The following is a 46,333-nucleotide window of genomic DNA, read 5'->3' as shown; positions in this document are numbered from 1 at the left end:
TAAACATGTGAAAAGGCCCGACGCATCAGCGTCGGGCCTTTTCTCTTGCATCGAACCAGGCCCTATCGCGACGCGATAGGGCCTTTCGCATGGATCGATAATGCATCGGCGGTATAGGATTCGGCTGTGCTTCACGAGTCTGTCCGCCGCATCGGGGTGTTCGGCGGGACCTTCGACCCCCCGCACCTGGGGCACCTCGTGGCCGCCAGCGAGGCGACGTTCCGCTGCGGCCTCGACGAAGTGGTCTTCGTCCCCACCGGCGACCCTTGGCAGAAGCACCACCTCGATGTCACCCGGGCGTCCGGCCGCCTCGCGATGACACGGCTCGCGGTCGGCTCGGATCCGCTGTTCCGCATCAGCACCTGCGACATCGACCGCGACGGCCCGACCTACGCGATCGACACGGTCGCCGACGTGCGGGCCGAGTACGACCACGAGGTCGACCTGTACTTCATCCTCGGCGCCGACTCCCTGGAGAACCTCCACACCTGGCACCGCGTCGAGGAGCTGTGCAAAGCGGTGAAGTTCATCGCCCTGAACCGGCCCGGGTACTCGCGCAAGGACGTCGACACCTCGTTCGGCGTCGACGTCCAGTTCATCGACATGCCCGCGGTCGACGTCTCCTCGACCGAGTGCCGCCAGCGCGTCCGCGACGGCGAACCGGTGCGGTACCTCCTGCCCCGCCCGGTCGGCGAGTACATCGCCGAGCACGCGCTCTACCGCGATTGAGGGTTGGGACGCGTCGCACAGGGACGGGCGCGAAACAGGGAAGCTGTCGTCGTACCCAGCGTGTAAGACTAGACCTGGACCGGTGGAGCGCCGGTGTGAATCCCGTTGTCAGGAGCGTTCGTGACCGCAAGTGAAACCGCAAAGACCCTGGCCTTCGCAGCAGCCCAGGCGGCCGCCGACAAGAAGGCCTTCGCCATCAACCTCCGTGACGTCACTTCGAAGATCGCTCTCACCGACGTCTTCGTGATCGTCTCGGCCTCGAACGAGCGGCAGGTCCACGCGGTCGTCGACGCGGTCGAGGAGCGCCTCATCAAGGAGCACGACACGCGGCCGCTGCGCCGCGAGGGCAAGGGCGGCGAGCAGTGGGTGCTGCTCGACTACAACGAGATCGTGGTCCACGTCTTCCACCAGGAGGCGCGCGACTACTTCGGGCTCGACGGCCTGTGGAAGGACTGCCCCGAGATCGAGTTCGTGGACGAGGCCGACAACGACCGCGCGCGCCGCCGCGCCGAGGCCGGCATCGAGGACATCGAGGAAGAGCGGTGAACCGCCTGCTCGTCGTCCGCCACGGGCAGACCGAGTGGAACATCGCGGGCCGCATCCAGGGCTCCACCGACATCGACCTGGACGAGACCGGCAGGGCCCAGGCGGCCGAGGCCGCGCCCGAACTGGCCGTGTACGAGCCGACCAGGATCATCTCCTCGGACCTGCGGCGCGCGGTCGACACGGCCCGCCCGGTCGCCGACATCACCGGCGTCGAGATCGAGCTCGACAAGCGGCTCCGCGAGCGCGCCTACGGCCCCTGGGAGGGCCTGACGCAGCAGGAGATCGCCGAGCGGTTCCCCGAGGACCACCGGCGGTGGCGGGCGCAGGAGCCGTTGCAGCACCCCGAGATCGAGACGTGGGCCGACCTGCACCGCCGCACGGCCGACGCGGTGCGCGACATCGTCGAGTCGGACGTCGACGGGACCGCGATCGTGGTCTGCCACGGCGGTTCGGCGCGGCAGATCGTCGGCGGCATCCTCGACTGGGACCAGACGCCGACCAGCAGCCTCTCGGGCATGGACAACGCGCACTGGGCCGACCTGCGGCGGATGCGCTCGGGCAAGTGGCGCCTGTACGGCTACAACCTCGGCGTCCCCGCGCCGAGCACCATCGGGCAGCACCTCCTCGCGAAGGGCCAGCAGGCCGGCCGCTAGCGGCGGCGCTCTCCGCCGAGTGCTGGACCCGGCCGCGCCGCCGGCCTTAGGCTTCGATCGTGGTGCAACCGCGCCGTGATCGGAGGCGTCAAACCGGCATGGACACGCATGTATCCCGCGTCAGACGGTTCACGGGCCCGACCGGTCCGCTGATCGCCGCGCTCATGATCGCCGTGCTCGCCGCCTGCGGCGCCGGCCAAGGCGGTTCCGACGACGAGTCGGAGGCGCCCGCGACGGCGACCGCGCCCACCGAGGCGAGCTCGCCACCCGAAGCCAGCGAATCCGAGGAGAGCCCTGTGCCCGACGAGACCACCCCGTACCTCGACCCGTCGCTCGGCGACTCCTCCAAGCCCGGCTCGGGCTCGCAGACGACCATCTCCGGGACCGTCGAGTCGGGCGTCGAGTCCGGCTGCCTGGTGCTGGAGCACGAGGGCACGCTGTACGGGATCTACGGCAGCTTCGACTCGTCGATCGTGTACGCGGGCGCCGAGGTCACGCTCCACGGCAAGGTCGACCGCGGCATGATGACGATCTGCCAGCAGGGGACCCCGTTCGTGGTCGAGGACGCCGAAACCGCGGATTAGGTAATGTGGCGGCGTGACCGTCGTCGTCGTTACCGATTCCACTTCGGCCCTCCCCGAGGCGCTCCGCGCCTCCCAGGGCCGCCTGACGGTGCTCGGCATCCCGGTGCTGATCGGCGGCGCCGAGCACCGCGAAGGCGAGGACGTCGACAGCGAGGCCATCCTGCACGCGATGCGGGAGGGCCAGGCGGTGACGACCTCGGGCCTGCCGCCGGAGGAGCTGCGGGCCACGTACCGGCGGCTGCTGGACGAGGGCGCGAGCGGGATCGTCTCGGTGCACCTGTCGGGCCGCCTCTCCGGGACCGTGGCGGCCGCGGAGGCCGCCGCTTCGGGCTTCGAGGGTCGCGTCGCCGTGGTCGACTCGCTCGGCGCCGGCATGGGGGTCGGGTACCCGGCGCTCGCGGCCGCTGCCGCGGCCGAGAAGGGCGCCGACGTGCTGGCCGCAGCGGCCGCCGCACTGGAGGCGATCGGCCGCACCACCACTTACTTCTACCTGGACACGCTGGAGTTCCTGCGCCGCGGCGGCCGGATCAGCACCGCGAGGGCGATCGTGGGGACGGCGTTGTCGGTGCGGCCGATCCTGGGCGTCGAGGACGGCAGCATCGACGTGGTCGAGAAGGTCCGCACCCCCACCCGCGGGCTCCAGCGGCTGGCGTCGCTCGCGGTGGCGGACGCCGGTGGCGCCGAGGTCGCGATGACGGTGCACCACTTGGGGGCCGAGCGCCGCGCGGAGGCGCTCGCGGGCTGGCTCGAGGAGCACTTCGCGGACCGGCTCCAGCGCATCGACGTGACCGAGGTCGGCGCCGCCGTCGGCGCCCACTGCGGCCCCGGCCTGGTCGGGGTCATCACCCGGCGGCTCACGTAAGGGTCCGCTGCTCATCTGAAGCGCCGCTTCGCCCCCGTCCACAAACCCCCACCCACCACGAGAGGGGAAGAAACTGTCGCGCCGCTCGATCGTTCCGCGGGGGTACGACAGGAATCGCGCCGGAACCGGGCCCGTTCCGCTTCCGGCGCACGAATATCACCCGAAAGGGTTTCACCTGATCGCAGCGCCCGCGCGCCGCGATTATGCCGTCCCGCAGCGGCTCCGTCCACACTTCCCGCAGTCGTCCACAGGGCCGATCCGGTTATCCACAGGCCCGAAAATTCTTGGATCACGGCCGCGTCCTTCGCTCGTTGGACCCGACATGCAACGCGTATCCGAACCCCGGCCCACCGAACCGCCACCCGCACCCGACCGCAGCCTGCCACCCGAACCGGCGGCGCTCGCCGCGCGGCTCCGCCTCAAACTCAACGAACCCGACGACGCTCCCCGGATCTGCGAAGAGACCCTCGACCCCGTCGACGGCACCGAACCACCCCCGCCGCCCAGGCGGTTCGACCAACGCCTCGAGCACCTCCAGGCGCGCCTCGGCCTCTCGCACCTCAACCGCTGGGTCCTGCTCGCCGTGGCCGCGCTCGTCGCCGCCGCGGGCCTGTCGGTGACGATCCTGTCCTGGCCCGACGAGGAGCCCGCCGCCACCGCCCCCGCCGGCGCGCCCGAAGCGTCCGCGGCGGCACCGGAGACGATCGTCGTCTCGGTCGCCGGGGCCGTCAACGAACCGGGCATCGTGGAACTGGCGTCCGGCGCCAGGGTCGCCGACGCCATCGAAGCCGCCGGCGGCCTGACCGAAGGCGCCGACCCCGGGTTCCTGAACCTCGCCCGCGTGGTCGCCGACGGCGACCTCGTCGCCGTCCCCGACGCCGCGGCCTCAGGCGCGGTGATCCCCGGAGAGGCGGGCGGCGCGGCCCTGGGCGGACTCGTCAACGTCAACGTCGCCGGTGCCGCGGAACTGGACGCGCTCAACGGCATCGGGCCCGTCCTCGCCGAACGGATCATCGAGTACCGGGAGGCCAACGGCAGCTTCCAGTCGGTCGACGAGCTGTCCGAGGTCTCCGGGATCGGCTCGGCACTGCTGGAGCAGCTCCGCGAGCAGGTGACGCTGTGACGACGCCGACGCCGACGCATGGCCGGACCGCCCGTCGAGAGGCGCGCTCGGCCGCCGGAACGGACCCTTCCAGACGGGACGGCGCCGAACACCCCGCAGCGCCCCGTCCGCACCGGCACTCGGAGGCGCCGCGATGAGCGCCGAGTTCACGCTGCGCCCCGCGCCCTCCGAAGTGGTCCGCCGGGACTGGCGGCTGCCGCTCGTGGCCGCCGGCGTCTGGGCCGGGGCCCTGGCGGGCCTGTACGGCACGGTCGCCACCGGGACGCTCACCGCACTCGCCTGCCTCACTCTGGTGCTGGCGGGCCTCAAACGGCAGCGCGGACTCACCGCCGCCATCGCCACGGCCGCCTTCGGCGGCGTCCTCGGTGCGGGCGTCACCACCGTGCACGTGGCGGCCCGCGACCACCCGGGGCTCGCCGCCCTGACCGAGGCGGAGACCAGCGGCGAGGCCGAACTCGTCCTGCACACCGTCCCGAAGCCCTCGACGCGCAGACCCGACATGGTCACCGCGACCGCGCGCCTGCGCGCCTTCACCGCCGACGACGTCGCGGTCGAAGGGAATTGGCAGGTGCTCATCGTCGCCAGCGGCGAGGAATGGCGCCAGGCGACCGCCGGGCAGCGGCTCACCGCCCCGGCCGTGCTCCGCGAGGCCGACCCCGGGCGGCTCACCGCCGCGATCGTGAGCGCCCGCGGGCCTCCCGAGCTCGACGGGCGGCCCGCGTTCGCGCACCGGTTCGCCGCGCATGTGCGCGAACGGCTCGCGACCGCCGTCGCGGGCGTGCCGCAGCCCGAGGCGGGGCTGATCCCGGCCCTGGCGGTCGGGGACACCTCGATGATGGACGCGGAGCTGGCCGCGGACTTCCGGTCCACCGGCCTGGTCCACCTGGTGGTGGTCTCCGGGTACCACCTGAGCCTGGTGGTCGGGGCGGTCCTGGCCGTGGCCCTCGCGCTCAGAGCAGGGCCGCGGGCCCGGGTCCTGGCCGGGACGCTGGCCGCAGCGGCCATCGTGGTCGTCGCCGGGCCCCAGCCGAGCGTGCTGCGAGCGGCTGTGATGGCGGGGGTGACGTTGCTCGCGCTGGCCGTCGGCCGCCCCCGCGCGGCGATGCCGGCCTTGGCCACCGCCGTCCTGGTGGTCGTGCTGGCCGACCCGGACATGGCGGCGCAGGCGGGGTTCGCGCTGTCGGTGGCGGCGTGCGTCGGCCTGCTGCTCCTGGCGTTCCGGTGGGCGAAGCCGCTGGAGCACCGCGGTTGGCCGCCGTCGGTGGCGCTGGCGGTCACGATCCCGTTGGCGACCCAGGTGGCGGTGACGCCGCTCCTGGTGGGCCTCGGCAGCGGCGTGAGCCTGGTGTCGGTGCCGGTGAACCTGCTCGCGGCACTGGTGGCCGCTCCGGTGGTCATGCTCTCGGTGGGGGCGGCCGCCGCGGCCGCGGTGTGGCTCCCGGCCGGTGAAGTGGCCGCGCAGTTGGCGGCGCTGCCCGCTCGGTGGCTGATCTGGTTGGCGCGCAACGGGGCCGAAGTGCCCGGGGCGATGCTGCCGGTGCCCGGCGGGATCTGGTGGGGGCTGGCCTCGGCCGGAGCGCTCGCGGTGGTGATCGGGGCGGCCCGGGTGCGGGCGCTGCGGCGCCCGCTGCTGGCGGTCCTCGTCGCGGCGGGGCTCGGAGCGGTCCCGGCATGCCTGCTGACCGGCGGGCCTCCGTCGGGGTGGGTGGTGACCATGTGCGATGTGGGCCAAGGGGATGCGCTGGTACTGCCGGCAGGGGACGCGGTGGTGGTGGTCGACGTCGGGCCCGAGCCCGCCGCGGTCGACGCGTGCCTCGAGGCGCTGGAGGTGGACCGGATCGCGCTGCTGGTGCTGTCCCACTTCCATATCGACCACACGGCGGGCATCGGCGGGGTGCTGGAGGGCCGGGAGGTGGCCGCGATCCTGGCGCCGCCGCCCGGGGAGGCGAGGTACGGCTTCGAGCTGGTGGAGGAGCGGGCGGGGGCGGTGCCGGTGCTGGAGGCGGTGCCGGGGGAGGTGTTCGAGTTCGGGCAGACGCGATTGGAGGTGCTGGGTCCGCCTTCGGAGCTGCTGAGCGGCACCAGGTCGGATCCGAACAACAACTCGGTGGCGGTGCGCGCCGAGGTGGCGGGGACGAGCGTGCTGCTGACCGGCGATGTGGAGCTGGAGGGTCAGCAGGCGCTCCTGCGGAGCGGGGCGGCGCTGGACGTGGACGTGCTGAAGGTGCCGCACCACGGGTCGGCGTTCCAGGTGCGGGAGTTCCTGGAGGCGTCGGGCCCGGCGGTGGCGCTGGTCGGGGTCGGGAAGGGCAACGAGTACGGGCATCCGGACCCGGGGCCGCTGGGGCTGTTGGAGGAGGCGGGGGCGTTGGTGTTCCGGACTGATGAGGAGGGTCGGATCACGGTGGTGCGGAACGGGAACCGATTCGAGGTGACGACCGAGGGCTGAGCATCGCCGGGGCGGGGGGGGGGAGAGAGAGAGAAGCGGTCGGCGCGAAGGTTTCTCGATTGCCGCCCGTGGTGAGCCCTGGTCGCGGATGCGACGCCGATTGGGTGATTGGGACGGTGGACACGATGGGCGCCGAAGCCATGAACCGGCAGCGAACGGGGGTCTCGCGGAAGACGTCGGCCCAGTCGAAACCCCGCCCGTCCCGGGCGGCATGCGAGGATGGTCCGGTGGCTGCACTCGAACCCATCCGCCTGATCCTGGGCGACGACGAATTCCTCGCCGAGCGCGCCGCCGCCGATTACGTCAGGGCGGTGCGCGCCGGGACGCCCGAGAACGACCCCGAGCCCGCCGTCAACCGCGTCAGCGGCGCCGACCTCACCAAGGGGTCCCTCGCCGAGCTGACCAGTCCGACCCTGTTCGGCGGCGCCGTCGTCGGCATCATCGAGTCGGGTCAGGACGTCGACAAGGACCTCGCCGCGGCCGTCATCGCCTACGCGAAGCAGCCCGCACCCGGCATCCACCTCGCCGTGTGTCACAACGGCGGCAACAAGGGCAAGGGCCTCTCCGAGGGCCTGAAGAAGCTCGACGTCGAGGTCGTGCGGGTCTCCAAGATCAAGCGCCAGCCCGACCGGGTCGCGTTCGTGCGCGGCGAGCTGCGCGCCGCCGGGGCCTCACCGCGCTCCGCCTCGGCCGAGATCGCCGACACCATCATCCAGGCCGTCGGCTCCGACCTGCGCGAACTCGCCTCGGCGTGCGCCCAGCTCGTGTCCGACACCGACGGCAAGATCACCCAGGAGAGCGTGGCCCGGTACTACTCCGGCCGCGCCGAGGTCTCCGGTTTCTCCGTCGCCGACGCGACCATCGCGGGCGACGCCGGCGAGGCGCTCGGCGCGCTGCGCTGGGCGATGCAGGTCGGCGTCGACCCGGTGCCGATCGCCGACGCGCTGGCGATGGCCGTGCGCAACCTCTCCCGGGTCGCCGCCGAGCGCGGTGGCGCGGCCCAGCTCGCCGGGCAGCTCGGCATGGCGCCCTGGCAGATCGAGAAGTCCCGCAAGCAGGCCCGCAACTGGACCGCCGACGCGCTGGCCGAGGCGATGCGGGTGTGCGCCAGGCTCAACGGCGAGGTCAAGGGCGGCGCGGACGACCGCGGCTGGGCCCTCGAGCACGCGATCCTGGAGATCACCCGCCTGAGCGCCGCAGGGAAGGCCCGCCGTGTCTGAGTACCGCCACGGACGAGTGGCCAGGCCGCGCAGGCCCTGGTACGCGCGGATGCTGCGTCTCAAGCACCTGTACCTCTCGAACGTGTGGTGCGTGCTGCTCTTCGAGGGGGTGCTCGCGCTCGCGGTGCTCATGGCGCTGACCGAGCTGGTGTCGTGGTGGGTCGTTCTCATCCTGCCGCTCGCGGTCGCGGCGATGGTGAAGCTTAACGACTTCATCGCGGGGACGCTCGAGCGCCACGGTTGAGAAGGACGGCTGAGAGGGATGGCTGAGAAAGACGGCTGAGCGGGGCGCGGCCTTGGGACGGCGGGCAGCGGCCGGCGCCTCGGGAGCCGGTTCGGAGCGCCCCCGATCACAAGGGTGGCACGGGGGTCCGACAACAGCGGGGCGGGCCGCGGCCGGGAACGCCGAAGACCCAGGGGCTCGCCCCTGGGTCTTCTGAAGCTTTTCGCTCTTCGCGTGCTCGCTTAGGCGGACGCGGACAGCTTGTTGTAGGACGCGGCGAGCTTGGACTTGCGCTGCGCGGCCTGGTTCTTGTGGATGACACCCTTGGTGGCGGCCTTGTCCAGCTCGCGGCTGGCGGCGCGCAGGTGGGTCTCTGCAGCGGCGACGTCGCCAGTGGCCGACGCCTCACGGAACTTCCGGACGGCGGTCTTGAGCGACGACTTCACTGCCTTGTTGCGCATCCGGCGCTTCTCGTTCGTCAGAATGCGCTTTTCTTTGGACTTGATGTTCGCCACGCGTGAAGCCTCAGTTTCGTGATTGCTTGGTTCCTTAATTGATCGCGTCGGAGGCAGAGGGCACTCCGAGCGCCTGTCAACGTTACCAGGAGCCGAGCTTCGCACACGCCCTGGGAGCATGACCGCGGACCAGGTTACACCAGGTCGCGGGCGTCGCCTCCGACCAGGGGCCGCACTGTTACCCGCGATACCCGAATCCCTCCGCGGCGCTCCCCGCGCCGGCGGGCGCGGCCGTCAGACCGCGGCGCCGCGGGCCCGGAGCGCGGGCAGGACCACCTCGTCGACGATGCTCACGAGCGCTTCGGGGGAGGCGGCCCCGAAGAGGATGACCTCGCTGCGCACCAGGTCGATCGGGAGGCGCCGCAGGCGCTCGGTGAGGTGGGCTTCGGTGAGCTCGCCGCGGGCGATCGCGCGGGCGTACACGGCCTTGTTCAGAAGATCGGTGATCTCGTTCACCAGCTTCGCGAGCAGCGGGCCGTGCGCTTCGGGGGCGGCGCTGACTTCGGCGAGCATCCCGAGCATCGCGGTCCGGCCGATCACGATCATGCGGCCGTGGGCCAGCGTGATCAGGGCGATGACGTCGCCGCGCAGCGTTCCGGTGTCGGGCACCGTGTCGGCGTCGGGCAGTCGGCTCGCGATGCAGGCGAGCAGGATCTCCATCCGGTTGGGCCAGCGCCGGTAGAGGACCGGTTTGCTGGTCCCGGCCCGCTTGGCCACGCCTTCCATGGTGAATCCCGCGTAGCCGGTCTCGCGGAACTCCTCGAGCGCGGCGTCGAGGATCGCCTGCTCGAGCTCCTCGCCGCGACGTCTGGTCCCCGTCTTGCGCTCCACCTGACCCCCTAGATACCGACCGTTTCTTATGTTACCTTGAGATCATCAAGATACGGACCGTATCTTACGGATGAATGGAAACCATCATGGAAGCCAACACCCCCGAGCCCACCCCGGTGGGGCGGGTGATCGGCCTCAGCGCCGGTGTCGCGCTCATCGTCGGCCTCATCACCCTCGCCTTCGCCTGGCCCTCGGCCGACATGGGCCCCCACGAGGTCCCGATCGCCGTCATCGGGCCCGACACGGCCGCCGAGCAGGTCCAGACTCAGCTCGACGAGGCCCAGCCGGACGGCTTCGACGTCACCGCCGCGGCCGACGCCGACCAGGCCCGCGCCCTCGTCGAGGAGCGCGAGGTCTACGCCGCCCTCGCCGTCGCGCCCGAAGGCGTGACCGCCTACACCGCTTCGGCCGCCTCCCCAGCGGTGGCGCGGCTGGTCACCGGTATCGCCGAGCAGGTCGCGGCCCAGCTGGGCCAGGCCGCGGGGCAGCCCGGCAGCGTCCAGGTCACCGTCGAGGACCTCGTGGCGCTGCCCGCGGACGACCCGAACGGGGCCGGACTCGCCGCCTCGGCCCTGCCGCTCGCCATGGGCGGCATCCTGGTCGCCGCCCTCATCGGGTTGACGGTGCGCGGCACGGGACGCCAGGTCGCGGCGGCGGTGCTCGCCCCGCCGGCCGTGGGCGCGGGCGTCGCGGCGGTCCTGCTGTACGTGCTCGAATCGCTCGACGGCGACTTCCTCCCGGTGGCCGGGGCGCTGACGCTCGCGACGGCGGCGACCGCGTGGCCGATCCTCGGCCTGGTGAAGCTGCTGGGCCGCTCCGGACTGGGGGTCGGCGCGGCGATCGTGATGCTCGTCGGGAACCCGCTGTCGGGCATGACCAGCGCGCCGGAGCTGCTGCCCGCGCCGTGGGGCGGGTTCGGCCAGTACCTGACGCCGGGCGCGGGCGGGACGCTGCTGCGGTCGACCGCGTACTTCGACGGCCACGGCGCGTCGACGGCGGTGTGGGTGCTCGGCGCCTGGCTCGCGGCGGGCGCGGTGCTGTTCATCGCGGGCGCGCTCCGGGCCAAGGTGCGGGGCGTCGGCGTCGAGGAACGGGAGAAGGCCGAGGTCGCCGCGTAGCCGAGCCGAGGTTCGAGTCGGCCGAGGCCGCTTCCGCCGTACGGCGGAAGCGGCCTCTTCGCGAGTCGGGGAGCGGCCGGCGGGCGCGGTGGAACGGGGGTCGCTCGAACGGGGGAGTTCGGAGCCGCCCCCGGTTTCGATGGTGCCCGGCAGGTGTGACATCTCGAAGCGGCCGGAGCCGCTTCCTGCGCCCGCGGCGTGGTGGCGGTCCGGCGGCGTGACATTCCGGAGCCGCTCAGGGCGCCGGGGGCGGGTCGATCGCGCCCCGTTTTCGGGCCGCTCGGGCGGTTGCCGGGCCCCGGGGGTGAGCGGGGCGCCTTTTCCCGCTGGCTGTGCGGGGTTCCCCCGGCCGGTAAGGCAGAATTGGCGGACCCGCCCTATCCGATCAAGGAAGGTCAACGTGACCAACGCGCCAGGCTCGACCGCTCCGGAGACGATCCGGAACTTCTGCATCATCGCGCACATCGACCACGGTAAATCCACCCTGGCCGACCGCATGCTGCAGATCACGGAGGTCGTCGACGCCCGCCAGATGCGCGCGCAGTACCTCGACCGGATGGACATCGAGCGCGAACGCGGCATCACCGTCAAGTCCCAGGCCGTCCGCATGCCCTGGACCTCCCGCTCCGGCGAGCACGAGGGCAGCGGCTTCGTCCTGAACATGATCGACACCCCCGGCCACGTCGACTTCACCTACGAGGTCTCCCGCTCCCTCGCCGCCTGCGAGGGCGCGATCCTCCTGGTCGACGCCGCGCAGGGCATCGAGGCCCAGACCCTCGCCAACCTCTACCTGGCGATGTCCAACGACCTCACGATCATCCCGGTGCTCAACAAGATCGACCTGCCCTCGGCCGACCCCGACCGGTACGCTGAGGAGATCGCGAACCTCATCGGCTGCGAACCCGAGGACGTCTACCGCGTCTCCGGCAAGACCGGCGCCGGCGTCGCCGAGCTGCTGGACGCGGTCGTCGAGCAGGTCCCCGCCCCCACCGGCGACGCCGACGCCCCCGCCCGCGCGATGATCTTCGACTCCGTCTACGACGTCTACCGCGGCGTCGTCACCTACATCCGGGTCGTCGACGGCAAGCTCAACGCCCGCGACCGCATCCGCATGATGTCGACCAGGGCCGACCACGAGCTGCTGGAGATCGGCGTCATCAGCCCCGAGCCGGTGGTCGCCAAGGCCCTCAGCGTCGGCGAGGTCGGCTACCTGATCACCGGCGTGAAGGACGTGCGCCAGTCGAAGGTCGGCGACACCGTCACCCTCAACAAGAACCCCGCCCAGGCCGCGCTGCCCGGTTACACCGAGGCCAAGCCCATGGTCTACTCCGGGCTCTACCCGATCGACGGCTCCGACTACGGGAACCTCCGCGAGGCCCTCGACAAGCTCCAGCTCAACGACGCCGCGCTCCAGTACGAGCCCGAGACCTCGGCCGCGCTGGGCTTCGGCTTCCGCGTCGGCTTCCTGGGCCTGCTGCACCTGGAGATCATCCAGGAGCGCCTCGAGCGCGAGTTCAACCTCGACCTGATCTCGACCGCCCCGAACGTGGTCTACCAGGTCGTGAAGGAGGACGGCGAGGAAGTCGAGGTCACCAACCCCTCGGAGTTCCCCGAAGGGAAGATCTACTCGATCACCGAGCCGGTCGCCAAGGCCACCATCCTGACCCCGAAGGAGTACATCGGGCAGGTCATGGAGTTGTGCCAGACCAAGCGCGGCGTCCAGATCGGCATGGACTACCTCTCGACCGACCGCGTCGAGATCCGGTACACGCTGCCGCTCGCCGAGATCGTCTTCGACTTCTTCGACCAGCTCAAGTCCCGCACCAAGGGCTACGCGTCGCTCGACTACGACATCGAGGGCTCGCAGGAGTCCGACCTGGTGAAGGTCGACATCCTGCTCCAGGGCGAGAAGGTCGACGCGTTCGCCGCGATCGTCCACAAGGACCAGGCCTACTCCTACGGGGTGCGCCTGAGCGAGCGCCTGAAGAAACTCATCCCGCGCCAGCAGTTCGAGGTCCCGATCCAGGCGGCGATCGGGTCGCGGATCATCGCCCGCGAGACCATCCGCGCCCTGCGCAAGGACGTCCTCGCCAAGTGCTACGGCGGCGACATCTCCCGCAAGCGCAAGCTCCTCGAGAAGCAGAAGGAGGGCAAGAAGCGCATGAAGAACATCGGCCGCGTCGAAGTCCCCCAGGAGGCGTTCATCGCCGCGCTGCGCACCGACGAGAACTGAGCCGAACGCACGGAAGGGCCTGGCCGCATCGCGGCCGGGCCCTTCGTGTTCGAGGCGGCGGCGTCACTGCACCGGCGGCTGCCCGGGGGGCGGCGCCTGGCCGGGCGCGGGCTGCTGCGGGTACCCCGGGGCCGGGGGCTGCTGCGGGTGGCCGCCCGGGTGCTGCGGCGGCACCGGCGGCTTCGGCCGGTTGCCCGGCCGCGACGCCAGCCACTGCCCGACCTCGGGCTGGTACAGCAGGTAGAACGCGGCGCCGACGGCGGCCAGGCGGGCCAGGCCGACGAGGACGCTCAAGGCCATGAACCAGCCCCATCCGCCGAAGAGCCCGCCGAGGGAGAACAGCCCCAGCAGCCCCAGGCCGACGGCGAGCGGGATGCGCGGGTCCTGGGCGCCGAACACGCCGAGCTTCTCCTTGGTGACGAGCCAGGCGATCCCGATCGACGCGCTGTGGAAGATCAGGCCGACGATCCCGGAGGCGACGATGAAGCCGGTGGCGATCCACCAGGGCGCGGTCGCGACGCCGACGACCGCGAACAGGAGCATGAGCACCGACAGGCCGAAGTAGGCCCACATCAACTGCGTCAGCTGATTGACCTTCTTCGGGCGGTCGGGGTGTTCTTTGATGCCCCATTCGAGTGCGAAGTCGCCGGTGGGGCCGGACTGTGGTCCGGGGCCGGGCGCGGCGCCGTGCTGATTCGGTTCGGGCGATTGCGGGGGGTACGTCATAGTCGCTGCTCCGGGCAAGAGAAGGGTGTGCTTTCACTGTTCACTGTAGCCCTGACTCACCACTCCCGGGGGTACGGTTCCGCTGCGCTGTTCCCTGTCGGATACGGCATTCCATGGCAATTCCGCACCTCTCGGAAAGAGCCCGGAATACCGGAACGCGGCGGGCCGGACCGCGGTCCGGCCCGCCGCTGCGATCGCGGGGCCGCTCAGTTCAGGCGGTCGTCCGCGAGCTCGTCCGAGTCGGCGAACGGGCTGTCGTTCGTCGACATCGTCGAGACGTCCACCGGCCGGTCGTAGGTCTGGTGGAGCGTCCGCTCTCGGTCGGCGATCGTGTACGACCGGCGCGTGTACACCGGTGCGTCCGGGACGGTCACCTGCGGCACCACCTGGAAGTGCACGTCCATCTGGTCGGGCGTGATGACCGTCTCGACGTAGCCGCGCTGGGCGTTGCGGAACTTGATGTGCGGGTTGATCTTCAGCGCCGAGTTGTCCTCCGGCACCGAGTCCGCGCCGTTGCCGCCCGAGGTGATCGAGGTGGCCACCAGCTCCACGCCCACCGACGGGGCCTGGGCGTCCGGGAAGTCCGGCAGGATCTCCCCGGCCCAGTGCGTGTGCACGTCACCGGTGAGCACCACCGGGTTGCGCACCTCGGCCTCGACCCAGCCGTCGATGATCCGCTGCCGCGAGGCCGCGTACCCGTCCCAGCCGTCCATGCTGGTGCGCAGGGGCCCGCCCGCGTCGGCGTCGCGCTGGGTGAAGAACACCTGCTGGCCCAGGACGTCCCAGCGCGCCCGCGACGAGTGGAACCCGTCGATGAGCCATTCCTCCTGCGCCGCACCGGTGATGGTGCGCGACTCGTCCCACGCCTCGGCGCAGTCGGTCTTCGTGCCGTCCCCGCAGGCCTGGTCGTCGCGGTACTGGCGGGTGTCCATCATGTGGAAGTTCGCCAGGCGGCCCCACTGGACGCGCCGGTACAGCTGCATGTCGATCCCCTGCGGCACCGAGGACCTGCGCAGCGGCATGTTCTCCCAGTACGCCTGGAACGCCGCGGCCCGGCGCGCCAGGAAGTCCTCCCGGTCCGGCGTGTCCGACCCGTCCTCGGGGACCTCGTCGGCCCAGTTGTTCTCCGTCTCGTGGTCGTCCCACACCACCAGCCAGGGCGCGGCCAGGTGCGCCGCCTGGAGGTCCGGGTCGGCCTTGTACTGGGCGTGGCGCTGGCGGTAGGTAGCGAGCGACACGGTCTCGGGGCCCTCGTGGTCGCGGACGTTCCCGTCGGGGGAGTTGTACACCCCGGCCTTGTACTCGTACTGGTAGTCGCCGAGGTGCAGGATCAGGTCGGGGCGGGACTCGGCCATGTGCCGGTAGGCGGTGAAGTAGCCGTGCTCGTACTGCGAGCACGAGGCGAAGGCCATGCGCAGCTCGTCGGGCATGGACCGGCGCGAGGGGGCGGTCACGGTCCGGCCCACCGGGGAGGTCCACCGGCCGGTCCTGAAGCGGTAGTAGTACTCCCGGCCCGCGTCGAGGCCGTCGACCTCGACGTGGACGCTGTAGCCGATCTCGGCGGCCGTCTCCTTCCGGCCGGAGGCGACGCGGCGTCGGAACCGCTCGTCCCTCGCCACCTCCCATTTGACGTCGAAGGACCCGTTCGGCATGCCGCCCATGCCGTCCTCGGCGAGCGGGTCGACCGCCAGGCGGGTCCACAGGACCACGCCGTCGGGCTCGGGGTCGCCGGAGGCGACGCCGAGGGTGAAGGGGTCCGCGGTGAGGGTCGGGTGGCGGGTCTCGGCCCGGGCCGCGGCGGGGACCGCGACGGCGGCGGTGGCGGCGGAGGAGGCGAGCAGGATTCGGCGCGACAGGCGCATGTGGACCTCGCTTTGACGGGGGTTGTGCGGGTTTGACCCGTACAGACCACCAAGCAAGCATGGATGTCCTGGAACCTGCGGACGACACGGCGGTGAACCGCGGCCGAACTCTGGGGCCCCTGTGGCGCGGCGGCGCCTATTCCGGTGGCGCGAAGGTGACGACGATGGTCGACGGCTCGCTGCTCACCTCGGTCGCCTCGCCCTCGGCTTCGGGCGCGGTCCAGCCCTCTTCCCCAGGGGTCCAGACCCTCCCGGCGTACTCGACGCTCGCGATCGAGTGGTCGTAGGCCCGCGCCACCGCCCACGCGGCCCGGTTCCAGCCCGGCACCGACTCGTACGGGCCGATCACCACCGTCGAATCGTCCACACTGGTCGCCTCGATGCCCCACTGGTACTCGTAGGCCTCGGCCAGGGACGCCGGGTCGGACGCGACCTCGTCGGCGGTGCCGCTGACGCACATCAGCCCCGACTCCTGGCCGCCCGCGAGCGCCGCGGCGATCATCGTGGCCTCGTCCTCCCACTTCTCGTACAGCTCGGGGTAGGCGCTGACCTGGACGGCCTGGGCCGCCTCGGCGAGCGTCATGTCCTGCCAGCCGTCGATGCGCCGCAGCTTCTCGTAGAACTTGAACGAGGCGTACACCGGGTCCATGAGCTCTTCCTCGGTGCCCCAGCCCATGCTCGGGCGCTGCTGGAACAGCCCCAGCGAGTCGTCGTGCCCGTAGTCGACGTTGATCAGCTCCGACTCCTGGAAGGCAGTGGTGAACGCCACGGCCACGGCCCGCTCGTCCATGCCGTCCCGGTGGCCGACCGCCGCGATCGTGGCCGCGTTCGCGGCCTGCTCGGCCGACAGGTGCGTCCGGTCCTCGCCCGCACCGAAGTAGCACCCGGTCGGGGTGGGGCGCAGCAGGTCCCGCTGGTCGTCGGTGCAGCCGACGAGGGCCGCGGCCAGCAGCAGCGAGGTCAGGGCGGGGAGGACGCGCAACGGGAGACTCCGATCTGGTCGGTCGGGGCGGCTAAGCCTACCCAGGCCGGACGGCGTTTCTCAATGAACGAACGGACCCCTTCGCGCCCCTCGTCGGAGAAGAAGTACTCGGCCGTTCGGGCCGCCTCGGCCCGCAGGCGGTCGCGCAGGTCCGGTGCGGCCGTGAGGTCCTTGATGCCCGCCTGGGCGGAAGGCCCGCCCGCGAGCAGGCTCTCGACGACCGACTCCTGCCGCTGCCCGAACGCGTCCGGGGCGGTCGCGGCCGCGACCAGGCCCCAGTCCTGGGCGGTCGCCGCGTCGAAGGACTCGCCGGTGAGGAACAGGCGCCGCATCAGGCCCGGGCTCAGCTTGCGGGCCACCACCGGGGCGATCACGGCCGGGACCACGCCCAGCCTGACCTCGCTGAACGACATGGGCGCGTCGTGGACGGCGACGACGAGGTCGGCTGCCGCGATCAGCCCCATGCCGCCGCCCTTCGCGCCGCCCTTCACGGCCGCGACCACGGGTTTGGGGGCCTCGCAGATCTCCGCGAGGAGCTCGGCGAGGTGCGCCGCCGGGAGCTCCTCCAGGGCCGTCGCCGCGGCGGACTCCTTGAGGTCGGCCCCGGCGCAGAACACGGGCCCGGTGTGGCCGATCACGACGACCCGCACCTCGGGGTCGGCCACCGCCTTCGCGAGGGCCTCGCGCAGCTCGCCGATCATGCGAGTCGAGAGCGCATTGCGCCGCTGCGGGGCGTCGAGGGTGATCGATGCCACGTTCAGGGCCGGACGGTATCGGATGAGAGCGTCATTGCTGTCCACGTCAGTACCTTGACATCCTGCGGCGCCCGCGCGTGGAGCGGGTCCCTGCGCAGGCCGGCGCCCGCGCCCGCCGAGGAGGCGTCGCGTCCGCGCGCGGAGCGGGCCCCTGGTGAGGCCGGTCTCGACCAGCTGCGCCGCGGAGGTCGCTCCCGTGTGCGGAGCGGGTTCACCGCAAGATCGCCGAGAAGCGCACCTGGCCCCGAGGCCGCTCCCGCCCGCGGAGCGGGTCCCGGCCGGCCACCGGCGCGGTAGGGCCCGGCGAGGCCGACGCCGCCGGTCGCGAGGCCCCGGCTGCGGGGCTCGCGGCTCCCCTCCCGGGGCCCGCGGTGACGCGAGGAGCGTCCGCGGCCGCGTCCGGCGGCTACCGTTGACGCGTGCCCGCCTTCTCGCCCGCCGCCGTGACCTCGCCCACCGCCGCCGTCGCCGCGGCCGCCGACGACCCCTCGACCGGGGAGGCAGGGTTCGGGTTCTACGTCCACGTGCCGTTCTGCGTCTCCCGCTGCGGTTACTGCGACTTCAACACCTACACCGCCGCCGAGCTCGGGGCGGGCGTTTCGCGCGACACGTACGCCGCGATCGTCAAGGCCGAGATCCGCTCGGCCGCAGCGATGTTCGATGAGCGACCGAAGGTCGACACCGTGTTCTTCGGCGGCGGCACCCCCACCCTCCTGTCCGCCGCGGACCTCTCGTCGATCCTCGCCGAGATCGACCGCGAGTTCGGGCTCGCCGACGGCTACGAGGCCACCACCGAGGCCAACCCCGAGTCCGTCGACGCCGACTACCTCGCCGAACTCCACGACGGCGGCTTCACCCGCCTGTCGGTCGGCATGCAGTCCACCGCCTCCCATGTGCTCAAGATCCTCGACCGCGAGCACTCCCCGGCGAAGGCCCTCGCCGCCGTCGCCCACGCCCACCGGGCCGGGTTCGAGCACGTCAGCCTCGACCTGATCTACGGCACGCCCGGCGAGAGTGCCGCCGACTTCGCCGACAGCCTCGCCTCGGCCGTGGACGCCGGGGTCGACCACGTCTCGGCGTACGCCCTCATCGTCGAGGAGGGCACCGCCCTGGCCCGCCGCATCCGCTCGGGCCAGGTGCCCCAGCCCTCCGACGACGTGGCCGCCGACCGCTACCTCGCCGCCGAGGCCGCGCTCTCCGCGGCCGGGTTCTCCTGGTACGAGGTCTCGAACTGGGCCAAGACCCCCGAGGCCCGCTGCCGCCACAACCTCCTGTACTGGGAGGGCGGCCACTGGTGGGGCGCCGGGCCCGGCTCCCACTCGCACCTGCCCGGCGTGCGCTGGTGGAACCACAAGCACCCCTCGACGTACGCGGCCGCGCTGGCCGAGGGCCTGCCCGCCGCCGGCCACGAGGTCCTCAGCGACGAGGACCGCCACCTGGAGCGGGTGCTCCTGCTCACCCGCCTCGCGAGCGGACTGCCCGTCGGCGCCCTGCGCCCGGCCGGAGCGGCCGCGGTCGAACGCGTTGTGGCCGACGGCCTCGCCACCCTCGACGGCGACCGGCTCACCCTCACCCTGCGCGGCCGCCTCCTCGCCGACGCCGTGGTGAGAGACCTCACCGCCTGACGACGCCCGAGCGGGCGACCCGTAGATTTGACACCGTCGCCGAGGCACCCTCACATTTCGTGCGCCTCGCGGCCGCGACGGCCCCCCATCGTGCGCCGACACGCACCGGCCGCCGCCCAGCCCCGCCCCCGTCCCCCGACACCGGAGCCCGCCACCCATGCACACGCCATCCCCCGCCGCCGCGACCCTGCGCCGCCGCGGCCTCCTCGTCGCCTCCGCCGCGGGCCTCGCCGCGGCCGCCGCCTGCTCCGAGGAGGAGCCGCCCCCCGCCGACGACGGCGGCGCCGGCGCCGCCGAGGAGACCCCCTCCGAGTCGCCCTCGCCCGAACCGCCCCGCGAGATCACCATCACGCACGTCGGCGACACCATGCCCGGCTCCTACCCCAACCAGACGGCCTCCGACGAGGGCGCCAGCTTCTTCGACGGCGTGACCGACCTCCTCACCGGCGACGTCGTCATCGCCAACCTCGAAGGCGCCCTCTCGACCCTCGAGTTCGACAAGTGCGGCGGCGGCCAGTGCACCTACTTCCGGCTGCCCGCCGAGTACGCCCAGGTCTTCGCCGACGCCGGCTTCGACGTCCTCAACCAGGCCAACAACCACGGCTGGGACGCCGGACCCGACGGCGCCACCGAGACCCAGGAGGCCGTCCGCGAGGCCGGCATGGAGATCTGCGGCATCAAGGACGAGGTCTGCCTCGTCGAGACCGAGAACGGCCTCACCGTCGGCCTGGTCGGCTTCGCGCCGTACACGTTCTACACCGACAACCGCGACCTCGACGCCGTCGCCGCCCTCGTCGCCTCCGCCAAGGAGCAGGCCGACATCGTCATCGCCACCGCCCACCTCGGCGCCGAGGGCACCGACCACCGGCACGTCCCCGAAGGCGTCGAGACCTACCTCGGCGAGGACCGCGGCGACACCCGCGCCTTCGCCCGTACCTGCGTCGACAACGGCGCCGACCTCGTCTTCGGCCACGGCCCCCACGTCCTGCGCGGCATGGAGCTCTACAACGGCAAGCTCATCGCCTACTCGCTCGGGAACTTCGGCGGCGGCCAGAACCTCTTCGCCACCGACGGGCCGCTCGGCCGCTCGGCCGTCGTCTCCGTCACCATCAGCGAGGACGGCACCATCACCGCCGCCCAGGCGGTCGCCACCCGCATGGACGGCGACGGCTACCCCCAGGTCGACGAGGACAACGGCGCGTTCGACGACCTCAACGAGCTCGCCGACGACTTCGGCGACGCCGGAGTGACCGTCGACGACAACGGCGCGCTCGTCCTCCCGGCCGCCTGACCGCACACGTAGACTGGCACTCCCGGACCGGGAGTGCCAAACTTGAGTCCGGCCGACTGAGCCCGAGCTCAGTTCGCGGGACCTGACCGACTGGCTTCGAGACCGAGGGGACGTGGAGGCGATGGACGATCGCAAGCTCGAAGTCCTGCGCGCCATCGTCGAGGACTACGTCGCGACCCAGGAGCCCGTCGGCTCCAAGGCGGTCGCGCAGCGCCACGCCCTCGGCGTCTCCGCCGCGACGGTCCGCAACGACATGGCCTACCTCGAAGAGGCCGGCTACATCCAGCAGCCGCACACCTCCGCCGGGCGCATCCCGACCGCGAAGGGCTACCGCCTGTTCGTCGACCGGCTCGGCAAGATCAAGCCGCTCTCGTCGGCCGAGCGCCGCGCCGTGCACCGCTTCCTCTCCGAGGCCATCGACCTCGACGACGTCGTCACCCGCACCGTGCGCCTGCTCGCCCAGCTCACCCACCAGGTCGCCGTGGTCCAGTACCCGAGCCTCAACCGCTCCTCGGTGCGCCACCTCGAGATCGTCGCGGTCACCCCGACCCGGCTCATGATCGTCATGATCACCGACACCGGCCGGGTCGAGCAGCGCTACGTCGAAGTGCCCGCCGAGCTCAGCGAGGAGAACGTCCTCGAACTGCGCCGGCTCGCCAACGAGCAGCTCCAGGGCAGGGCCCTGGCCGACGCCCCCCGCATCATCGCCAACCTCGCCTCCCTGGCCCGCCCCGAACTGCGCGACAGCGCCGAGGCCCTCGCCCGCGTGCTCCGCGAGACCGTGGTCGCCCGCACCGAGGAGCGCCTCGCCGTCGCCGGCGCCGCCAACCTCACCCGGGCCGGGAACTTCTTCGCCGGGTCCATGCGGCCCATCCTCGAAGCGCTCGAAGAGGAGGTCGTGCTCATGCAGCTCCTGGGCCGGGCCGACTCCAACGCGCTCCTGACGGTCCGCATCGGCGACGAGAACGAGATCGACGACTTCCGCGAGACCACCGTGGTCGCCGCCGGATACGGGCCGGGATCGGTGGTCGGCCACATGGGCGTCCTCGGCCCCACCCGCATGGACTACCCGGGCACCATCGCGGCCGTTCGCGCCGTGGCCCGGTACGTGTCCGAGATTTTGGAACAGAACCGCTGACAGGACAGAGCGCACGTGGCTAAGGACTACTACGGCATTCTCGGCGTCGACCGGAACGCCACCGACGACGAGCTCAAGAAGGCGTACCGGAAGCTGGCGCGCAAGTACCACCCCGACGTCAGCGACGAGCCCGACGCTCAAGAGCGCCTCCAGGAGATCAACGCGGCCTTCGAGGTCCTCATGGACCCCCAGAAGCGCGCGGTCGTCGACGCGGGGGGCGACCCGTTCGCCCGCACCCCCGGCGGCGCCGCGGGCGCGCCGTTCATGGGCTTCGAGGACATCATGGACGCCTTCTTCGGCGGCTCCATGGGCGGCTTCGGCCGCCGCGGCCCGCGCTCGCGCACCCGGCCGGGCAACGACGCCCTCCTGCGTCTTGACCTCGACCTCGAGGAGGTCGCCTTCGGCACCGAGTCGACGCTGACCGTGGACACCGCGATCCTCTGCGACGCCTGCAACGGCTCCTGCACCGAGGGGAACACCGAACCGCAGGCGTGCACGACCTGCGGCGGCTCCGGCGAGGTCCAGGTCGTGCAGCGCACGATCCTCGGCCAGGTCCGCACCGCGCGCCCCTGCTCGGCCTGCTCGGGCTACGGCACGATCATCACCGACCCGTGCCGCAAGTGCGGCGGCGAGGGCCGCGTGCGCTCGCGCCGGCGCATCACCGTGAAGGTGCCCGCGGGCGTCGAGGACGGCATGCGCATCCGCCTCTCCGGCGAGGGCGAGGTCGGCCCCGGCGGCGGCCCCGCCGGCGACCTGTACGTCGAGGTCCACGAGAAGCCCCACGAGGTCTTCACCCGCGAGGGCTCGGACCTGCGCTGCCGCGTCCGCGTGCCGATGACGCAGGCCGCCCTGGGCACCAAGCTGAACATCCACACCCTGGACGACCAGGTCGAGGTCGAGCTCTCCCCCGGCACGCAGCCGGGGACGGTCAAGAAGGTCCGCGGCCACGGCGTCCCGAAGCTGCGCGGCGGCGGCGCCCGCGGCGACCTGTTCGTCGAACTCGACGTGCGCACCCCCACCAAGGTCGACGCCGAGCAGGAAGAGCTCCTGAAGAAGCTCGCGAGCCTGCGCGACGAGGAGATCAAAGAGGTCAAAGGCGGTTCCGGTTTTTTTAGCCGGATGAGGGACGCTTTCAACGGCCACGCCTAGGCGCGAATTCGTACGCAGTACGGTGTACTTTGCGCGGTGATGTGTTCGCGTTCATGCTGAGCGTGCGATGTATGACGTACTAAGTACAACGTACTTTGTGCGATGAGCAAGGTGAATCGTGCGGCGCACGGTTATCGGGCGATGTCGAACGCTACGACGTGCGTCGTACACCGTACTTTGTACGGCGAATATCGATAAGCCGTACAAAGTACGACCGCACACCGCGGGCGGTCGCCCGTACCCGCGCCCCCGCCGTGATTAGGCTGTCCCGGTGAGCGATCCGGTCTTCCTCGTCGACGCCCTCCCGGCCGCCGACGACTTCACCCTCGACGGGCCCGAAGGGCACCACGCCGCCGACGTGCAGCGCCTCCAGCCCGGCGAGACGCTGCTGCTCGCCGACGGCGCCGGCGGCCTCGCCGCCGCGCGCGTGACCGCCGCCGAACGCGGGTCCCTGCGCCTCGACATCCTCGACCGGCGCACCCTCCCGGCCCCCGACCCGAAGCTCACCGTCGTCCAGGCCCTGCCCAAGGGCGACCGCGGCGAACGCGCCGTCCAGATGCTCACCGAGATCGGCGTGGACGAAGTGGTCCCCTGGGCCGCCTCGCGCTCCATCGTCCAATGGAAGGGCCCCCGCGGCGACAAGGCCCGCGCCAAATGGACCGCCACCGCCCGCGAGGCCTCCAAGCAGGCCCGCCGCGCCCACCTCGCGCACGTCGCCGAGCTCCACACCACCAGGCGGCTCGTGCAGCGCCTGCGCGCCGCCGCCCGCGTGCTCGTCCTCCACGAGGAGGCGACCCTGCCGCTCTCCCGGGCCGACCTGCCCGAGACCGGCGAGATCGCCCTCGTCATCGGCCCCGAGGGCTCCATCAGCCCCGACGAGCTCGCCGCCCTCGAGGAGTTCGGCGAACCGGTCCGCCTCGGCGACACCGTCCTGCGCACCTCCACCGCCGGGCCCGCCGCCCTCGCGGTGCTCCAGGCCCGCCTCGGCCGCTGGTGACTAAGATCCATCGAATGACCGACACCGACTGCCTCTTCTGCAAGCTCGCCGCGGGGGAGATCCCCTCCACCAAGGTCGCCGAGACCGAACGGGTCCTCGCCTTCCGCGACCTCTACCCGAAGGCCCCCACGCACGTGCTGGTCATCCCCAAGGACCACTACGCGAACGTCGCCGAGCTCACCGCCGCCGACCCGGCCCTGGCGGGCGACGTCCTCGCCGTCGCCGCCGAGGTCGCCGCAGCCGAAGGCGTCGCCGACTCCGGCTGGCGCCTGATCGCCAACTCCGGCCCCGACAGCGGCCAGGACGTCTTCCACGTGCATTTCCACGTGGTCGGCGGAAAACCGCTCGGACCGATGGTCTCGGCCTGAAATCACACCGCCGCCTCGATTACTCGTTGTTCCCCGTCGCGGCCAGGAACTACCATTGAGGCTCATGCAGCGGACCAACGGCCGCTGAGGACCGCAAGTGAGGAAGCAGGTGGCGAACAGCCCTGGCGGGCGAAGCCTATGACCGACCGCTCTGACAACGTCAAGAACACCTCGACGATCACGTCCACGATCACCGTCGGCGACCAGGGCTCGCTCATGGCACTGCTGGGCCGCGCCGACGAGAACCTCCGCTACCTCGAGCGCCGCAACCCCGGCGTCGACCTCCACGTGCGCGGGGACACCATCACCCTCACCGGACTCAACGGCGACCTGCACGCCGCCGAACGACTCGTGAAGGAGCTGCTCGCCTTGATCGAGAACGGCGAGAACGTCGATCCCGACATCATCCGGCGCACCGAGAACATGCTCAAGGCCGCGCCCGGCGAACGCCCCGCCGACGTGCTCACGCACAACATCATCTCCAAGCGCGGCAAGGCCATCCGGCCCAAGACCTTCGGCCAGAAGCGCTACGTCGAGGCGATCGACGAGAACACCATCATCTTCGGGATCGGCCCCGCCGGCACCGGCAAGACCTACCTCGCGATGGCCAAGGCCGTGCAGGCGCTCCAGTCCAAGGAGATCAACCGGATCATCCTCACCCGGCCCGCCGTCGAGGCCGGCGAGAAGTTGGGCTTCCTGCCCGGCACGCTCTTCGAGAAGATCGACCCGTACCTGCGCCCGCTCTACGACGCGCTGCACGACATGATCGACCCGGCCTCCATCCCCAAGCTCATGGAGAACGGCACCATCGAAGTGGCGCCCCTGGCCTTCATGCGGGGCCGCGCCCATCCGGTGTTCACCAACGTCTTGACTCCGGACGGCTGGCGGCCGATCGGTGAGCTCGAAGTCGGCGACCTCGTCGTCGGCTCGAACGGCGAACCGACCCCGGTTCTCGGCGTCTTCCCGCAGGGGAAGAAGGAGATCTTCCGGGTCATGACGCAGGACGGGGCGTTCACGCTGGCTACGGCGGAACACCTCTGGGCGGTGAAGACCGCCGCTGACAAGCGCCGCGGTAAGCCCTACCGCATCCTCGAGACCCAGGAGATGATCGACGATCTCCGAGTCCATCACCAGCGGAAGTACGAGCTGCCGCTGATCAGCGCACCGGCTCGGTTCCCTGAACGCGCGGTCCCGATGGACCCTTACGCACTCGGGCTGCTGCTCGGGGACGGATGCCTCACCGGTTCCACCACACCGTCGTTCAGCACTGCCGACCCGGAACTCGCAGCGGAGCTCGAATCGGCGCTCCCAGGCGTCCGCGTGCGCCACAAGGCAGGTCCCGACTACGTGCTCAACCGCATCGCCGAAACCGGCGATGTGATCACGATCGCGAACCCGGTGACCGAGGTGCTCCGCGAACTCGAGCTCATCGGCACGCAGTCGCACAGCAAGTTCATTCCCGAGGTCTACAGGTTCAACACCGCCGAAGTCCGTCTTGCACTGCTTCAGGGCCTGCTGGACTCCGACGGCGGGCCGGTCGCCCAGAAGGACCGCACCTGCCGGATCCAGTACACGACGACCTCGATCGTGCTCCGCGACCACGTGGTCGAACTCGTGCAGTCGCTCGGGGGCGTGGCCTACACCCGCCGTCGGCCCGCCGAGGGCCGCAAGCCGGGCCGCGCCAAGGGCCGCGAGGTCCTGTACCGCCAGGACGCCCACGTCGTCGACATCCGCCTTCCCGAAGGCATCGAGCCGTTCAGGCTCGAGCGGAAGGCGGCGAAGTACAACGCCTCCCGTGGCGGCCGCCCGATGCGCTTCATCGACTCCATCGAGCACGCGGGCGAGGAGGAGGCGGTGTGCATCCAGGTCGCCGCCGCCGACTCGCTGTACGTCACCGAGGACTACCTGGTCACGCACAACACGTTGAACGACGCGTTCATCATTCTCGACGAGGCGCAGAACACCACGCCCGAACAGATGAAGATGTTCCTCACGCGCCTGGGCTTCGGCTCCAAGATCGTCGTCACCGGCGACATCACCCAGGTCGACCTGCCCGGCAACGCCACCTCCGGGCTGCGCGTCGTCCGCGACATCCTCGCGGACGTCGACGACGTGCACTTCGCCACCCTCTCGGCCGACGACGTCGTACGGCACCAGCTGGTCAGCGATATCGTGAACGCCTACGAGAAGTGGGACGCCAGGCAGGGCGGCCCGAAGAAGGGGCAGCGAGGAAACCGTGGGCATCGAGATCATCAATGAGTCGGGGCTGGCAGTCGACGAGTCCGGCATCCGCGCCGTCGCCGACTTCGCCCTCCACGAGATGGGGGTCAACCCGCTCGCGGAGCTCTCGGTCCTCATCGTCGACATCGAGCACATGACCGAGCTCAACCGCCGCTGGATGGGCGGCACCGGGCCCACCGACGTCCTCTCGTTCCCGATGGACGACGCCATGCCCGGCCGCCCCGACTCCTCCGAGCCGGGCACGCCCATCCTCGGCGACCTCGTCCTCTCGCCCGAGGTGGCCGAGGCCCAGGCCAAGGACGCCGGGCACTCCACCGCCGACGAGATGCACATGCTCACCGTCCACGGGGTGCTCCACATCCTCGGCTACGACCACGCCGAACCGGAGCAGGCCAAGGAGATGTTCGGCCTCCAGAACCGGCTGCTCGACGCCTGGCGCGCCAAACGCGCCGCCGACGGCGGCGAGTGAGGCCACGATGGCGCCCTACACGCTCCTGGCGACGGCGGTCGCGCTGATCCTCGTCGCCGGGGGCGCCGCCATGGTCGACGCGGCGATCACCAACGTCTCGCCCGCCCGCACCGCCGAGCTCGCCGAGCAGCGCCGGCGCGGCGCCGAGTCGCTCGCCAAGATCGGCGAGGACCTGCCGCGGCACCTCAACCTGCTGATCCTGCTGCGCCTGGCCTGCGAGGCGGCCGCGATCGCGATCGTCGCCGTCGTCGCCTTCGACACCTGGAACGACTCCTGGACGGCCGTGGGGATCTCCGCGGCCGTCATGACCGTCGTGTCCTTCATCGTCATCGGCGTCAACCCGCGCACCCTCGGCCGCCAGCACGCCTACCCGATCGCGCTCGCCGTGGCGGGCCCCGTGGCCCTGCTCGGGACCGCGCTCGGCCCGCTCGCCAAGCTCCTCATCCTCGTCGGCAACGCCGTCACTCCCGGCAAGGGCTTCCGCGAGGGCCCGTTCGCGACCTCCGAGATCGAGATCCGCGAACTGGTCGAGGCCGCCGAGGCCCAGGGGACCGTGGACCACGAGGAGCGCGACATGATCGCCTCCGTGTTCGCCTTGGGCGACACCGTGGTCCGCGAGGTCATGGTCCCGCGCACCGCCATGGTGTGGGTGAGCGCCGAGACGCCCGCCGCCGAGGCCGAGGCGGTCGCGCTCCGCTCGGGCTTCTCGCGCATCCCGGTCATCGGCGAGGACCTGGACGACGTGCGCGGCGTGGTCTACCTCAAGGACCTGGTGCGCCTCGACGACGGCGCCGGCCATCCCGTGGGGGAGGTCATGCGCGCCGTCTCGTTCGTGCCCGACTCCAAGCCCGTGGACGACCTGCTGCGCGAGATGCAGACCGCCCGCATCCACATCGCCGTCGTCGTCGACGAGTACGGCGGCACCGCCGGGCTGGTGACCATCGAGGACATCCTCGAGGAGATCGTCGGCGAGATCACCGACGAGTACGACCAGGAGCTGCCGCCCGTGGCGTGGCTCGACGACCGCACCGCCCGCGTGACGGCCCGGCTGTCCGTCGAGGACCTCGCCGAGGCCTTCGACGTGGACCTGCCCGAGGTGGACGTCGACACCGTCGCCGGGCTGCTCGCCGCCGAGCTCGGCAAGGTGCCGCTCGCGGGCGACCGGGCCCGGCTGGCCGGGCTCGAACTGACCGCCGAGGGCACCGTCGGCCGCCGCAACCGCATCGAGACGGTGCGGGTCGCGCGGCTGCCCGAAGCCGACGAGACCGTCCCCGAGGCGGCCACCGAGAACGATGAGAGGCACGAACTGAATGTCTGACCTGACCGACCTCGACGCCGAGGACGCGAAACTCGCCACGCTGGCCCGCGGGGCCGCCGGACGCGTCCAGCAGGCCACCGGCGCGGCCGTCCGCGACGGCATCGGCCGCACCTACGCCTCGGCGGCGGTCGACCTCCCGTCGCTGAAGCTCACCGCCCTCCAGGCGGCGGTCGCGCAGGCGTTCGCGGCCGGGGCCGACCGCCTCGAGGCGGCCGTGGTCTTCGGGGCGGAGTCCGACGAGGACGGCCTCAAGGCCGCCAAGGAGATCAGTGCCGACCTGACCGCGTACGCGGTCCTTCGCAAAGAGGTGACCCGTCTTGCCTAGCAACGAGTTCCACGCCGGTTTCGCCTGCTTCGTGGGGCGCCCCAACGCGGGCAAGTCCACGCTGACCAACGCGATCATGGGCCAGAAGATCGCGATCACCTCCAAGCGCCCGCAGACCACGCGGCACGTGGTGCGGGCGATCCTGCACCGCCCGGACTCGCAGCTCATCCTGGTCGACACGCCCGGCCTCCACCGGCCGCGCACGCTGCTGGGGGAGCGGCTGAACGACCTGGTCCGCCAGACGTGGTCCGAAGTGGACGTCATCGGGCTGTGCCTGCCGGCCAACGAGAAGCCCGGGCCGGGCGACAAGTTCATCGCCGGGGAGATCGCCAAGCTCCACGCCAAGGTGGTCGCCGTGGTCACCAAGATCGACCTGGTGTCCAAGGACGCGCTGGTGCGGCACCTGACGAACGTGGAGGCCCTGGCGGACTTCGCCGACATCGTGCCGGTCTCGGCCAAGACCGGCGAGAACCTCGAGACGCTCGTCGACGTGCTCTCGGGCCACCTGCCCGAGTCGCCGCAGCTGTACCCGGACGGGATGATCACCGAGGAGCCCGAGCGGGTCATGATGGCCGAGCTGATCCGCGAGGCCGCGCTCGAGGGCGTGCGGGACGAGCTGCCGCACTCGCTCGCGGTCGTCATCGAGGACGTCGAGGACGAGGAGTCCGAAGGCGGGCCGCGCAAGAAGATCTGGGCCGAGATCTACGTCGAGCGCGACAGCCAGAAGGGCATCGTCATCGGCAAGGGCGGCGAGCGCCTCAAGCGGGTGGGCACGAAGGCCCGCAAGGGCATCGCGCAGCTCATCGGCGGCCGCGTGTACCTCGACCTGCATGTGCGGGTCGCCAAGGACTGGCAGCGCGACCCCAAGCTCCTCGAGCGCCTCGGCTTCTGACGTGGAACCCTCGGACGCCGAGGTGGCGGCGCACCTGGCCGCGGCTCCGGCCGCGGCCTGGGAGCGCCTGTTCGCGCTCGCGGACGCGCTCACCGAGGCCGACTTCGACGTCCCGTGGGCCGGCGGCGAGCGGACTCCCAGTGGGGCGATCACCATGCCCTACCCGAGGTACAGTGCCGCGGTGAACGCCGTCTGCTCCCAGCTGGCCGAGGTCGCGCTCGTGGTGTTCGACTGGCCGAGCTGGTTGCACGCCCATCCCGAGGTGCAGCGCCCGGAGGCGATCGCCGCGGCCGGACCGGCCACGGCGGCGCGGGCGGCCACGGCACTGCTGCGCGGTGAGCGGTTCTACGACGGCAACCTCGCGGCGGCCCTCGAGAGCGGCGTCTTCATGGCGATCGTGGAACGGCTCCGGCGCTGGTACACCGAGGAACGGTCGTCCGAGGTGACGTCCTGAGGTTCGCTGCGTAAACGCGATATGTCGCGGTGACAGCGCTCACGCGACCCTCGTTGGCGGGCAGTGGCAGTGGCGTGTAAGCTTTGTACATACGACGCGGGATAGAGCAGCTCGGTAGCTCGCCAGGCTCATAACCTGGAGGTCGGTGGTTCAAATCCGCCTCCCGCTACCAATATCAGTAAGGCCGATTCGCCGGAGACGGTGAATCGGCCCTACTGGCTTTCGCGCTATTCCCTTCTTTCCGGCTGTGCATTCGGGGTGACCCTCGGTACGATTCACTCCATGTCATTGCAAGCGTTTGCTCGCCGACAGGAAATGCTCGACGGCGCCCGTCCGGCGCGTTCCGTGCTCCGCCTCCTCGCCCGCCGCCCGTGGCGCATGCTGCTGGCCTTCCTCGCCTTCGCGGTCAAGGAGGTCCCCCTGTGGTTCCTCCCGGTGATCACCGCCGCGATCATCGACCTCGTCTCCTCCGACGGCTCCGTGGCCGCGGTGCTCGGCTGGCTCGCCGTCGCCGTCCTGCTGCTGGTCCAGAACTACCCCAACCACATCGTCTACACCCGCAACTTCATGACCGTGGTGCGCGACACCGGCGCCGACCTGCGCAACGCGCTCGCCGCCAGGCTTCAGAGCCTCTCCATCGGCTACTACACGCGCGTCAGCGCCTCGATCGTCCAGAACAAGGTCGTGCGCGACGTCGAGAACGTCGAGATGATGCTCCAGCAGATGACGCACCCGCTGCTGTCGTCCGCGATGGTGCTCATCGGCGCGATCACGATGACGGCGATCGCCGTGCCCCAGTTCCTGCCCGTGTACGCCCTCACCGTGCCGATCGCGATCGGCCTGCGCGCGGCCCTGCGGCGCCGCTCGCGCGCCCGCAACGAGGTGTTCCGCCGCGAGATGGAGGGCTTCGCCGCCCGCGTCGGCGAGATGGCCTCGCTCATCCCCGTCACGCGGGCCCACGGCCTCGAGCAGACCGCGGTCTCGCGCGTGGCGAGCGGCGCCGACGGCGTGCGCCGCGCCGGCCTGCACCTGGACATGCTCAACGGGCACGTCGCCTCCATCTCGTGGGTCACCATGCAGATCCTCGGCGTCGGCTGCCTCGGCCTCGCGGCGGCCTTCTCGCTCACCGAGTTCCTGCCGATCTCGCCCGGCGAGGTCGTGCTCCTGTCGACCTACTTCACGCTCCTGACCCAGGGGCTCACGAACCTGCTCATGCTCATCCCGGTCGGCGCGCGCGGCATGGAGTCCGTGCGGTCCATCGCCGAGGTGCTCCAGGACCCCGACATCGAGCAGAACGAGGGCAAGCGCGCCGTGGACGCCGTCGAGGGCCGGCTGACCCTCGACCGCGTCTCCCACCGCTACGAGGACGCGGAGGCCGAGGCGGTGCGGGAGGTCTCGCTCGACATCGAGGCAGGGACCACGGTCGCCTTCGTCGGCTCCTCCGGCTCGGGGAAGTCGACGCTGCTCAACCTGGTGCTCGGCTTCGTGCGGCCCACCTCGGGCCGCATCCTCCTGGACGGCGTCGACATGCAGGAGCTCGACCTGCGCACCGCCCGCCGGTTCACCTCGGTCGTGCCCCAGGAGTCGGTCCTGTTCGAGGGCACCATCCGCGAGAACATCGCCTACGGCCTGGAGGCGGACGAGGACCGGATCGTGCGGGCCCTCAAGGACGCCAACGCCTGGGAGTTCGTGCGCGACCTGCCCGACCGCATGGACACGGTCGTCGGCGAGCGGGGCGCGCGCCTCTCGGGCGGCCAGCGCCAGCGGCTCGCCATCGCGCGGGCCCTGGTGCGCGACCCGCGCATCCTGCTGCTCGACGAGGCGACCTCGGCGCTCGACCCCGAGGCCGAGGAGCTGGTGAAGGAGGCGCTGGGCCGGCTCATGCGCGGGCGCACCACGCTGGTCGTGGCGCACCGGCTCTCGACCATCCGCCAGGCGGACCGCATCGTGGTGCTCGACCGCGGCCGGATCGCCGAGCAGGGGACGCACGAGGAGCTGGTGGAGGCCTCGGGCCGCTACGCCCACATGCACCTGACCCAGACCGGCGCCCGCTGACCGGACGCGGTGCGCCCCGACGCGGGGCGCACCGCGTCTCGGCGAAGAAGACGGGCCCTGGTCTTGAACGACCCGGCATGTTCGCGATAACATCGACAAGTCTCTATCCCTTACCTCTAGAGATTCAGGTATTCGCATGAACATGCGCCTCCTGCGCCGCCGACGGGCCGAGGGCCCGGCCGGACGGCGCCGACCAGCAGTCCTGGCCGGGTTCGCCGCCGCCGTCATGGCGGCCGCCGGCCTGGCCCTCCTCGCGCCGGCCGCCTCCCACGCGGCCGTCGAGACCGACACCGACTACGTCCTCACCAGCCGCCACTCCGGCCTGGCGCTCGACATCCTGGAGTTCTCCACGGAGGACGGCGCCGCCCTCATTCAGTGGAACCGCACCGACGCGACCAACCAGCAGTTCCGGTTCATCGACTCGGGAGGGGGCTACTACCGCGTTCAATCCCGGCACAGCGGCAAAGTCCTCGGCCTCCAGAACCAGAGCACCGCAGACGGCGCCCAGGTCGTCCAGGAGACCGACACCAACGCCACCGACCAGCAGTGGCTGGTCCAGGAGAGCGGCGGCTACGCCTCCTTCGTGAACCGCCTGTCGGGCAAGGCGCTCGACGTGTGGGAGTGGTCCACCGCCGCGGGCGACCGCATCTCCCAGTACACCGCCACCGGCGGCGCCAACCAGCAGTGGTCGCTCACCGAGGTCGGCGGCGGCTCCGAGCCCGTCCCGTCCGACTGCGACAGCGGCCCCAGCCAGCCCCCGAACCTGAGCGGCAGCCTCGGCGCCCACGACCCCGCGCTGTGGGCCGGGTGCACCGGCGAGCCGTGGTTCGTCTACGCCACCGGCGACGGCCGCTTCGGCGGCGGCACGCCGCCGATCTTCCGCTCGACCAACGGCGGCCAGACCTGGCAGAACGTCGGCACCATGTGGAACTCCAAGCCCGCGTGGACCACGCAGCAGATCCAGGGCGTCGACAACCTGTGGGCTCCGGAGATCTTCTACGACGAGGGCCAGGGCCTGTACTACCTGTACTACACGGCCTCGACCTTCGGCTCGCAGCGCTCGGCGATCGGCCTGGCGACCAGCCCGACGCTCGACCCGTCCGCGCCCGGCTACGGCTGGACCGACCGCGGCGCGGTGTTCCAGTCCTACGAGGGCGACGCCTACAACGCGATCGACCCGAACATCATCGTGGACGAGGCCGGGCGCCACTGGATGGCCTTCGGCTCCTGGTGGCAGGGCATCCACATCGTCGAACTCGACTGGCCCTCGGGCAAGCCCGCCTCCGGGGCCGCGCCGATCCGGCTCGCCACCAAGGGCGGCGGCATCGAGGCGCCCTCGATGATGAGGCACGGCGACTACTACTACCTGTTCACCTCGATCGGGACCTGCTGCGCGGGCGCGAACTCGACGTACCAGATCACCGTCGGCCGCTCGACCTCGCCGACGGGCCCGTTCGTGGACGCCGACGGCGTCGACATGCGCAACGGCGGCGGCACGGTCGTCCTCGGCGCGTACGGGAACAACGTCGCCGCGGGCGGCCAGTCCCTCCACCGGGGGTTCATGGCCTACCACGCCTACGGCCGAGGCGGCGGCTTCGCGCTCGACATCGAGCAGATCGAGTGGAACTCGGCCGGGTGGCCCCTCCTCAACGGCAGTTGAGGACCAAAGGTGCAGCCTCAACGGCAGTTGAGGACAAGGAGCCCAGCCTCAACGGCAGTTGAGGACGCGGGCCCGGCCCCGGTCGAGTCGAAGCGCCGCTTCGACGGCGGCTGAGGGCCACGAGCACCGAACGGCACCACTTCGGCGGCACCGACCTTCCTCCCCATCGGCGGGGGGCGCCCGCCGGCGGCCCCCCCCCCCCCCCCCCGCGCCCCCCCCCCGCCCCCCCGCCCCCCTCCCCCCGCCCCCCCCCCCCCCCCCCCCCCCCCCCCCCCCCCCCCCCCCCCCCCCCCCCCCCCCCCCCCCCCGCCGCTGAAACCCGTGCCGGACCCGACGGCACCGGGGCACGCCCGGGCCGCCCGGTTCATGCCGGCCTGACCGGAACCGCTCGAGGCGGACCGGCCGCACCGCGCGGGTCAGACCGGGCTCAGGCCCAGCTGCTTGCCCGCCAAGGACACCTTCCGCACCGCCAGCTGGTCCGCGATCGCGCGGATCGCCCGCGACGCCTCGCAGTCGGGGTCCGAGAGCACCAGCGGCATCCCGGCGTCCCCGCCCTCGCGCAGTTTCGGGTCGAGCGGCACCTGGCCCAGGAGCGGCACCTCGGCGCCCACGTCCCGCGTCAGCGCCTCCGCGACGACCTTCCCGCCGCCGGAGCCGAACGGCTCGATGTGCGACCCGTCGGGCAGCTCCATCCACGACATGTTCTCCACCACGCCCGCGAGCTTCTGGTGGGTCTGCGTGACGATCGCCCCCGCCCGCTCGGCCACCTCGGCGGCCGCCTGCTGCGGGGTCGTCACGACCACGAGCTCGGCGGTCGGCAGCAGCTGCGCCACCGAGATCGCGATGTCGCCGGTCCCGGGCGGCAGGTCGAGCAGGAGCACGTCCAGCTCGCCCCAGTACACGTCCGCCAGGAACTGCTGGAGCGCCCGGTGCAGCATCGGGCCCCGCCACACCACGGCGGTGTTGCCCGGGGTGAACATCCCGATCGAGATCACCTTCATGCCGTGCGCCTGCGGCGGCATGATCATGTCCTCGACCTGCGTCGGCGCGCCCTCCACGCCGAGCATCCGGGGGATCGAGTGGCCGTAGATGTCGGCGTCGGCGACGCCCACTGACAGGCCCTTCGCGGCCAGCGCCGCGGCGAGGTTCACCGTCATCGAGGACTTGCCGACCCCGCCCTTGCCCGAGGCGATCGCGAACACGCGCGTGCGCGACTCGGGCAGGTTGAACGGGATCACCGGCTCGGCCCCGGCCTTGCCGCGCAGCTTGACCTGGAGGTCGGCGCGCTGCTGCTCGGTCATCACCCCGAACTCGAGCGCGAGCTCCTCGACGCCGTCGACGGCGTCGACCGCGGCGGCGATGTCCCGTTGCAGCGTGTCGCGCATGGGACAGCCCGCGACCGTGAGGAGGATCGTCAGGGACAGGCGACCGCCTTCGACCGTGACGGTGTCGACCATGCCCAGTTCGGTGATCGGGCGGCGGATCTCGGGGTCGTTGACGTGCGAGAGCGCTTCGTGCACGGCCTCGACGACGGCAGCGTTGTCAGACATGACCCAATCGTAACCACGCAATTCGGATCGCCAATGTGAGCGTAGCCTTACCGCACCCGCTCCCAGGCTCGCGCGCTATAAGTGCCCCCATGCTTCCCTTCGAGATCTACGACGTGTTCTCCGACCGCGCCTACGCGGGCAACCAGCTCGCGGTCGTCTACGGCGGCCGGGACCTGGCCGCGGCCCAGATGCAGGCGATCGCCAAGGAGTTCGGGTTCTCCGAGACCTCGTTCGTGCTCCCCGCCACCGAGGCGGGCGCGGACTACCGGGCCCGGATCTTCACCCCTGCGGAGGAACTGCCGTTCGCCGGCCACCCCACGATCGGCACCGCGCTGGCGGTCGTCGCCTCCGGGCTGGTGGCCCCCGAGGGCGACACGGTCGTGCAGGAGTGCGGCGCGGGCCTCATGGACGTCGTGATCGGCGACGGCGAGGCGCTGCTGCTCTCGCGCGTGGTCGAACCGGGCGAGCCGATCGACCCGGCGGTGGCGGCGGCCGCGACCGGCCTCGCGGTCGACCGGATCATCGGCGTCCCGCAGGCGGCGAGCGCGGGGCTGTCCCACAACTTCGTGCGGGTCGACGACGCGGCCGTGGCCGAGGCGGTCGACGTGCCCGGCCACCTGCCCAAGGTCTACCCGTTCAGCTTCGACCCCGAGACGAACCGGGTGCACGCCCGGCTCTTCCACGTGGGCGTCGGCGAGGACCCCGCGACCGGTTCGGCGGCGGTCGCCCTGGGCGTCTACCTGGTCGAGCAGGGCCTGATCGCCGGGGACGGCCTCCACGAGTACGAGATCGCGCAGGGCGCCGAGATCGGCCGCCCCTCGCGGCTCGTCGGGCAGGTCGCCGTCGCCGGAGGCCGCATCGCGCACGTCGGCGTGACCGGCTCGGCGGTGAAGGTCGCCGAAGGCAGCCTCGTCACCCTCCCCTAGAGGATGCTCGAACACCCCTCAACCGGTGAACGACACCGTCTCGTAGCGCTCGGCCTCCAGGCCCTCGGGCCAGGCGGCCGAGCGCAGCCCGCCGCCCCCGGGGCCCTGCGGCCAGCCGCCCTTGCGCAGCAGGGCCGCGACGAACCGCTCGGGTTCGGGCAGGCCCGCCCACACCGACGGCAGGAACGTCGCGCGGCGGCGCCCGCCGTCCTTGAGGGTGAGCCCGTCCACGCCGGGGCGGAGCCGCTCCAGCAGCGCCGTGAAGTCCCCCGCGCCCATCGGCTCCGGCGGGGAGAGCACGGTCACGGTGATCCGCAGCTCGTCGACCTCCTCGGGCCGCACCGCGGGCATCCGCGGGTCGCGGGCGGCGGCGCGGGCGTTGCGGACCACGTCGACGCCCAAGGGCCGCAGCGCCCTCAGCGTGCCGATGCAGCCGCGCAAGGCGCCGTCGCGCTCGAGCGTCACGAAGGTCGCCTCGCGCCTGCCGAGCGCCGGCGCGGCCCCCGCGGCGGCGAGTGCGGCCGCGTCCGGCGGCCGCGGCTCGAACGAGGTCGCGACCGCGGTGCGCGCCAGCGCGGTCAGGACCGGTCCGAGGTCGCGGCTCAGCTGCGGCTCCATCCTCCGATGGTCCCACGGCCGCCGCCGGGCGGCCAGGGCCCGCCGCCTCCCCGGCGCTCCCGCGGAGGCCGGCCCGGGCGCCCCATTCGGTGCCGCCCGGCCCGGCGGTGGTGCGTTCGGGCGGGGCCGCGTGAGAGACTGCGTCAATGAATGAACCGCGCACCGGACCCGACTCATTCGACTCGTCGTTCGACGGCCTCGCGGAGGTGATCGACCTCCCTTCGAGCGGCCAGTCGCCGCTGGCCGCGTCGCAGCGCGGGCGCCTCCAGGAACTCGACTCGCTGGCCGGGAAGATCGCGCTCGTGACGGGCGCGGGGGCGACCGACGGGATCGGGTACGCCATCGCCACGCGGCTGCGACTGGCGGGCGCGTCGGTCGCGATCGTGTCCACCACCAAGCGGATCCACGAGCGAGCCGGCGAGATCGACGCGATCGGGTTCGTGGCGGACCTGGCGGACGAGGCCGAGGTCGGCGGCCTGGCCGACGCGGTCGGCGACGCCCTCGGCGAGGTCGACATCCTCGTCAACAACGCGGGCCTCACCTCGAAGTCCGACCCGGCCGTGGTGAAGCCGGTCGCCCAGCTGTCCTATGCGGACTGGCAGTCGGAGCTGGCGCGGAACCTCGACACGGCGTTCCTGGTGTCGCGGGCGTTCGTCCAGTCGATGGCCGAGCGCGGCTGGGGCCGGATCGTGAACGTGGCCGCGACGGCCGGCGTGGTGAACGCCGTCCCCGCCGAGGCCGCCTACGCCGCCGCGAAGGCCGGGGTCACCGGCCTGACGAAGGCGCTCGCCACCGAAGTGGTCGCCGACGGCGTCACCGTCAACGCGATCGCGCCCGGCCTGGTCCGCACCGGCTCCTCGACCGTGCCCGAGCTCCAGAAGGGCCTCGACGGCCCGATGGGCCGCCCCGGCACGCCCGAAGAGGTCGCCGCGGCGGCCGTGTTCTTCTGCGCCCCTTCGGCCTCCTACGTCACCGGCCAGACCCTCGTGGTCGACGGGGGACAGTCCCTGCGGGCCTGAACCGTCACATGCCCGGTGCCGCGCCGCAACTTCGGACGGGCCGCGGTCGTTACCCTTGCGTGACGAGACTTGCGACGGCGACAGCGGAGACGAGGGAGGCGCGCGTGGACGAGGCCTTCGGCGAGAGCGGCAGAGAGGCCCGGGGACGCACCGTCACCGGGCTGGTCCTGCTCCTGGGCGGCCTGGTCGGCCTGGCCGCCGCATTCGACCTCACCTACGAGCGGATCGCGTCGCTGCTCGACCCCGACCACGTCATCTCCTGCGACTTCAACCCGGTCCTGTCCTGCGGCACCGTCATGAGCACCTGGCAGGCCTCGGTGTTCGGGTTCGCGAACCCGATCATCGGCCTGGCGAGCTTCCCGCTGGTGGTCTTCATGGGGGTCCTGCTCCTGTCGAAGGTGTCGCTGCCGCGCTGGATCGCGCTGGTGTTCAACCTCGGCGCCCTCGGCGGGATCGCGTTCGTGTCCTGGCTGATCTTCCAGTCGGTCTACATGATCGGGGTCCTGTGCCCCTGGTGCATGGCGGTGTGGGCAGTGGTCCTGCCGATCTTCTGGTTCACCACGGTCCGCAACCTCCGCACCGGCGCGATCCCGGTGAGCGCCGACTGGCGCGACGCCGTCGACGACCTGCTGCGCTTCCACTGGATCGGCCTGGCGCTGCTGTACCTGGCGGTCGTCACGGTCGTGGCCACCGGCTTCTGGGACTACTGGTCCACCCTCCTCTAGCGGCCCGCCGCCCCGGGACGCGGCGAAGGCCCGGGCCGTGCCCGGGCCTTCCGCATCCGCTCAGGCGATCTTCAGCCCGATCGGCTCCAGCCAGCCGCCCTCGGACAGGTACTCCAGGACCTGCTCGACGGCCTCGCCGACGGTGATGTCGGTGGTGTCGATCTCCAGCTCCGCGTTCGGCGGCGGCTCGTACGGGTCGGAGATCCCCGTGAACTCGGGGATCTGCCCCGCCCGCGCCTTCGCGTACAGCCCCTTGCGGTCCCGCGACTCGCACACCTCCAGGGGCGTCGAGATGTGGACGAGCACGAAGTCGGCCCCGGCCGCCTCGGCCATGCGCCGCGCCTCGGCCCGGTCGGCCTCGTACGGCGCGATCGGAGCGGCCATGCCGATGCCGCCGTGGCGGGCGACCTCGGCCGCGACGAACCCGATCCGGCGGACGTTCACCGACCGGTCGGCCCGGGAGAACCCGAGCCCGCTGGAGAGCAGCCGGCGCACCACGTCGCCGTCGAACAGCGACACCGTGCGCGTCCCGTCCTCCAGCAGCGCCTCGTGGACCCCGCGCGAGATCGTGGACTTCCCCGAGCCGGACAGGCCCGTGAAGAACAGGGACAGCCCCCGCTGGCGCCGCGGCGGACGGGCCTTGCGCAGCTCGGCGGCCACGCTCGGCGGCGTGTGCCACTCCGGCAGGCCGAAACCGCGGTCGAGCATGTCGGCGATCTCGGCGTCGCTCAGCGCCGTGCGCCGGAACGGCGGCTCGATGTCCTCGATGGGGCGCCACTGGCCGTCGCGCGTGTCGTACGCGAGCTCGCGGGGGACCATCGCGCGGACCCCGTCGCCGCCCCCGAGCCCGTCGGGCCCGGTCATGAGGTGCGTCGCGCCGTAGGCGGCCGCCACCTTCGCCGTCAGCAGGCCGTCGCGCAGGCGGTCGCCGCGCTTGGACAGCGGCACCGTCAGCACGGTCGCGGTCGGCAGCCGGTCCTTCGCGGCCAGGACCGAGCGCACCAGCGCCGCGGTCGGCAGCCGCAGCTCGCGGTCGCCGTTCGTCTCGTCCCCGGTGGGGATCATGACCAGCACGTGCGCGGCCAGGTTGTGCGCGGCGCGCGCCAACTGCGCCAACTGCGGGCGGTGCAGCGGCTTGTCCGCCACCAGCGCCAGCACGCGCGGCTTCGTATAGGTCGTCCTGGCCTGCTCGGGCGTGGCGCGCAGACCCGTGAAGACCCCGTGGGCCGCATCGGCGATGCGCCGCACCGGCCCCCCGACGCGGACCATGTCCGGGCCGAGCGCGTCGAGGCTGTGGCACTCCACGGCCGCGACCGGCGCCCCCTCGGGATCGGTGATGCGCAGCACACGCCGCTTCGGGTCGGGGTGGTCGAGCTGCCGCGCGATCTCGATCGGCACGTCCAGCGTCACCGGCACCGGCCACGCCGTCCCGTCGGCGAGCATGCCGGTCCGGGCCACCGCCCGCGCCTGCGCCTCGCCCATGAACCCCCGCAGGGGCGCGTACGCCCCGAACAGCAGCAGCTCCAGGTCGGCCAGTTCGTGCGGCAGCGGGGTGTGGCTCGGCGCTTCGGCGAGGATCTCGTCGGGCAGTACCCAGTCAGACATCGGCGGTCGGGATCCCTTCGCAAGTGGATCGGGCGGGGCGGCGTTCTCGGTCGCACCAGCGTATGCCACCGGTCCGTCACGCATCTCACCCGCCGCTGTCCGGTACGCGCGGGCCCGTCCCGCATGCCGGAATCGAAAAGTGGCGCGCCCATTACCGGTAAGTTACGCTGACGGAGCCTCTTCACGGCTCCGCGAGCGCACCCGGTCGGCGCGAGCCCACGGTGCCGCGAGCGACTGCCGTGAAGTGCGGATCCACGGCCGTGCAAGCGCTCGCCGCGGGTGCCCACGATGACAACTGACCGCGGACAAGGACGTCGGCGCGAGCGGCCCCTCAGGGTTTGCCCAGACCACCAGTGGAGACCTCCATGGACTACTTCGACTCCTCCAGCGGAACCGACGACAAGCAGCTCCGCCGCGACATCCGCCGCCTCGGCAACCTCCTCGGCCAGGCACTGGTCCGCCAAGAGGGCCCCCAGCTCCTCGAACTCGTCGAGGAGGTCCGCGGCCTGGTCCGCCACCAGCCCGAGGTCGTGGCCTCCCGCCTCGCGAAGCTCGACGTCAACGAGGAGGTCGACCTCGCCCGCGCCTTCGCCACGTACTTCCACCTGGCGAACATCACCGAGCAGGTCCACCGCGCCCGCGACATGCGCCGCTCGCGCGCCGAGAACGGCGGCTGGCTCTCCCGGGCCCGCGCCGAGATCACCCTCGAGGACATCCCGGCCGACCAGATCGCCGCCGCCGCCGAACGCCTCGAAGTGCGCCCGGTCTTCACCGCCCACCCCACCGAGGCCGCCCGCCGCTCCATCCTCGTCAAACTGCGCAACATCGCCGACCTGCTCGACGCCGAGACCGCCGAGCGGGCCGTCCTCGGCTCCGCCGACGTCGACGCCGTCAACTCCCGCCTCGCCGAGATCATCGACCTGCTCTGGCAGACCGACGAACTCCGCGTCGAGAAGCCCGAGCCCACCGACGAGGCCCGCAACGCGATCTACTACCTCACCGACCTCTACCGCGACGCCGCCGCGCGGGTCCTCACCGACCTCAACGCGACCCTCACCGACCTCGGCGGCTCCCCCCGCCCCGGCTCCGCCCCCCTCAAGTTCGGCACCTGGATCGGCGGCGACCGCGACGGCAACCCCTTCGTGACCCCCGAGGTCACCCGCCAGGTCCTGCTCATGCAGCACGAGCACGGCATCGCCGCCGCCGAGGGCGCCGTCGCCGAACTCATCAACGAGCTCTCCGTCTCCCAGGCCGTCCGCCCGGCCTCCCAGGAACTCCACGACTCCGTCAACGCCGACCTGGAGTGCCTCGCCGCCGCCATCCCGGCCCGCTACCGCCGCATCCACGCCGAGGAGCCCTACCGGCTCAAGGCCCGCGCGATCGAGGCCAAGCTCGCCAACACGCGCACCCGCCACGCCGAGGGACTCCCGCACCGCGCCGGCGTCGACTACGCCGACGGCCGCGAACTCCTCGCCGACCTCCAGGTCATGCGCGACTCCCTCGCCCGCCAGCGCGGCCAGCTCGCCGCCAAGGGCGTCCTGGACCGCGTCATCCGCACCGTCTCGGCCTTCGGCCTCCAACTGGCCACCATGGACGTCCGCGAGCACTCCGAGGCCCACCACAAGGTCCTCGCCGAGCTCTACGACGCCACCGGCGAGATCGACAAGCCCTACACCGAACTCGACGCCGAAGAGCGCGACGCCCTCCTCTCCAGGGAGCTGTCGGGCCAGCGCCCGCTCGCGCCCGCGAACGTCGACCTCACCGAGGCCAACCGCAAGACCTTCGACGTCTTCCACGCGATCCGCGACGCCCAGGAGCAGTTCGGCGCCGCCATCGTCGAGTCCTACATCATCTCGATGACCCACGAGCCCGCCGACGTCCTCGCGCCCGTGATCCTCGCCCGCGACGCCGGCCTCATCGACGTCGCCCGCGGCCGCGCCGACATCGGCTTCGTCCCCCTCCTCGAAGAGGTCGAGGAGCTCAGCAACGCCGACACCCTCCTCGACCACCTCCTGAGCCTGCCCGCCTACCGCGCGATCGTCGCGGCCCGCGGGAACGTCCAGGAGGTCATGCTCGGCTACTCCGACTCCAACAAGGACGCGGGCATCACCGCCAGCCAGTGGAACATCCAGAGCGCCCAGCGCCAGCTGCGCGACACCGCCCACAAGCACGGCGTGCGCCTGCGGCTCTTCCACGGCCGCGGCGGCACCATCGGCCGCGGCGGCGGCCCCACCCACGAGGCGATCCTCGCCCAGCCCTCGGGCACCCTCGACGGCGCCATCAAGATCACCGAGCAGGGCGAGGTCCTCTCCGACAAGTACACGCTGCCCGCGCTGGCCCGCGAGAACCTCGAACTGACCGTGGCCGCCTCCCTCAAGGCCACGCTGCTGCACACCGAGCCGCGCCACCAGCCCGAGGTGCTCCAGCGCTGGTTCGAGGTCATGGACCGCACCTCCGAGGCGTCCAAGGCCGTCTACCGCGACCTGACCGGCCGCCCCGGCCTGGCCGAGTACTTCTGGGCGGTGAGCCCCACCGAGCTCCTGGGCGCGCTGAACATCGGCTCGCGCCCGTCGAAGCGCCCGAACACCGACGCGGGCCTCTCGGGCCTGCGCGCGATCCCGTGGGTGTTCGGCTGGACGCAGTCGCGCCAGATCGTCCCCGGCTGGTACGGCGTGGGCGCCGGGCTCGCGTCGGCCCGCGAGGCGGGCCTGGGGGACCAGGTCGCCGAGATGTACGAGAAGTGGCACTTCTTCCGCAACTTCGTCTCGAACGTGGAGATGACGCTCGCCAAGACCGACCTGTCGATCGCCGAGCAGTACGTCGCCACGCTGGTCCCGGCCGACCTCCAGCCGATCTTCGACGTGATCCGCGCCGAGCACGCCTCCACGGTGGCCGAGGTGCTGGCGCTGACCGGCGGCGAGAAGCTCCTCGACGCGAACCCGCAGCTGGCCCGCACCCTGGAGGTCCGCGACCGCTACCTGGCGCCGCTGCACCACCTCCAGATCTCGCTGCTGAAGCGCTACCGCTCCGAGGGCGGCGCCGACGGCGACGTGGACCCGCAGCTCAAGCGGGCCCTCCTCATCACCGTCAACGGCATCGCCGCGGGCCTGCGCAACACCGGCTGACCCGCCGGCGGGGCCGCTCGCAGGCGTCCGGCCTCCACGCCGCCGCCTCGGTGAGGGTCCAGCGCACCGAGTTATCCACAACCGAACGACCAGCGAGAACGCCGCCCGTGGGAAAATTATCCACAGGCGGTGAACTCGTTGTTGCCGTTCAGTTGCTCGTCGTGTTGCATGGATAGCAAAAAAGCCGTTCGGCACTGGCGGGATGGCGGCGACAGAAGGGGATTCGCGAACGTCGCCATACCGAGGTCGCGCGCGGGAAGCCGCCCGCGCGTGGTCCCCGCCCGGTGCCGCTCCTCCGCGGAGCGGCGGGGGGGGGGGGGGGCGCCGGCCCCCCCCCCCCCCCCCCCCCCCCCCCCCCCCACGCCCCCGCCACCGGCCCCACCGGGCCGAACGACGCCATGAGGAGACACGCCATGACACTGCGATGGTCCACCGGGGACTTCGACCTCGAGCTGGCGACCGGCGCCGACGCGCCGGTCTCGATCCGGTCGTTCACTCCCGCCGGCGAGGCGCCCCGCCCGCCCGCCGCCACCCCGCCCCTGGTCGAGGTCCAGGCCCTCGGCCACGGCCGCTTCCCCGGCAGCCACCGCTACACCTGCACCGCCGTGGGCTCGCGCCTGCGCCACACCGGCCACGAGACGATCGGCGGCGACCTGCACGTCCACCAGGCCGACCCGGTCACCGGGCTGCGCGCCACCAGCGTCCTCAGCCCCTCCGGCCGCGCCCTGCGGGCCTGGACCGTGCTCCGCGCCGACCGGCCGATCACGATCCAGGCCGTCACCTCCCTGGTCCTGGGCACCTTCGTCACCGATGACACCACTGTGGACGACCTCGACGTCCTGTGGGGCGACAACGACTGGGTCGCCGAGTCCCGCTGGCACCGCGCCCCGCTGCGCGAGGCCGGCCTGCCCGCCATGGACCCCGCCGTGCACCACCACATGAACCGCGCCCGCATGGCCGTCACCACCCGCGGCTCCTGGTCCACGGGGGAGCGCCTGCCCACCGGCCTCGTCGTCCGCCGCGACGGCGGCTACGGCCTCGCCTTCCAGATCGAGCACAACGGCGCCTGGCACTGGGAGCTGGGCGAGGACCGCGCCGGCGCCTCGCTCGCGCTCCTGGGCCCCACCGACGCCGAGCACCAGTGGACCGTCCGCCTCGAGGCGGGCGAGTCCTTCACGTCCGTGCCCGTGGCCGTCACCGTCGCCCGCGACCCCGCCGACCCGGTGGGCGCCGTCCTCGCCGGGCTCACCGCCCACCGCCGCGCCCTCGTGGCCGCCAAGGGCACCGCCGGTCTCGACGGCCCCCTGCCGGTGGTCTTCAACGACTACATGAACACCCTCATGGGCGACCCCACCGCCGCGAAGGTCCTCCCGCTCGCCGAGGCCGCCGCCGAGGCCGGCGCCGACTACTACTGCATCGACGCGGGCTGGTACGACGACGACGCGGGCGGCTGGTGGGACGCCGTGGGGGAGTGGGAGCCCAGCCGCTCGCGATTCCCCGACGGCCTCGACGCCGTCCTCGCCCGCATCCGGGAGCTCGGCATGGTCCCCGGGATCTGGCTCGAGCCCGAGGTGGTCGGCGTCCGCTCCCCGCTCGCGCGGACCCTGCCCGACGAGGCCTTCTTCCAGCGCGGCGGCGAGCGCGTCGTCGAGCACGGCCGCCACCAGCTCGACCTGCGCCACCCGGCCGCCCGCGCGCACCTCGACGCCGTCGTGGACCGCCTCGTCGGCATGGGCGTGGGCTTCTTCAAGCTCGACTACAACATCATGCCCGGGCCTGGCACCGACGCCGGCGGCCTCGCGCCCGGCGCGGGGCTCCTGGAGCACTGCCGCGCCTACCTCGACTGGCTCGACGCGGTCCTCGCCCGCCATCCCGGGCTCCTGGTCGAGAACTGCGCCTCCGGCGGCATGCGGGCCGACTACGCGACCCTGTCCCGCCTCCACCTCCAGTCCACGTCGGACCAGCAGGACCCGGTGCTGTACCCGGCGATCGCGGCCGCCACCCCCGCGTCGATCCTGCCCGAGCAGGCCGGGCACTGGGGCTACGCCCAGCCCGAGATGAGCGCCGAGGAGTCGGCGTTCACCCTCGTCGCGGGGATCACCGGCCGCCTCTACCTCAGCGGCCACCTCGCGAGGATGGACGAGGAGCAGCTCGCGCTCGTCGCCACCGCCGTCGCCGCGCACCGGGAGCTCCTGCCGCACAGCGCGGCCGCCGTCCCGTCCTGGCCGCTCGGCCTCGAGCACCGCGGCCCCTGGCAGGCCTTCGCGCTCCACACCGGGGCCGCCGCGGTGGTCACCGTCTGGCGCCTCCCCGGCGCCCCCGACGCCGTCGAGCTGCCGCTGCCCGCGCTGCGCGGCGTCCAGGTCGCCTGCGACCAGGTCTTCCCCGCCCCGGGCACGCCCGGCATGGGCGAGTGGGACTGGAGCTGGAACGCCGCCCAGGGCGTGCTCCGCGTCGCGACCGACGTCCCGGCCCCCACCGCGCGGGTCCTGCGCCTAACGAGGGAGCGCCCTTAGGCGACTCCGCGGCCCGACTCGCCCACCACCCCCGGTGGCTGGACGCCGAATGCCGCCGCCTGCTCGGCTTCGGCGCGAGGCTCGGTCTGCCCGAGGACGGCGCCGCCCGCCTCGACGACACCGGCGAACCCGTTCCCGCCCAAGGCGTTCCCACCTGGATCACCGCCAGGACCGTCCATGCCCACGCCCTCGGTGCGCTGCTCGGCGTCCCCGGCAGCGCCCCGACTGCCGACGCCGCGCTCGCGGGCCTCCCCGTGGCCGTCGCGGACACCATTCGCGCCGGCGACGGAGTGGCAGTCGCTTCCTGAACGGGTCTCCGTATTCGGGGCCGCGGATGTTCTTGGTTCAGGAGGGCGGCGATGAAGGGGCGGACGGTTCCTGAACCGGACCTTCGACCTTCAGGTGGCGGATGCTCGCGGTCAGGGCGGGCGGCGACAAAGGGGTGATCGTTGGCTGGGGCGGGGTTTCGGCTTTGGGGTGTGGGCATGCTGGAGGGCCCGGCCCCGTGGGGGTTCGGGCTGCGGGCCTGGTGGTGTGGTGTGGCCTCGCGTCCCCCAGCAGTCGCCTGCTGGGGCGGGGTAAGAAGGGTGGTTCGCCGTAGTCGATGGGCCCGATCGGGACCACTGGCTTGACCGGCCTGATCGTCCTGGCCGTGGTGGCGGTTTCCGCGAGGGCGGGCTTCCTTGGTGATGATGTTTCGGCTTCGGCTTCGGCTGTCGGTGCGGCCGGTGGCGTCGGTGTGGCGGCCGGGGCCTGTTCGGTACTGCCGGTGCGGTCAGTGCCGTTGGTGGTCCCGGTGGTGAAGCGTGCTCGTGCTTTGGCGCGGGCTTCGCGTATGGCGGCTCGGGCGTGTTGG

39 protein-coding genes and 1 tRNA gene are annotated in these 46,333 nt (G+C 72.1%); 31 read left to right on the top strand and 9 right to left on the bottom strand.

Going from position 1 to position 46,333, the window contains the following annotated elements; genetic code table 11:
* Positions 1 to 126 precede the first annotated feature (126 nt).
* The 9 genes from nadD to LO763_RS26375 all read left to right on the top strand — a co-directional run bounded on the left by nadD (position 127) and on the right by LO763_RS26375 (position 8,410).
* Positions 127 to 729: a nicotinate-nucleotide adenylyltransferase gene (nadD, locus tag LO763_RS26415; protein WP_230790979.1), complete on the top strand. Its 603-nt coding sequence runs from the start codon at positions 127 to 129 to the stop codon at positions 727 to 729.
* A 120-nt stretch (positions 730 to 849) separates the two neighbouring features.
* Positions 850 to 1,275, top strand: a complete 426-nt coding sequence (gene rsfS, locus LO763_RS26410) for a ribosome silencing factor (protein WP_230790977.1) — start codon at positions 850 to 852, stop codon at positions 1,273 to 1,275.
* On the top strand, positions 1,272 to 1,928 hold the full coding sequence (locus LO763_RS26405) for a histidine phosphatase family protein (RefSeq protein ID WP_230790975.1): 657 nt from the start codon (positions 1,272 to 1,274) through the stop codon (positions 1,926 to 1,928). Before rsfS ends, LO763_RS26405 begins: the two co-directional genes overlap by 4 nt.
* Positions 1,929 to 2,026: 98 nt before the next feature.
* The gene (locus LO763_RS26400; RefSeq protein WP_230790974.1) at positions 2,027 to 2,512 is read left to right on the top strand and encodes a hypothetical protein; all 486 of its coding nucleotides are present in this window, start codon (positions 2,027 to 2,029) and stop codon (positions 2,510 to 2,512) included.
* 13 nt (positions 2,513 to 2,525) lie between these two features.
* Positions 2,526 to 3,374 (top strand): DegV family protein, encoded by an 849-nt coding sequence (locus tag LO763_RS26395; RefSeq protein WP_230790972.1) that lies wholly within the window; start codon positions 2,526 to 2,528, stop codon positions 3,372 to 3,374.
* Positions 3,375 to 3,696: 322 nt separating this feature from the next.
* Positions 3,697 to 4,497, top strand: coding sequence for a helix-hairpin-helix domain-containing protein (locus tag LO763_RS26390; protein WP_230790970.1), 801 nt, complete (start codon positions 3,697 to 3,699; stop codon positions 4,495 to 4,497).
* 133 nt (positions 4,498 to 4,630) lie between these two features.
* Positions 4,631 to 6,946, top strand: coding sequence for a DNA internalization-related competence protein ComEC/Rec2 (locus tag LO763_RS26385; protein ID WP_230790969.1), 2,316 nt, complete (start codon positions 4,631 to 4,633; stop codon positions 6,944 to 6,946).
* Positions 6,947 to 7,173: 227 nt separating this feature from the next.
* Positions 7,174 to 8,166, top strand: a complete 993-nt coding sequence (holA, locus tag LO763_RS26380) for a DNA polymerase III subunit delta (protein WP_230790968.1) — start codon at positions 7,174 to 7,176, stop codon at positions 8,164 to 8,166.
* Positions 8,159 to 8,410, top strand: coding sequence for a hypothetical protein (locus LO763_RS26375; RefSeq protein ID WP_230790967.1), 252 nt, complete (start codon positions 8,159 to 8,161; stop codon positions 8,408 to 8,410). The genes holA and LO763_RS26375 overlap by 8 nt, the downstream gene beginning before the upstream one ends.
* Positions 8,411 to 8,631: 221 nt before the next feature.
* Here the strand turns inward: LO763_RS26375 and rpsT are convergent, their stop codons facing one another.
* Positions 8,632 to 8,904: a 30S ribosomal protein S20 gene (gene rpsT / locus LO763_RS26370; protein ID WP_230790965.1), complete on the bottom strand. Its 273-nt coding sequence runs from the start codon at positions 8,902 to 8,904 to the stop codon at positions 8,632 to 8,634.
* 234 nt (positions 8,905 to 9,138) lie between these two features.
* Positions 9,139 to 9,735, bottom strand: coding sequence for a TetR/AcrR family transcriptional regulator (locus LO763_RS26365; RefSeq protein ID WP_230790964.1), 597 nt, complete (start codon positions 9,733 to 9,735; stop codon positions 9,139 to 9,141).
* An 86-nt stretch (positions 9,736 to 9,821) separates the two neighbouring features.
* On the opposite strand from LO763_RS26365, the gene LO763_RS26360 reads away from it, so the two are divergent.
* The gene (locus LO763_RS26360) at positions 9,822 to 10,853 is read left to right on the top strand and encodes a hypothetical protein (RefSeq protein ID WP_230790963.1); all 1,032 of its coding nucleotides are present in this window, start codon (positions 9,822 to 9,824) and stop codon (positions 10,851 to 10,853) included.
* A 400-nt stretch (positions 10,854 to 11,253) separates the two neighbouring features.
* Positions 11,254 to 13,086, top strand: a complete 1,833-nt coding sequence (lepA, locus tag LO763_RS26355; RefSeq protein WP_230790962.1) for a translation elongation factor 4 — start codon at positions 11,254 to 11,256, stop codon at positions 13,084 to 13,086.
* Positions 13,087 to 13,149: 63 nt separating this feature from the next.
* Here the strand turns inward: lepA and LO763_RS26350 are convergent, their stop codons facing one another.
* From LO763_RS26350 to LO763_RS26335, 4 genes are all read right to left on the bottom strand, one after another.
* Positions 13,150 to 13,812 carry a hypothetical protein gene (locus LO763_RS26350; RefSeq protein ID WP_230790961.1) on the bottom strand — a complete coding sequence of 221 codons (663 nt, stop codon included), beginning with the start codon at positions 13,810 to 13,812 and terminating at the stop codon, positions 13,150 to 13,152.
* 206 nt (positions 13,813 to 14,018) lie between these two features.
* Positions 14,019 to 15,674 (bottom strand): alkaline phosphatase D family protein, encoded by a 1,656-nt coding sequence (locus tag LO763_RS26345; RefSeq protein WP_230790960.1) that lies wholly within the window; start codon positions 15,672 to 15,674, stop codon positions 14,019 to 14,021.
* 136 nt (positions 15,675 to 15,810) lie between these two features.
* Positions 15,811 to 16,656, bottom strand: coding sequence for a hypothetical protein (locus tag LO763_RS26340; protein ID WP_230790958.1), 846 nt, complete (start codon positions 16,654 to 16,656; stop codon positions 15,811 to 15,813).
* Entirely contained in the window at positions 16,635 to 17,456 is an 822-nt protein-coding gene (locus LO763_RS26335) for an enoyl-CoA hydratase-related protein (protein ID WP_230790956.1), read from the bottom strand. The genes LO763_RS26340 and LO763_RS26335 overlap by 22 nt, the downstream gene beginning before the upstream one ends.
* 374 nt (positions 17,457 to 17,830) lie before the next feature.
* Between LO763_RS26335 and hemW the strand changes: the two genes are divergently transcribed.
* The 15 genes from hemW to LO763_RS26260 all read left to right on the top strand — a co-directional run bounded on the left by hemW (position 17,831) and on the right by LO763_RS26260 (position 33,393).
* Positions 17,831 to 19,036, top strand: a complete 1,206-nt coding sequence (gene hemW, locus LO763_RS26330; protein ID WP_230790954.1) for a radical SAM family heme chaperone HemW — start codon at positions 17,831 to 17,833, stop codon at positions 19,034 to 19,036.
* A gap of 157 nt (positions 19,037 to 19,193) precedes the next feature.
* Complete coding sequence (locus tag LO763_RS26325; protein ID WP_230790952.1) at positions 19,194 to 20,327, top strand: CapA family protein; 1,134 nt, start codon at positions 19,194 to 19,196, stop codon at positions 20,325 to 20,327.
* A 121-nt stretch (positions 20,328 to 20,448) separates the two neighbouring features.
* The gene (hrcA, locus tag LO763_RS26320; RefSeq protein WP_230790951.1) at positions 20,449 to 21,465 is read left to right on the top strand and encodes a heat-inducible transcriptional repressor HrcA; all 1,017 of its coding nucleotides are present in this window, start codon (positions 20,449 to 20,451) and stop codon (positions 21,463 to 21,465) included.
* Positions 21,466 to 21,480: 15 nt separating this feature from the next.
* Complete coding sequence (dnaJ, locus tag LO763_RS26315) at positions 21,481 to 22,614, top strand: molecular chaperone DnaJ (RefSeq protein ID WP_230790949.1); 1,134 nt, start codon at positions 21,481 to 21,483, stop codon at positions 22,612 to 22,614.
* Between the two features lie 271 nt (positions 22,615 to 22,885).
* On the top strand, positions 22,886 to 23,611 hold the full coding sequence (locus tag LO763_RS26310) for a 16S rRNA (uracil(1498)-N(3))-methyltransferase (protein WP_230790945.1): 726 nt from the start codon (positions 22,886 to 22,888) through the stop codon (positions 23,609 to 23,611).
* A gap of 14 nt (positions 23,612 to 23,625) precedes the next feature.
* Positions 23,626 to 23,979, top strand: coding sequence for a histidine triad nucleotide-binding protein (locus LO763_RS26305; protein WP_230790943.1), 354 nt, complete (start codon positions 23,626 to 23,628; stop codon positions 23,977 to 23,979).
* Positions 23,980 to 24,117: 138 nt separating this feature from the next.
* The gene (locus LO763_RS26300) at positions 24,118 to 26,238 is read left to right on the top strand and encodes a PhoH family protein (RefSeq protein ID WP_230790941.1); all 2,121 of its coding nucleotides are present in this window, start codon (positions 24,118 to 24,120) and stop codon (positions 26,236 to 26,238) included.
* On the top strand, positions 26,216 to 26,689 hold the full coding sequence (ybeY, locus tag LO763_RS26295; RefSeq protein ID WP_230790939.1) for an rRNA maturation RNase YbeY: 474 nt from the start codon (positions 26,216 to 26,218) through the stop codon (positions 26,687 to 26,689). Before LO763_RS26300 ends, ybeY begins: the two co-directional genes overlap by 23 nt.
* A gap of 7 nt (positions 26,690 to 26,696) precedes the next feature.
* The gene (locus tag LO763_RS26290; protein ID WP_230790937.1) at positions 26,697 to 28,007 is read left to right on the top strand and encodes a hemolysin family protein; all 1,311 of its coding nucleotides are present in this window, start codon (positions 26,697 to 26,699) and stop codon (positions 28,005 to 28,007) included.
* A 1-nt stretch (position 28,008) separates the two neighbouring features.
* Positions 28,009 to 28,332 carry a cytidine deaminase-like protein gene (locus tag LO763_RS26285; RefSeq protein WP_369432091.1) on the top strand — a complete coding sequence of 108 codons (324 nt, stop codon included), beginning with the start codon at positions 28,009 to 28,011 and terminating at the stop codon, positions 28,330 to 28,332.
* On the top strand, positions 28,325 to 29,224 hold the full coding sequence (era, locus tag LO763_RS26280) for a GTPase Era (RefSeq protein ID WP_230790933.1): 900 nt from the start codon (positions 28,325 to 28,327) through the stop codon (positions 29,222 to 29,224). The genes LO763_RS26285 and era overlap by 8 nt, the downstream gene beginning before the upstream one ends.
* Position 29,225: 1 nt before the next feature.
* Entirely contained in the window at positions 29,226 to 29,678 is a 453-nt protein-coding gene (locus LO763_RS26275; protein ID WP_230790931.1) for a DUF6508 domain-containing protein, read from the top strand.
* 95 nt (positions 29,679 to 29,773) lie between these two features.
* Positions 29,774 to 29,850: transfer RNA gene (locus LO763_RS26270), tRNA-Met, on the top strand.
* Between the two features lie 110 nt (positions 29,851 to 29,960).
* Complete coding sequence (locus LO763_RS26265; RefSeq protein ID WP_230790930.1) at positions 29,961 to 31,733, top strand: ABC transporter ATP-binding protein; 1,773 nt, start codon at positions 29,961 to 29,963, stop codon at positions 31,731 to 31,733.
* A 136-nt stretch (positions 31,734 to 31,869) separates the two neighbouring features.
* A complete protein-coding gene (locus LO763_RS26260; RefSeq protein ID WP_230790928.1) occupies positions 31,870 to 33,393 on the top strand; it encodes a family 43 glycosylhydrolase in 1,524 nt (507 codons plus the stop codon).
* Positions 33,394 to 33,809: 416 nt separating this feature from the next.
* Here LO763_RS26260 and LO763_RS26255 read toward each other — a convergent pair whose 3' ends face one another.
* Positions 33,810 to 34,943, bottom strand: a complete 1,134-nt coding sequence (locus LO763_RS26255) for an Mrp/NBP35 family ATP-binding protein (protein WP_230790926.1) — start codon at positions 34,941 to 34,943, stop codon at positions 33,810 to 33,812.
* An 89-nt stretch (positions 34,944 to 35,032) separates the two neighbouring features.
* On the opposite strand from LO763_RS26255, the gene LO763_RS26250 reads away from it, so the two are divergent.
* Positions 35,033 to 35,869 (top strand): PhzF family phenazine biosynthesis protein, encoded by an 837-nt coding sequence (locus tag LO763_RS26250; RefSeq protein ID WP_230790924.1) that lies wholly within the window; start codon positions 35,033 to 35,035, stop codon positions 35,867 to 35,869.
* 18 nt (positions 35,870 to 35,887) lie between these two features.
* Here LO763_RS26250 and amrA read toward each other — a convergent pair whose 3' ends face one another.
* Entirely contained in the window at positions 35,888 to 36,487 is a 600-nt protein-coding gene (amrA, locus tag LO763_RS26245; RefSeq protein ID WP_230790922.1) for an AmmeMemoRadiSam system protein A, read from the bottom strand.
* 146 nt (positions 36,488 to 36,633) lie between these two features.
* On the opposite strand from amrA, the gene LO763_RS26240 reads away from it, so the two are divergent.
* Complete coding sequence (locus tag LO763_RS26240) at positions 36,634 to 37,506, top strand: SDR family NAD(P)-dependent oxidoreductase (protein WP_230790920.1); 873 nt, start codon at positions 36,634 to 36,636, stop codon at positions 37,504 to 37,506.
* 104 nt (positions 37,507 to 37,610) lie between these two features.
* The gene (locus tag LO763_RS26235; RefSeq protein ID WP_230790918.1) at positions 37,611 to 38,231 is read left to right on the top strand and encodes a vitamin K epoxide reductase family protein; all 621 of its coding nucleotides are present in this window, start codon (positions 37,611 to 37,613) and stop codon (positions 38,229 to 38,231) included.
* Between the two features lie 60 nt (positions 38,232 to 38,291).
* On the opposite strand, the gene cysC is transcribed toward LO763_RS26235, so the two are convergent.
* Positions 38,292 to 39,836 (bottom strand): adenylyl-sulfate kinase, encoded by a 1,545-nt coding sequence (cysC, locus tag LO763_RS26230; protein WP_230790916.1) that lies wholly within the window; start codon positions 39,834 to 39,836, stop codon positions 38,292 to 38,294.
* A 365-nt stretch (positions 39,837 to 40,201) separates the two neighbouring features.
* Here cysC and ppc point away from each other — a divergent pair, with 365 nt between their 5' ends.
* Together ppc and LO763_RS26220 are read left to right on the top strand one after the other, a co-directional pair.
* Complete coding sequence (gene ppc / locus LO763_RS26225; RefSeq protein ID WP_230790914.1) at positions 40,202 to 42,961, top strand: phosphoenolpyruvate carboxylase; 2,760 nt, start codon at positions 40,202 to 40,204, stop codon at positions 42,959 to 42,961.
* 413 nt (positions 42,962 to 43,374) lie between these two features.
* On the top strand, positions 43,375 to 45,477 hold the full coding sequence (locus LO763_RS26220) for a glycoside hydrolase family 36 protein (RefSeq protein WP_230790912.1): 2,103 nt from the start codon (positions 43,375 to 43,377) through the stop codon (positions 45,475 to 45,477).
* The last annotated feature ends 856 nt before the right edge of the window (positions 45,478 to 46,333 follow it).

Origin of the sequence: Glycomyces amatae, assembly GCF_020991375.1 — a bacterium.
GTDB classification, from domain to species: Bacteria; Actinomycetota; Actinomycetes; order Mycobacteriales; family Micromonosporaceae; genus Glycomyces; species Glycomyces amatae.
The sequence above is the reverse complement of the archived record's forward strand: the minus strand, read 5'-3'. Positions and strand labels throughout refer to the sequence as shown.

Excerpts from the sequence above, each read along its gene's own strand:
- LO763_RS26400 (WP_230790974.1), top strand. The coding sequence starts at position 2,027 with ATGGACACGCATGTATCCCGCGTCAGACGGTTCACGGGCCCGACCGGT.
- LO763_RS26390 (WP_230790970.1), top strand. The coding sequence starts at position 3,697 with ATGCAACGCGTATCCGAACCCCGGCCCACCGAACCGCCACCCGCACCC.
- LO763_RS26385 (WP_230790969.1), top strand. The coding sequence starts at position 4,631 with ATGAGCGCCGAGTTCACGCTGCGCCCCGCGCCCTCCGAAGTGGTCCGC.
- LO763_RS26360 (WP_230790963.1), top strand. The coding sequence starts at position 9,822 with ATGGAAGCCAACACCCCCGAGCCCACCCCGGTGGGGCGGGTGATCGGC.
- LO763_RS26350 (WP_230790961.1), bottom strand. The coding sequence starts at position 13,812 with ATGACGTACCCCCCGCAATCGCCCGAACCGAATCAGCACGGCGCCGCG.
- LO763_RS26345 (WP_230790960.1), bottom strand. The coding sequence starts at position 15,674 with ATGCGCCTGTCGCGCCGAATCCTGCTCGCCTCCTCCGCCGCCACCGCC.
- LO763_RS26325 (WP_230790952.1), top strand. The coding sequence starts at position 19,194 with ATGCACACGCCATCCCCCGCCGCCGCGACCCTGCGCCGCCGCGGCCTC.
- hrcA (WP_230790951.1), top strand. The coding sequence starts at position 20,449 with ATGGACGATCGCAAGCTCGAAGTCCTGCGCGCCATCGTCGAGGACTAC.
- LO763_RS26305 (WP_230790943.1), top strand. The coding sequence starts at position 23,626 with ATGACCGACACCGACTGCCTCTTCTGCAAGCTCGCCGCGGGGGAGATC.
- LO763_RS26300 (WP_230790941.1), top strand. The coding sequence starts at position 24,118 with ATGACCGACCGCTCTGACAACGTCAAGAACACCTCGACGATCACGTCC.
- LO763_RS26290 (WP_230790937.1), top strand. The coding sequence starts at position 26,697 with ATGGCGCCCTACACGCTCCTGGCGACGGCGGTCGCGCTGATCCTCGTC.
- LO763_RS26265 (WP_230790930.1), top strand. The coding sequence starts at position 29,961 with ATGTCATTGCAAGCGTTTGCTCGCCGACAGGAAATGCTCGACGGCGCC.
- LO763_RS26260 (WP_230790928.1), top strand. The coding sequence starts at position 31,870 with ATGAACATGCGCCTCCTGCGCCGCCGACGGGCCGAGGGCCCGGCCGGA.
- LO763_RS26255 (WP_230790926.1), bottom strand. The coding sequence starts at position 34,943 with ATGTCTGACAACGCTGCCGTCGTCGAGGCCGTGCACGAAGCGCTCTCG.
- LO763_RS26250 (WP_230790924.1), top strand. The coding sequence starts at position 35,033 with ATGCTTCCCTTCGAGATCTACGACGTGTTCTCCGACCGCGCCTACGCG.
- amrA (WP_230790922.1), bottom strand. The coding sequence starts at position 36,487 with ATGGAGCCGCAGCTGAGCCGCGACCTCGGACCGGTCCTGACCGCGCTG.
- LO763_RS26240 (WP_230790920.1), top strand. The coding sequence starts at position 36,634 with ATGAATGAACCGCGCACCGGACCCGACTCATTCGACTCGTCGTTCGAC.
- cysC (WP_230790916.1), bottom strand. The coding sequence starts at position 39,836 with ATGTCTGACTGGGTACTGCCCGACGAGATCCTCGCCGAAGCGCCGAGC.
- ppc (WP_230790914.1), top strand. The coding sequence starts at position 40,202 with ATGGACTACTTCGACTCCTCCAGCGGAACCGACGACAAGCAGCTCCGC.
- LO763_RS26220 (WP_230790912.1), top strand. The coding sequence starts at position 43,375 with ATGACACTGCGATGGTCCACCGGGGACTTCGACCTCGAGCTGGCGACC.